Source organism: Pseudarthrobacter sp. LMD1-1-1.1 (assembly GCF_040676255.1).
GTDB lineage: Bacteria > Actinomycetota > Actinomycetes > Actinomycetales > Micrococcaceae > Arthrobacter.
Map to the genome: position 1 here is coordinate 513,249 of NZ_JBEGHP010000022.1, position 57,671 is coordinate 570,919.

The window sequence follows — 57,671 nt, forward strand, 5'->3', positions numbered from 1 at the left end:
CACCCGGCGCAGGACGGAACGCAGCGCGGGGTACTGGCGCACCGCCGTCGTCATCGCCGCGTAGGGTTCCACCAGCGCGAGCACCAGCAGGACCACCACGGCCGCCGTCGCCGGGGCCACCTGGGCCGAGATGACGCCTGGGGCGGCCAGCCACGCGGCCGCCAGGGCTGCCGTGCCGCAGGCCGCGGTGGCGACGCCATGTCCCAGCCCGTCGGCCCAGGCAGAGCGCTGCGATGCGCGCGTGGCCTGGCGGTCCTCCGCCAGCAGGGCGTCAAGCACGCGCGGCGCCACGCCGTTGGCGTGCAGTTCGGCCCGGGCATCGAGGGCGGCGGTGACGCGGCGCAGGACGCCGGACCGCAGGGATTGTTCGGCGGCGGCGGATTTGCGGTCGCCCCACAGGGCGGCGGCAGGTGCCAGCAGCAGCCCGGCAATTGCAGCTCCCACCACGGCGGGAAGGGCGTCCGGCACCAGGATGCCTGTGGCTGCCACGGCCAGGATGGACACCGCGAGCGCCGTGACGGGCGGCAGGACCACGCGCGGCAGGAGGTCCCGGACGGTATCGACGTCGTCGATCACCGTTCCCAGCACGTTGCCGCCCTGCAGGAGCCGGCGCAGCGACAGGGCCCTGCGGCTCAGCGACTCCCAGAGACGGCCGCGGAGGCGGGTGAGTGCGGCGAACACGGCATCGTGCAGCAGCAGCCGTTCCCAGTAGCGGAACACAGCCCGGCCAATGCCGAAGAACCGGACGCCGACGATGGCGGTCAGGAGGTACAGGATGGGTGGTTGTTCGCTGGCCCGGATGATGAGCCAGCCGGACAGGCCGGAAAGCGCGACGGCGAAGACGGCTGCCAGGGTGCCGACGAAGGCCGCTGCGGCGAACTTGCCCCGGACCGGTGCCAGGAGGGCGGCCAGGAGGCGGGCGGCGCCGGGGGCAGCCTGTGCGGGGGCGCCCGCGGCCGGGTTTCGTGTGGCGGGGAGGTCCGTGGAAGCGACGTCCGGTGCCCCCTCGTCTGCCGCGCGGACTCCTGCCGGGCCGGCAGGAAGGGTGGCCGGCATGGTGGCGGGCAGCAACGCGGCAGCAGCACCCTCCTGGTGGGCTACGGCGTCGGCCCCCGGCGCCGGCGCCACCGGCACCAGCAGGTCCGCCAGCTGCCGGGTGCGCTGGTTGTGGGCCACCAGGATCACGGTGACCTGGCCACGGAGCCGGCGGATGGCGTCCTCGACGATCACGGCGGACGCGTCATCGAGGTGTGCGGTGGGTTCGTCGAGCAGCAGGAGGGTGGCGCCGGCCTCGATCCGGGCCAGGCCGCGGGCCAGTGCGACCCGGCGCAGCTCGCCCGGGCTCAGTTCCGCCTGGTGCTTTGCTGCCAGGTGCCCGGCGCCGGCGCGTTCCAGGCAGCGGCGCGCAGCCTCTTCCGTGGTGAACCTGTCCGGGCCATGCCCGGGGTCCGGTGAGAGGTAGAGCAGCACCTCGTCCAGGACGGTTCCGGCCACCATGACGGGGTGCTGCGGCACCCAGGCCATCGCGCGGCGGTCCAGTCCGCTGATGGACCCGGTAATACTGGTCCCGCCGCCGTCGCCGACCGTTCCGGCGAGAACGCCCAGGACGGTGCTCTTGCCGGCGCCGCTGGGGCCGTCCAGGGCGGTAATCCTGTCCTGCGGTGCGGTGAACGTGAGGGGCCCGACGGCGGCTCCGGACCGGCCGGCATACGTCACGGTGAGTCCGGTGACCTCCAAGGGAGCGCCGGGCCTGCCGGCCTTGGCAGCGGGCAGGGGTGCAGCCTCGGGAGCCCCGGTCACGGATGCTGTTGCGGCGAGCGCCACCCTGCCGTCGTCGCTGGCGTGGTGGGCGGTGCCAAGTTCGCGCAGCGGAAGGTAGCAGTCCGGCGCCAGGATGAGCGCCAGCAGGCCGGCCTCCAGCGGCATGTCACCATGGACCAGCCGGACGCCAATGAAGACGGCCACCACTGCCACCGAAATGGTGGCGATAAGTTCCAGGGCCAGCGCGGACAGGAACGCGGTGCGCAAAGTGCCCATGGTGCGCGAGCGGTATTCCTCCGAAATCTCTTCAAGGGCCTTGCGTTGGGCGGTGGCACGTCCCAGCCCCACCAGGACCGGCAGGCCCTTGGCCAGCTCCAGCATGTGCGCCGAGAGCCGTGCCAGCGACGCCTGGGCCTGCCGCACGCTGTCCTCGGTGTACCGGCCGATCAGCACCATGAACACCGGGATCAGCGGCACCGTCAGCACGATGACCAGCGCACTCACCCAGTCCGCGAAGAGAATCCGGGCCCCCAGCAGCAGCGGAACGGCCGCGCAGTTGACCAGTGCGGGAAGGAACTGGGTGTAGTAGCTGTCCAGGGCGTCCAGGCCGCGGGTGGCGAGGACCGCCAGGCCGCCGTCGCCGGGGCCGGATCCGCGCACACCGGTGCGCAGGGCGCGCTCCAGCAGCTCAGCGCGAAGCTCCTCCTTCACGCCCAGCGCCGCGCGGCGTGCAGCGACGGCCTGGCCCCACACGGTCAGGGAGCGGAGGACGACGCCGGCAAGTCCGGCGGTCAGCTGGCTCCCCCACTCCGGGTTCCCGGCAACCAGTCCCGCCAGGACGGAGGCCACTGCCTGCCCGATGAGGACCAGGGACAGCGCCTTGAGCGCGGCCAGGAGTCCCAGCCAATAGATCGCTGAGCGGGTGGACGGACCGGCGGGAAAAGTTGGGCGCACGTCAGCCCTTGGTGGTGAAGGCCCTGGCGGCGACCGCCGGGAGGAAGCTGTGGGCTTCCGGGATGTGCGCGGCGCTCACCCGGCGGCGGAACACCCAGTAGGTCCATGCCTGGTACGCAATCACCAGGGGAAGGCCGAATGCCGCCACGATGCTCATCAGTCCCAGGGTGTAGTCCGAGGAGGATGCGTTGGAGATGGTGAGGTCGAAGGCGCTGTCCAGCGTGGAGGGCAGCACCACGGGGAACACGGCGCCGAAGATGGCGGTGGTGCCCAGCACCAGGAAGCCGCCGAGGGCCAGGAAGGCCCTGCCTTCAGAGCCCCTCCGGGCCAGCAGCCAAGCAGCGACGGCGGCGCCAACGGCCAGGACGACGGCGGCCCAGGTCCAGGGCTTGCCGTCCATGAACTGGATGGCGAGTGCCCATGCCGCGATGGGCAGGAGCAGGACCGGCAGGAGCCGCACGAACCACTGGCGGGCCCGGTGCCGAACGTCCCCATCGGTCTTGAGGGCCAGGAAGGCCAAGGCGTGCAGGAGGGAGAACCCCACCACCGCCACGCCGCCAAGAAGGGCGTAGCCGCTGAACCAGGCCATGGGGCCGCCCTCGCGGTCGCCGTTGGCGTTCAGCGGCAGGCCGGTGGTGGTGAGGGCCAGGGCGGCCCCCACGCCGAAGGCGGCGAAGAAGGAGCCCAGCGCGATGGCCCAGTCCCAACGGTTCCGCCAGCTGTCGGTGTCCACCTTGCCGCGGTATTCGAACGCCACGGCACGGAAGATCAGGGCCAGCAGGACCACCAGCAGCGGCAGGTAGAGCGCGGAGAACAAGGACGCGTACCAGAGCGGGAAGGCGGCGAAGGTGGCACCGCCTGCAGTCAGCAGCCACACCTCGTTGCCGTCCCAGACGGGCCCGATGGTGTTCAGGAGCACGCGGCGTTCGGTGTTGTTGCGGGCGAAGAGCTTCATCAGCATCCCGACGCCCAGGTCGAAGCCCTCCAGGAAGAGGTAGCCGGTCCACAGCACCGCGATGGCGATGAACCAGATGGTAGGCAGCAGTTCCATTGTGTGTTTCCTCTGCTCGGTCTTTGGAGCCGGATGCGGTTAGTAGGCGAAGGCCAGGACGTCGTCGGCGGGCTTGGTGTCCCCGTTGCCGCCTGGGCCGGGCGTCTGGTCCTCGTTTTCGTCCGCGGGTGCATGGGCGAGTTCCGGCATCGCGGAGACCACGCCGCCGCGGATGTACTTGACCAGCAGTTTCACTTCCACCACCAGCAGGACGGCGTACACGGCGGTCAGGGCCACCAGGGAGGCGATCAGTTCCCCTGCGGAGACACCCGGTGACACGGCGGCTGCGGTGAACATGAACACCTGGTCAATGCCGCTGGGATCCGGGTTGGGCGCAACCACGAACGGCTGGCGGCCCATCTCGGTGAAGATCCAGCCGGCGGCGTTGGCGCCGAAGGGTGCCAGGATGCCGAACACGGCCAGCCGCATGAGCCACCGTGCTTCGGGCACCGTCCCCTTGCGGGTGAGCCAGAGTGCCACCAGTGCCGCCAGGGCGGCGAGTCCGCCGAAGCCGATCATCATCCGGAAGCCCCAGTAAGTGACTTCCATGACGGGGACGTACTGGATTTCCTGGCCGGCGCGTTCGCCGTAGATGGGATTGTCCGGCAGGTGGGTTCCGTAGTTGGCCTTGTACTCGGGCAGCAGGCTGTTGACGCCCTGGACCTCGGTGGTGAAGTCGCCCTTGGCCAGGAAGGACAGGATGCCGGGGACTTCGATCACGGCCACCACGTCGTCGCAGTTCTTGGATCCCACGTTGCCGATGCTCAGGACGGAGAACCCGGTGCCGTCGTGGCAGGCGGCCTCCGCGGCGGCCATCTTCATGGGCTGCTGCTGGAACATGAGCTTGCCCTGCAGGTCACCGGTGACCGCGGTGCCGGCGAAGGAGATCATGGCCACCACGGCGCCGATGCGCAGGGACCGGATCCACACGCTGTGGTCGGTGCGGTCGCGGCCGGGGATGCGGGCGTCTTCACCGGGGATGACGCGGCCGTCGGCGCCCACGGTGTCAATGCCGTCGTGCCGCCTGCGCCACAGGTGGTACCAGGCAATGCCCAGGAGGAATCCGCCTGCCACGGCGAGGGCGCCGAACAGGGTGTGCGGGACGGCGACGAGGGCGGTGTTGTTGGTGAATACTGCCCAGGCGTCGGTCATGACGGGCCGGCCGTTGATCATTTCCACGCCCACCGGGTGCTGCATCCAGCTGTTGGCCACGATGATGAAGTAGGCGGAAAGTGCTGATCCTATAACGGCCACCCAGAGGCAGGCCAGGTGGATGGCGGGCTTGAGCTGCTTCCAGCCGAAGATCCAGAGGCCCAGGAAGGTGGACTCGACGAAGAAGGCCAGGAGTGCCTCGAGGGCCAGCGGTGCGCCGAAGACGTCACCGACGAAGCGGCTGTACTCGCTCCAGGCCATGCCGAACTGGAACTCCTGCACGATGCCCGTGGCAACGCCCATGATGAAGTTGATGAGGAACAGCTTTCCCCAGAACTTGGTCATGCGCAGGTACTCGGGCTTGCCGGTGCGGTACCAGGCCGTCTGGATCACGGCGACCACCAGGCCCAGGCCAATGGTCAGCGGCACCATCATGAAGTGGTAAACCGTGGTGATACCGAATTGCCAGCGTGCGATTTCCAAGGCGTCCATGGCAGTCCCTACTGTTAGCCAATGCAGTTTTCTACGCTTCGTAGAACTGTAACTTCTACAAAGTGTAGAACATGGTCGACGGCGGGCGAAAACCGATCACCCTCCCTAAGGATCGCCCACCGGGACGCGGCGCGCCAGATGTTCTACCCGATGTAGAACGTTCGACGGTTTCGGGGTAAATTTAGTTGTGTAGTTGAACAACCGCGTGTCGTCACCGGGCGCCTCACAGCGCACGGTGCGGGGAAATAAAGGAAAAGTGAAATGGCTAGTCTTGGTGAACTGGAACGGGCAGTGATGGACCTGCTCTGGGCGGGCCAGGAAGCGGCTACGGCCAATACCCTGAGGGACCAGCTGGCGCGCACGTCGGCTGCACAGGGCGGTCCGGGCCACGAAGGCAAGGAACTGGCCGTCACGACGGTGCTTACCGTACTTTCCCGCCTGGAGAAGAAAGGGCTGGTTGAGCGCGAACGCGGAACCCGCCCGCACCGGTACCAGGCAGTGTCCAGCCGTGCTGACCACACCGCCGAGCTCATGCATGAGGTCCTTGGGTCAGCCCCGGACCGCGAGGCCGTCCTGGCCCGCTTCATCGGGTCTGTCTCCGAAGGTGAAGCCGAGACGCTGCGCAAACTGCTGGGTCACCTCTAACACACCATGTTCTGGGCCTCATACCTGCTGGCGGTCCTTGCGATAATCCTGGCCTGGCCGGTGCCAATCCTCCTGTCACGGGCCCAGTGGCCGGCCAGGTCGCCCTTCACGGCCATGCTGCTGTGGCAGGCAATCGCGCTCGCAGGTGGGCTTTCCATGATCGGCGCCATGCTGGTCTACGGCCTGGAACCTGTTGGTGACAACCTCATCGCGGGGCTGCGCGCCCTTGCCGGCATGGTGCTTTTCAATGCCCCCACCACGGCACTGGGGTTCTGGCATATCTTTGCGCTGTCCGCTGCCGCACTGCTCACGGCCCACCTGGTCTTCACGCTGCTGCTGACGTATTACAAAATCCAGCGGCAGCGGCGCCGGCACCGGGAACTGCTCGCCCTCCTCGCCTCGCCCTCGGCCCAGGGCGCCGGAACGCTCGTCATCAACCACGATTCCCCTGTGGCCTACTGCCTCCCGGGCGGCGCACGCTCGGTGACCGTCCTGTCGGACGGCCTGATGGCGGCCCTTGAACCGGCCGAACTGCGTGCCGTCCTGATCCACGAAAACGCCCACCTGAGCCAGCGGCACCACCTGCTCCTGTGGGCCTTCGCAGCCTGGCGGCAGGCCCTTCCATGGCTGCCCACCACCCGGCTGGCGCAGGAGTCGGTGAATTCGCTGATCGAAATGCTGGCCGACGACGTCGCGCTCCGGACCGAGAGCAAAGCGACCCTGATCAAGGCCATCGCCATTGTGGCCAGCGGCTCTGCAGGCAATGCGGGCACCACAGACATCCGGCCGTCCTCCCCCACGCTGGCCCTGTCCGGGCTTGAGGCAGCATCGGGCGGGCCGGGCTCGGACGCCGTCCGGACCGCGGCCTCCAGGGTCAGCCGCCTCCTGACGCCGCAGCCCCAGCTTCCGGCGGCCGTCCGCAGTGCGGTCATGGCCGGCTGCGCGCTGCTCCTGGCGCTGCCCACCGCACTGCTTGTTGTCCCCGGGCTGCTCGGCTGAAGCCGGCCGCACAGACCTGCCCGGCCACAGACTGACGCCGCCGGCGGTCAGGCGTCGATGCGCTCCCGGTCCAGGCTGGATGCGCCGGCAATGATGAAGTCCTTGCGCGGGGAAACGTCCGAGCCCATCAGCAGGTCGAAGATCTCTTCGGCCTGCTGGGCGTTTTCGATTCCCACCTTGCGCAGGGTGCGGTGCCGCGGATCCATGGTGGTCTCGGCCAGCTGCTCGGCGTCCATCTCCCCCAGGCCCTTGTAGCGCTGGATCGGTTCCTTGTACCGCTTGCCTTCCTTGGCCAGGCGGGCCAGGAGCACGTGGAGCTCGGCCTCGGAGTAGGTGTAGATCATTTCATTGGCCTTCTGCCCGGCGTTGATGACTTCCACCCGGTGCAGCGGAGGGACCGCGGCGAACACCCTGCCTTCAAGGATCATGGGCCGCATGTACCGGAAGAAGAGGGTCAGCAGCAGCGTCCGGATGTGGGCACCGTCCACGTCGGCGTCGGTCATGAGGATGACCTTGCCGTAGCGCGCTGCGCTGATGTCGAAGCTGCGGCCGGAGCCTGCCCCGACCACCTGGATCAGGGCTGCACACTCCGCGTTGGAGAGCATGTCCCCCACCGATGCCTTTTGGACGTTGAGGATCTTGCCGCGGATGGGCAGCAGGGCCTGGAAGTCGGAGGAGCGCGCCAGCTTGGCCGTGCCCAGCGCGGAGTCACCTTCCACGATGAAGAGTTCGGAACGTTCGACGTCGTCCGTCCGGCAGTCAGCGAGCTTGGTGGGCATCGAGGAGGTTTCCAGCGCGTTCTTGCGCCGTTGGGTCTCCTTGTGCACGCGGGCCGAGATGCGGGACTTCATCTCGTTGACGATCTTTTCCAGCAGCAGTGCCGACTGGGCCTTGTCGTTCCGGTTGCTGGAGGACATTTTGGCGGAGATTTCGCGCTCCACCACCTTGGCCACGATGGCGCGTACGGCGCTGGTGCCCAGGATCTCCTTGGTCTGGCCCTCGAACTGGGGTTCGGCGAGCCGGACGGTCAGCACGGCGGTCAGGCCGGCGAAGATGTCGTCTTTTTCGATCTTGTCGTTGCCGGCCTTGAGCTTGCGGGCATTGGCCTCCACGGCTTTGCGGAAGGTCTTGATCAGGGCCTGTTCGAACCCTGACTGGTGCGTTCCGCCCTTCGGGGTGGCGATGATGTTAACGAAGCTCCGCACGGTGCTGTCGTAGCCGATCCCCCAGCGGAGCGCCACGTCCACCTCGCAGTCGCGCTCCACCTCGGCCAGCTGGCTGTGGCCGCGTTCGTCAAGGACCGGGACCGTTTCCTTGAACTTTCCTGCGCCGTGCAGCCGCCAGACGTCGGTGACGGCCGGGTCCGCGGCGAGGAACTCGACGAATTCGGAAATGCCGCCGTCGTGGTGGAAGACCTCTTCGTGGGGGCCGGCCTCGCCCGGGGTTCCGGGGACCTTGCGCTCGTCCCGCACGGTGAGCTTGAGGCCGGGCACCAGGAAGGAGGTCTGGCGGGCACGGGCAACGAGGTCCTCGTAGGAGAACTTGGCGTCTGGGGTGAAGATCTGCCGGTCCGCCCAGTAGCGGACCCTGGTCCCGGTGACGCCGCGCTTGGCCTTCCCCACCACGTCCAGGACGGAGTCGTTGACGAACGGCGTGAACGGTGCTGCCGGGTCGAGGCGGGAACCGGTGTCCTTGAAGCGGCCGGGTTCGCCGCGGCGAAAGGACATGCGGTACGTCTTGCCACCCCGGTCCACCTCGACGTCCAGCCGCGAGGACAGGGCGTTGACCACTGAGGCGCCCACGCCGTGCAGGCCGCCGGACGCGGTGTAGGAGCCGCCGCCGAACTTGCCGCCGGCGTGGAGCTTGGTGAACACCACTTCGACGCCGGTGAGGCCCGTCTTGGGCTCCTTGTCGATGGGGATGCCGCGGCCGTCGTCGTGGATTTCCACGGAGTTGTCCGCGTGGAGGATGATGCGGATGTCGTGGCCGAATCCGGCCAGGGCCTCGTCCACGGAGTTGTCGATGATTTCCCAGAGGCAGTGCATGAGGCCGCGCGAGTCGGTCGAACCGATGTACATGCCCGGGCGCTTGCGGACGGCTTCAAGGCCTTCCAGGACGGAGAGGTGCCGGGCGGTGTACTCAGAGCTGGGTGCCACTGGTGATGAACTCCTTCAGGGACGTCGACGCGGCGCTGGGACCGCACCTTCCAGAATAGTCGGCGGCAGCGGCCACAGCCGTCTGCCACACCCGCGGGCGGGTGTGCGGCACGCCACGGGCCTTGGTGACGGGCGGAACTGGGCAGTTCTTGACGGAACCTTGCGGATACGCGCACAGCGAACTTGCCCCATCCTTGCGATGGTTTGGATACGAATGCTGGTTATATAGATGTACTGATCTACTAAGGAGGCCGATATGACAACAGCAGTGGCAGACCGCACGCTGAATGCACTGGACCGGTGCGACCGTTGCGGAGCTCAGGCATATGTCCGGGTTGTACTCGAGTCCTCCGGCGGTGAGCTGTTGTTCTGCGGCCACCACGCCCGTGCAGTCGAGGCGACGCTCAAGCCGTTGAGCTCCGACTGGCACGACGAGACGGGAAAGCTTCACGAGAAAGCTGCCGTTGAAATCGACTAGATGAGGCATCGGTAACAACGAACCCTGCGGGACTCTTCCACACGGAAGGGTCCCGCAGGCGTTTAAGGACGCAGAGCTGGACTGGGCCGGCCCATAGCGCAACAGGACCGCGTGCCAGCCCGGAGACGACAGAACCTAAAACTAACAGGGGCCGTCCCGGACCCACTTTTCAGTGGATCCGGGACGGCCCCTGTTCGGCCCTGCGAAGGGTTTAGTCCAGGTAGTCCCGCAGCACCTGCGACCTGGACGGGTGGCGGAGCTTGGACATGGTCTTCGATTCGATCTGGCGGATCCGCTCGCGGGTGACGCCATAGACCTTTCCGATTTCGTCTAAAGTCTTCGGCTGTCCATCCGTCAGGCCGAACCGCATGGCGACGACGCCGGCCTCGCGCTCGGAAAGGGTATCCAGCACCGAGTGCAGCTGCTCCTGCAGGAGCGTGAAGCTCACGGCATCGGCCGGGACAACGGCCTCAGAGTCCTCGATCAGGTCACCGAACTCGGAATCGCCGTCCTCACCGAGGGGGGTGTGGAGCGAAATCGGTTCGCGGCCGTACTTCTGGACTTCTACAACCTTTTCCGGGGTCATGTCCAGTTCCAGTGCCAGCTCCTCGGGCGTGGGTTCGCGGCCCAGGTCCTGCAGCATCTGGCGCTGGACACGTGCCAGCTTGTTGATGACCTCAACCATGTGCACCGGGATACGGATGGTGCGGGCCTGGTCGGCCATGGCGCGGGTAATGGCCTGGCGGATCCACCAGGTGGCGTAGGTGGAGAACTTGAAGCCCTTGGTGTAGTCGAACTTCTCCACGGCGCGGATCAGGCCCAGGTTGCCTTCCTGGATCAGGTCCAGGAAGAGCATGCCGCGGCCGGTGTAGCGCTTGGCCAGCGAGACCACCAGGCGCAGGTTGGCCTCCAGCAGGTGGTTCTTGGCGCGCTTGCCGTCGTGGATGATGAACTCGAGCTCCCGCTTGTACTTGGGATCCATGGATCCGTCGTCAGCGGCGATCTTCTCCTCGGCAAACAGCCCGGCTTCGATCCGCAGCGCAAGGTCCACTTCCTGCTCCGCGTTGAGCAGTGCCACCTTGCCGATCTGCTTCAGGTAGTCCTTGACGGGGTCCGCGGTGGCACCGGCGGACATGACCTGCTGCACCGGGGCGTCATCGTCGTCGGCGTCAGAGTAGACGAAGCCCTTGCCGCTGCCGGCGGCACCCTTGACGGGTTCAGCGTCGGCATCCTCAACTGCGTCCGCACCTTCGAGGACGATGTCGTCGAGGTCTTCCTCGACTTCTTCGACCTCGTCCGTGTCAACGTCACCGGACTTTCCAGCGGCCGCTGCTGCAGCCTTGGCGCCGGGCTTGGGCCCACGCTTCTTGGGCTCACGCTTGCCGTCCGCTCCAGCCTCGCCGGCCGAAGCCTTGTTGGCAGCCCGCGTGGCTGCCCGCTTGGCGTTGGTCGCGGCCTGCTTCTCCTCAGGGGACAAGACGTCCTGGGCGGCGGAATCCTTCTTCGTGGAAGACGGGGTCACAGAAAACCTTTCTAGCGGTGGTCTGTGGAATCACCATACGGGCAACACCACTATGACCCTGTCAAGTCCGTGATGAAAACCAAGCGCCACCACGGCCGGCAGAGTCACTTAAGACAACTCCCGAAGCGGCTGTAATGTTCCCTCGCGGGGACGGTTACAAGCACTCGATACACGGACCCAACCGGGTCTCGGCATCCATTGTCTCATGATTTGCCCGGATCGGGCCTCCCCAGCCGTTATCCGTTCCCGCTGACACGCCATGGGCCGCCAAAGCCTGGCTTGTGTCCAGACCTCCGCCTGCGCCTGCCCTCCGCGTCCAGGGCCTCCTACCCGCCAGCCTGCTCCCCCGCACCTTCCTCCGGGCTTTCCTCCCGGAACTTCTGCCATGCAGCATCCTTCCGCGCAGCCCAGCCGCACAGTGTTCCCCTGCCCACGAGGTCCAGCAACAGCTCAGCAAGCCGGTAGTCCGGTTCAAGTTCAAGGGCCTGGCCCAGATAGGCGGCCGAATAGGATCCGCGGCCCCGGCACCATGAAACCCAGCCCTGAAGGGTCAGCGCGGCAACGGCCGGACGGCCGCCCAGCACAGCCAATTGCCCAAGGACCCGGTCCAGCGCGTCCATGCACTCCCAGTCGGGAACGTCCGGCGCCAGGCCCATCAGGACCTCGCCGTATCCGGCTGGCGTGGGGCCGGAAGGGCCCCGGGCGCCCTGCACCAGGCGCAACCGCCGGGGTATGGCAGCCGGGTCAGGCGTGCCGGCAGGTTCGTCCCGCATGCCGTTCCCCGGTGCCCGGCGGCCCGGGAAGTTCACCGGAGGCAACAGAGGCAGCGGCACCACTGCGGCTGCGCCGCCGTCCGCACCCGCATCCTGAAGGACTCCAAACTGTTCGGCTCCGGCTTCCGCAGCGCTGCGGCCGGCCGCTGCCATGACCAGCACAGCATCGCGCCAGGTGGGACAGAGCAGCGTGGCACGCAGGAAAGCGTCGCGCTTAACGTCGGGCATCCACGGCCCCGCCTGGGACCGGTCCAGCAGCAGTTCCCAGAAGTCGAGCACGGCATTGAACTGTGCCCTGCATCCGGACCTGCCGCCAAGCTCCTCCTCCCAGGTGGCCTGTGCCTCAAGGACGGCGGCCAGATGCATGGCGGGGACCGCCGTCGCCGGGCCGCGGCCTGTCCGGGGAGCCGGGCCAACGCTGCTGCCCCGGTACACCATCTCAGCGTTCAGCAGGCTGTCCCTGATCTGCTGTACGGGGCGCCCCGGAACCGGGCAGCACGAAGGATCGGTGCATGACGCGTCGCGCCAGTAACGGTCTCCCACAAACCAGGCATCGCGCACGGGCATTCCACCGTCGGCAAGGGCTGACTGGACCGCAGAGATCAGGTGCTCGTAGGCGGACGGCCGAACCATCCCGGCGTCGCTGGTGAAAACGGCCAGCAACGAGCCGTCAGCGTCCCGGTCTGCCTCGAGGTAGCGGCGGACGGCGCGGGCAAAACCGGCCGGGGCTGCCTGGATGTCCCGTCCGGGAAGGTCGAGCCGCAGCGTGGCGCCGAGCCTGGTGCCGTGCAGCGTCATGGCTACCAGGCTGGAGACGGGCCAATATCCCAGTGAGTGTGGGATGAAGCCAAGGATGTCTTCCGGACCGCGGACTGTTAATCGTTCTGAAGCTGTCATGGCTCCAGCTTTCGCCCGGACTCCGGCCTTCCGTAAGGCGATTCCCCGCGTAAGTGGACAAGTCTGCCCCCGGGCGGTCAAAACCCGGCCTGTGCAGGAGCAGTCAGTCGTCCGTAGGCGTTGTCTGGCGGCGGCGCGCCAGGCTTTCCCGGCGCTGCCGGGCCAGGGCGCTGCGCAGTGGCGGCACCACAATCCCCTGGTCGGCCATCTGCCGCCGTACCTTCCGCCGGCAGGCCAGGATGGCGGCGGCACCAAAAGCCAGGAGCAGGAACTGGACGCTCAATGCCAACCGGAAGGGATCCAGTCCGTACAGCACCCCCTGCGAGAAGCCGGAGGCGTAGAGGACGTCGAGCACCAGGCCGATCAGGAATATGGACACCAGTGCCGCGATGAAGCCGCCAACGTTGACGATCCCGGTGGCGGTGCCGATCCGGTGCGCCGGGTTGAAGGTCCGGGCGAAGTCGAAGCCGATCATCGATCCCGGGCCGCCGATTGCCAGCACCACCACCAGGCCGGCCAACAGCCACAGCGGAGCGCGGCCGGGCAACAGCAGCACGGCGGCCCAGGCTGCGGCGGTCCCGCCGGCGATCAGCAGGACCATGGTGGAACGCCGCAGGGGGTGCCGCGAAACGAAGCGCCCAATGAAAGGGCCCACCGCCATGGCGGCAGCGACGTAGAGCGCCATGAGGGCGGCGACGGTTCCGGCGTCCAGGCCCTGGCCGGAGATCAGGAACGGATAGCCCCAGGTCATGGCAAACACGGTGCCGGAAAACTGGATGGTGAAGTGGCTCCACATGCCCAGGCGGGTGCCGGGCTGGCGCCACGCTCGGGCCAGCGACGCTCCGGTCGCCCGGAGGCCCTGCCGCGCGTGCGGCCTTTCGGTGCCCGGTGGAGCGTCCTGCAGCAGCAGGACGACCAGTACGACGGCGAGGGCGGACATCCCCGCCAGCATCAGGAACGCGGGGGTCCAGCCGGAGAGATGCAGGACCAGCGCGAAGGGCAGGACACTGAACAGCTGCCCCAACTGGCCGGACATGCCGGTCAGCTGGGTGACCAGGGGAACGCGGGCGGGAGCGAACCACAGCGGAATCAGCCGGATCACCGAAATGAAGGTCATGGCATCTCCGGCTCCCACCAGGACGCGGCCCAGGACGCCCCCCGGAATGCTGTCGGCAAAGGCCAGCTGCAGCTGCCCGAGTCCCATCAGGACCGCGCCGCCGGCGATCATGGCCCGCGATCCGAATCTGTCCACCAGCAGGCCTACGGGGATCTGGAGACCGGCGTAGACCAGCAGCTGCAGGACGGTAAAGAAGGAGATGGCGGACGCGCTGGCGTGGAACCGCTCCGTGGCCTCGAGTCCCACCACGCCGAATGAGGTCCGCTGCGCCACGGCCACCAGGTACCCGAAAATTCCAATGGTCCAGATAAGCCAGGCGCGGGGTGCAGTCACCACTTCATTATGCCCGGCGCGTGCGTGCACCCCGGATGCTGTGACGCCGCGCTACTGCCCGGGGTTCTCCCTGGCCAGGTAGGCCTCCACGGCGGCACCGAGGTCGTCGGCGTCGGGAAGCTCGTCGTTCTCGTTGGCCAGCAGCGACCGGCGCACCATGCCGTCCGCCTTCTCGTCGTACCGGGTTTCGAGGCGGGAAACCACCTGCTGGACTTCCTCGGACGCCTCGATCTGTTCGGCGATCTGGCGGCTGACCTCGCGGCCCGATTCGCGGAGCCGGTCAGTGGGCAGCATGAGGGACGTCGCAGCGCCCAGGTATTCCAGGCCGGCGACGGCGGCGGTGGGGTACTCGGCTTCGGCCAGGTAGTGCGGGACATGGATGACGTATCCGGCAACATTGCGTCCCGCCTCAACAAGGCGGAGTTCCAGGATGTGGCCCACAGCGGCAGGAACTTCAACGGTGGGCTTCCAGACGGAGATGCCTTCGATCAGCTCGGGCCGGTTTCCGTGCACGGTCACGCCTACCGGGCGGGTGTGCGGCACGGGCATGGGAATGGAGTGGATCCAGGTGACCAGGTTGACGTCGAGCTTCTCCACGATGTTCACGACGGCGCGGGCGAACCGTTCCCACTGCAGGTCGGGTTCGAAGCCGGCCAGGAGGAGGAAGGGCTTCCCCAGGCCATCCACCAGCCGGTAGAGGGCCAGCCGGGGCTCCTGGTAGTCCTGGATGTGGTCTTCGACGAAGCTCAGGTGCGGCCGCCGGGACCGGTAGTCGATCAGCTGGTCCGCGTCGAAGACCGCAACGGGCTGCGCGTCGAGGGAGTCCAGCAGTTCGGCGTTGATCTGCTTCACCACGTGGCCGGCGTCGGCAAACCCGGTGAAACCCATGACCATGTTCAGCCCCTGGAGTTCAGGGCTGTGGAACAGCTCAATGTTGCTGGCATAGAGCGCGTCGGGGTCCAGCAGGGAGCCGGAAATCCGTTCAAGCACGGCATGTTCCTTTCAGGGGTGCGGGTGGACATCATTCATAACGCGGCAGGCGCACCGGGCATTCCGCCGGCAGGTGTGGCGCACCTCTCAGGAAATTCTTCGGCGGCACCGCGTAAGGGCTACGATCGGAACTGGCCTGCCAGGCGGGCTTGCATCCACCCCGGGACCGTCCGGAACGGCCGGATCCGGGCCACCATGGCAGAGCGCCCAACATGCATCCCTGCCCGAACATTTCGAGAATTGAGGACTCATCCCTGTGGTCAAGAATACTGAAGTCAACCTTAGTACCGTCTCGCGGGACCTTAAGAAGAGCCCCAGCGACGCAGTGGTCATCGGGGTGGGGCAGGGAGCCGATGGCCCGGTCCTTCTGGACAACCCGTTGACGGCGAAGTCCGCGGAGGCACTCGCGGACTCGCTCAAGGCACTTGGGGTGACCGGTGCTGCCGACCAGCTGGTCCGCCTGCCGGGCCTGCCCGAAACCGGGGCAGGCATCCTGGTCCTCGCCGGCGTCGGCAAGGTTCCCGCCGCCGGAACGCTCACGGGCGAGTCGCTCCGCCGGGCAGCGGGGTCCGCCGTCCGGCAGCTGGCCGGCCTGGCCACGGTTACCCTGGCATTCCCCACCGCCGGGGTGCAGGACGTCGCGGCGGTCGCGGAAGGTGCCGCACTGGGCGCCTATTCCTTCACCGAGTTCCGTTCCTCGACTGACGGGCTGAAGGATCCTGTCCGCAACGCCGTGATTTTCACCGAACTGGCGGCCAGCGCGGACCTGGACGCGGCCCTCAAGCGTGCCGGGCACGTTGCCAAGGCCGTGAACCACACCCGCTCCCTCGTCAACACGCCGCCCAGCCACCTCTACCCGGAATCTTTCGCGGAGGCCGCCAAGGAACTGGCCAAGGGCCTGCCCGTCAAGGTGACGGTCTGGGATGAAAAGCGCCTTGAGAAGGAAGGCTTCGGCGGAATCATGGGCGTGGGCAAGGGCTCCACGCGCCAGCCCCGCCTGGTCAAGGTCGAGTACGCCCCCGCCAAGGCCACCGCCAAGATCGCCCTCGTCGGCAAGGGCATCACGTTCGACACCGGCGGAATCTCGCTCAAGCCTGCCCTAAACATGGGTGACATGAAGAGCGACATGGCGGGCGCCGCCGTCGTCCTTAACACTGTCCTGGCCCTCGCCGGACTGGGCCTGCCGGTGAAGGCGACCGCCTGGCTCTGCATCGCGGAAAACATGCCCGGCGGTGGCGCCTCACGCCCCGCGGACGTACTGACCATGTTCGGCGGCAAGACGGTGGAGGTGCTCAACACCGATGCGGAAGGCCGGCTGGTCATGGCGGACGGCATCGTCGCTGCCAGCCGCGAATACCCTGACGCCATCATCGACGTCGCCACCCTCACCGGCGCGCAGCTGATCGCGCTGGGGAACCGCACCGCGGGGATCATGGGCTCGGACAGCGTCACGGGGGCGCTCAAGGCAGCGGCTGACCGTGCCGGTGAACTGGTGTGGCCCATGCCCCTGCCGGAGGAACTGCGCCCCACGCTCGATTCCCAGGTGGCAGACCTGGCCAACATCGGCGAACGGCATGGCGGCATGATGACGGCAGCCGTGTTCCTGCGCGAATTCGTGGGTAAGGACAAGGCAGGCGAACAGATCCCCTGGGCGCACATCGACATTGCAGGACCGTCCTTTAACAACGGCAGCCCGTACGGCTACACGCACAAGCAGGGCACCGGATGCACCGTCCGTACCCTGGTGGCCTACGTGGAGGACATCCTGGCCGCCGCCTGAGAACGGCTGCAGCCCCGGTGCCACGCGGCTCTGCGGCCAGGTGATCCCTGTGCCACAGAGCCGCGTGACACTGGACACAAGCGCTCCACAAACGCAGTGCCAAGGTGGAGCATGGATAGGTGGTTCGCTAAGGTGAACCACGGTAGTCACAAATGCAAGAGAGTTGCCCTGCTGACATAATCACGGCAGTGCAAGTTCCAAGACCAGATGATGCGCGCTGATCGCGTCATCGTTCACGCGAGGGAGCGTTTTAGTGGCCGATCAGGCAACTGCGCAAGAATTCGACATCCTGGTACTCGGTGGCGGCAGCGGCGGATACGCTGCAGCGCTGCGTGCGGTACAGCTCGGCCTCACTGTCGGCCTCGTGGAGAAGGGCAAGCTGGGCGGCACCTGCCTCCACAACGGCTGCATCCCCACCAAGGCCCTGCTGCACTCCGCAGAGCTGGCCGACCACGCCCGTGATTCCGCCAAGTACGGCGTGAACGTCACCCTCGACGGCATCGACATCAACGCCGTCAACGCGTACAAGGACGGCATCATCGCCGGCAAGTACAAGGGCCTGCAGGGTCTCATCAAGTCCAAGGGCATCACCGTCATCGAGGGTGAAGGCAAGCTCCAGGGCACCGACACCGTCGTGGTGAACGGCACCGCCTACAAGGGCAAGAACATCGTCCTGGCCACCGGCTCCTACTCGCGCACCCTTCCGGGCCTCGAAATCGGCGGCAAGGTCATCACCTCCGACCAGGCGCTGACCATGGACTACATCCCCAAGAGCGCCATCATCCTGGGCGGCGGCGTCATCGGCGTCGAATTCGCCTCGGTCTGGAAGTCGTTCGGCGTGGACGTCACCATCGTTGAAGGCCTGCCCTCCCTCGTTCCCAACGAGGACGCCACCATCATCAAGAACTTCGAGCGTGCCTTCAAGAAGCGCGGCATCAAGTTCTCCACCGGCGTCTTCTTCCAGGGCGTGGAGCAGAACGACGACGGCGTCAAGGTCACCCTGGTGGACGGCAAGACGTTCGAAGCAGACCTGCTGCTCGTCGCCGTCGGCCGCGGCCCCGTCACGGCCAACCTGGGCTACGAGGAAGCCGGCGTCACCATCGACCGCGGCTTCGTCATCACCAACGAGCGCCTCCACACCGGCGTCGGCAACATCTACGCCGTCGGCGACATCGTCCCCGGCGTGCAGCTGGCCCACCGCGGCTACCAGCAGGGCATCTTCGTGGCCGAGGAAATCGCCGGCCTGAAGCCTGTTGTGGTCGAGGACATCAACATCCCCAAGGTCACCTACTCCGAGCCCGAAATCGCCACCGTTGGCTACACCGAGAAGGCTGCCAAGGAAAAGTTCGGCGACGACCAGGTCCAGACCCAGGAATACAACCTGGCCGGCAACGGCAAGAGCTCCATCCTGGGCACCTCCGGCCTGGTCAAGCTGGTCCGCCAGAAGGACGGCCCCGTGGTGGGCGTCCACATGATCGGCGCCCGCATGGGCGAGCAGGTGGGCGAGGCCCAGCTGATCGTGAACTGGGAAGCATACCCCGAGGATGTGGCGCAGTTGCTGCACGCCCACCCCACCCAGAACGAAGCCCTCGGCGAAGCGCACCTGGCGCTGGCCGGCAAGCCGCTGCACGGCTAGTTCCCACCAGCATTACCAGGCCTGGTGCACCCGGTCGCGCAGACCGGGTGCACTAGGCTTCCAACAAGGCAGCAATCATTCGCACTAAAGATCAATAAGGAGAACGGGGACGACATGTCTGAATCCGTTAACTTGCCCGCCCTCGGTGAGAGTGTCACCGAAGGAACCGTCACCCGCTGGCTTAAGCAGGTAGGTGACCGGGTAGAGGTGGACGAGCCGCTGCTCGAAGTCTCCACCGACAAAGTAGACACTGAAATCCCCTCTCCTGTAGCTGGCGTGATTGAAGAAATCCTGGTCGCTGAAGATGAGACCGCCGAGGTAGGCGCACCGCTGGTGCGCATCGGTGACGGCTCCGGCGGCGGTTCCGCCCCGGCCGAAGAAGCTCCCGCGGCCGCTCCGGCACAGGAGGCTCCCGCACAGGAAGCCCCCGCTGAAGCAGCGCCCGCACAGGAAGCACCTGCCCAGGAAGCGCCCGCCCAGGAAGCTCCGGCTGCCGGCGGCGAAAGCCACGAAGTAACCCTCCCCGCACTGGGTGAGAGCGTCACCGAAGGCACCGTCACCCGCTGGCTCAAGGCCGTAGGCGACTCCGTCGAGGTCGACGAGCCCCTGCTCGAGGTTTCCACCGACAAGGTTGACACCGAGATCCCCTCCCCCGTTGCCGGCACGCTGCAGGAAATCCGGGTCAACGAGGACGAGACCGCCGAGGTTGGTTCCGTACTTGCCGTTATCGGCTCCGGCGCCCCCGCTGCCGCTGCCTCGGCTCCGCAGGCTGCGCCCGCAGCTCCCCAGCAGGAAGCCCCCAAGCAGGAAGCTCCCAATCAGGAGGCCCCCAAGCAGGAGACTCCCGCTCCGGCGGCAGCACCGGCCCCCGCCGCAGCTCCGGCGCCCGCCCCGCAGGCTGCCCCGGCAGCCCAGGAAGCCGCGCCGGCCGCGGGTTCTGAATCCGGCTACGTCACTCCCCTGGTCCGCAAGCTGGCAAACCAGCACGGCGTGGACATTTCCTCGCTGTCCGGCACCGGTGTCGGCGGCCGCATCCGCAAGCAGGACGTCATTGCCGCCGCCGAAGCCAAGGCCGCTCCCGCAGCGGCTCCGGCTGCAGCCGCTGCCGCTTCTGCCCCGGCCGCGTCGGGTGCAGCTGCCTCATCGCTGCGCGGAACCACCCAGAAGGCTCCCCGCATCCGCCAGGTCATCGCCCGCCGCATGCGCGAGTCCCTCGAGGTCTCCACGCAGCTCACGCAGGTGCACGAAGTGGACATGACCAAGGTCGCCAAGCTGCGCGCCCGTGCCAAGAACTCCTTCCAGGCACAGAACGGCACCAAGCTGACCTTCCTGCCCTTCATCGCCAAGGCAGTGGCCGAGGCCCTGAAGCAGCACCCCAAGCTCAACGCTGCATACGACGAAGACAAGCAGGAAATCACCTACCACAACGCCGAGCACCTGGCGATCGCCGTCGACACTGACAAGGGCCTGCTGGTTCCGGTCATCTCCGACGCCGGCAACCTGAACCTCGCCGGACTGGCCGGCAAGATCGCCGACGTTGCTTCGCGTACCCGCGATGGCAAGATCGGTCCGGACGAACTGTCCGGTGGCACCTTCAGCATCACCAACATCGGTTCGGTGGGCGCCCTGTTCGACACCCCGATCATCAACCAGCCTCAGGTGGGCATCCTGGGCACCGGCGCCATCGTCAAGCGCCCCGTTGTGGTTGCTGACGAAAACGGTGACGATTCCATCGCCATCCGCTCCATGATGTACCTATCGCTGACCTACGACCACCGCCTGGTGGACGGTGCTGACGCAGGCCGGTTCCTCCAGACCCTGAAGGCACGCCTTGAAGAAGGCGCATTCGAAGCGGATCTGGGACTGTAGCAGCCAGCCACGAACGACGGCGGCGGGTGCCAACGGTGGGATAACCACCGGCGGCGCGCGCCGCCGTCGTTGTTTAACGCGCACCCGGCACAGGTTGGCAGCGTGGCTTTGCTACAGGCTGTAGAACTGACTGGCTAAGCTGGAGCCATGACTATCCTCTTTAACATCCTGGTTTTCCTGCATGTGGTGGGCGCGGCCATGATCGTGGGCTACTGGATCGCCACGATGCGGACCCCCACCGTGCACCCGCGCCAGCGTGATGGCGCCTTCCTGCAGCTGCTCACCGGCATCGCCATGATGGGCATCCTTCCGTTCCTGCCGGACAAGGATCCCAACTACGCCAAGCTGGGCATCAAGTTCGTCATCGCTGTCGTGGTTGCGGTCCTGGCCGTGATCGGAACCCGCAAGGTCAAGAACGGGCAGCCCGTCTCCACCGGGCTCGCCCACGGCGTCGGCGGCCTGGCACTGGTTAATATCGCCATCGCCACCATCTGGCAGTAACCCGCCCACCGGGCACCCGGTCATAATCCTCTGAGAGCGGACAATCCGTGCACCAGAGGGGCCGGGTCCCTAGGATGGGAAACGGTGGGCCCGGCCATGCTGCCGGACCCGGACCGAATCGACGTTGAGGAGAGACATGGCTACAACACGCAACGCCCACACCGTATGGACCGGAAGCCTGACCGAGGGCTCGGGGAACACCACCCTGGACAGCTCCGGCCTGGGCACCTTCGATGTCACCTGGAAGGCGCGCACTGAGGCTGCCGGCGGAAAGACCAGCCCGGAAGAGCTGATCGCCGCTGCCCACTCGGCATGCTTCTCCATGGCCTTCAGCCACGAGCTCAGCCAGGCAGGCTTCACTCCCGAAGAGGTCAACACGAAGTCAGAGGTCGGTTTCCAGCCGGGCACCGGCATCACCGGCAGCCACCTGACCCTCAATGCCCGCATTCCGGGCATCTCTGAAGAAGACTTCCAGCGCATTGCCGAGGCCGCCAAGAAGGGCTGCCCTGTGTCCCAGGCCCTGGCCGGAATCGAGATCACCCTCGACGCCACGCTGCAGTCCTAGGCCGCAAGGCCCCGCACAACGCCAAAGGCCCTGCCCCTCCGGAATTCCGGAAGGGCAGGGCCTTTGTTGTTGCCGGTGAGGTCAGCCGTCGTGCCGGCGCGCCGGCAGCGGAGCAGGCAACAGTTTCCGGTAGCCCGAGCGGGCCGGAGGCCGGTCAGTGGGCAGTTCCTGGATCATTTCCTTCAGTGCACCGATGCCGTACTCCAGCTGGGGATCCCGTCCGGCAGCATAGGCGTGCGGCGGGTAAGTCACCTCGATGTCCGGATCGACGCCGTAGTTTTCCACGCTCCAGCCCACGCCGCCGCTGAACCAGTTCGCGTAGCGGGGCTGCGTGACGCCGGTGCCGTCCGCCAGCGTGAAGCGGTTGTCGATGCCAACAACACCGCCCCAGGTGCGGGTTCCGATCACCGGGCCGATGCCGCGCAGTTTCGAGACCTGGGTGATGATGTCGCCGTCGGACCCGGCAAATTCGTCCGCAAGGATGATCACGGGCCCCCTCGGCGCGTGGTGCGGGTAGGTGCGTGGCTTCTCCCCGCGCGGCATGCTCCATCCCGTCACCTTGCGGCCGATGAGTTCAGCGACAAGCTGCGAGGTGTGTCCCCCACGGTTGCGGCGCACGTCGACGATCAGGCCATCGAACGCGGTTTCCGTGTCCAGGTCCCGGTGCAGCTGGGCCCAGCCGTTGGCCATCATGTCCGGAATGTGCAGGTAGCCGAAGGTTCCGTTCGACGCCTCCCGGACGGTCCGCCGGTTGCCCGCCACCCATTCCTGGTACCGCAGGCGCTCCTCATCCTTGACAGGCACGACGGCGACCCGGCGCTGGGTGCCTTCAGCACCGCCATGCCCGGGCCCGTTGAGAAGGGTAAGCTCCACGGCGCGGCCGGCAGCGACCCCGACCAGCTGCATGGCGGGTGTGATGTTTTCGGACAGCGGGACGCCGTCGACGGCCAGCAGGATGTCCCCCGCCTTGGCGCCGACGCCCGGCCGGGTAAGCGGGGAGGTGGCCAGCGGGTCAGAGGACTCGCCCGCCAGGATGCGGGTGATCTCCCAGCCGCGGGCGGTGTGCGTGAGGTCGGCGCCGAGCCTGCCTTGTCCGCGGCTGCCGCGTTCGGTGACGGCGGCGGGGCGCACGTAGGCGTGGGAGGTTCCCAGTTCGCCGTGCAGTTCCCACAGCAGGTCCACCAGGTCGTCGTGGGACCCCAGCCGTTCCACCAGGGGCCGGTAACGGGTGTGGATGGACTCCCAGTCCTGGCCGGCCATGTCCTCGGTCCAGAAGAAGTCGCGCTGCAGGCGCCAGGCCTCGTCGAAAGCCTGTCCCCAGACGCTCAGCGGATCCATCAGGACACGGATCCGGCCCAGGTCCACCTTGACCACCTTGCCGGATTCCTCATCCGCCTTGGCGTCCGACGGAACCACGGTCACCTGCTTGTCGGCAACGATCACCACTTTGCTGCGGTCGCCGGAGAGGCGGTAGCTGTCCACGGAGTCCACCAGGGTTGCCTGCTTGCGCCGGGCGATGTCGTACCGGACAAGGCTGGGACGGGCGTCCTTGTCCTCCTGGCTGGCCTTTCCGTCGCCGGTGACGCCCGCCAGGACGGAGTCGAGCCAGAGGAGTGCCCCGTCAACGGCCTTCAGCGAGCTGTAGTTGCCCTGCGGCACGGGAACGCCGATCACGCGGTGGGCCAGGCCCTCCGCGTCCACCGTGACGGCAGGCACGGCATTGTCCCCGGCCTCGTCTGCGTCCGTGGATTTTGCGTCCGCGCCGGCGTCCGGTTCCCCGCCCGCGGGATCAACCGAAGGGCCAAAGGGCGACGGCGTCTCAGCCGTCAGTGCCACCAGGTACGGCTTGATGGGGCTGGGGAAGGAAAGGTCGAACGAATGCCCGTCGTACACGGGGTCGAAGCTGCGGTTGGACAGGAAGGCAAGGAATTTGCCGTCCGGCGTGAAGGCCGGGGAGGCGTCGCGGAAGCGGCCGTCGGTGACATCTACGGGTTCGGCGTCGAGCCGGTCCACGGTGGCCAGGCGCAGCCGGCTGCGCGAACCGAAAGAGGTGACAGGCTCCGACCATGCCAGCCAGCGGGAATCGGCGGACCAGGCCAGTTCCGAGATACTGCCTTCCCCGATGCTGGCGACCTGTGTGAGGTCTCCGCTGCGGGTGTCCACGACGAACACGTCACCAAAGGAGGTCCCGAGGGCAACCCAGTGGCCGTTGGGGCTTGCCTCCAGGGAACTGGCCCGGGACGGCGTCGGGACGGTGATGCCTGGCCCCGCCGTGGTTGCCTGGGCGTCAGCCACGGGTGCTGCGGCCTGTGGCGCCACGTCCGCCTGCTGCTCGTCATCGGAGAGAACGTGGACCGTGGCGGCCGCCGGCGCCTCGGCGCCGGACGCCGGAACAGGCTGGGGAAGGCTGACCGCTTCCGCGTCCTCCCCGCCGGTGGCTGCCGCCTCCGCGGAAGCGTTGGCCGCAGCAGTCGGGGTGTTGTTCGGCGCGTCCACCTTCCCGGCAGTGTGCGGGACGGGTGCGGCGATGTCCTTGATCTGCAGTGCTTCCACACCGTCGTGGTCGGCGATGTAGGCGATGCGGCCGTCCCCCAGCGGCCTGGGCAGCCGCCCCCGGACGCCAGGGGTGGCCTCGATGATGCGGGACGGACCGTCCTTGTGCCGCAGCCAGTGGATGGTGCCGTGGGACTCCACCGCACTGGCGGCACCCGCAGTGTCCGGTGCCACCGCGCCCAGGTGCTTGACGGCGTCGAGCAATGCGGGGCGGCGGGTCTGTGAGGCGGAGCCGAGGGTGATGTCGAGCTTGACCGCGTCTGCGGCAAGGCCGTGGAGGACCCAGAGTTCGCCTGCGGATTCGAAGATCACCCGCTTGCCGTCCGTGGCTGCATGCCGGACGTAGAAGTCCTGGTGGTCGGTGTGCCGGCGCAGGTCCTTGCCGCTGGGAAGCACCGAATACAGGTTGCCGTAGCCCTCGTGGTCTGACAGGAAGGCGATCCGGCCCTCCACCCACAGCGGATCAGTGAGGTTGCCGTCGAGGTCCGGCAGCAGGCGTTCGAACTCGCCGTTGCCGTCGCGGTCGATCCACAACTTTCCGGCCGTTCCGCCGCGGTAGCGCTTCCACCACGCCGGCTCACGGGAGAGCACGCTGGCCAGCACTACAGGGCGTTCGTCGCCTACCTCGGGACCGAAGGCAACGGACTCCACCGGCCCGTACGGGAGCTCCTGGGCCCAGCCGCCCTCGAGCGGAACGCTGTAGGCGTGGGTGTGCCGGCTCTCAGCCTGGCGGAAGGCGCTGGTCACCACCACGGAACCACTGGTGGTGAACCCCTTGACCTTGGTGGTGCTGTGGCCAAAGTAGGTGAGCTGCCGGTACCCGCCGCCGTCCACCTGTGCGGACACTACCTCCGGCGCCGTTCCCTGGACTACGGTCCACACCAGGCGCTTGCCGTCCGGGGTGAATCGCGGGTTGCGGGCAGGAAGCTGGAGCGAGGAAACACGCCAGGCGCGGCCGCCGTCCAGGGGCGCGATCCACACGTCATCCTCGGCCACGAAAGTGACCAGATCGCCGTGCAAATGCGGGAAACGGAAGTAGCTCGAAGAGGTCATCGTTCGATCATAGTCAACCCCCACCCGCCCCGCGGGAGATACACAACCCGCGCCGCCGTGGTGAGATGGACCATGCACATCGTCATGGCCGGCGCCTCGGGGCTCATCGGCACTTCCATGTCCGCGGCATTCCGCAATGCCGGCCATTCCGTGGTGACGCTGGTCCGGCGGCCCCCTGCCAGCGCCGCCGAAGTCCGCTGGGACCCTGCGGCCGGCGTCCTGGATCCGGGCGCACTCTCGGGCGCTGACGCCGTCGTCAACCTCTCCGGAGCGGGAATCGGCGACAGGCCATGGACGCGCAGGCGGGTGGAGGAACTCTTCAGTTCCCGCCTGGGACCAACCAGGACCCTGGTGCAGGCAATGGCACGGGCTGATACGCCACCGGCCACCTTCATCAGCCAGTCCGGTTCGGGCTATTACGGCGATGCGGGCAATACGGTGCTGCGGGAAGATGCGGCGGCAGGTGAGGGGACACTCCCGCAAATCTGCATTGAGTGGGAGCAGGCCGCCCTGATGGCGCCGCCGGGAGTGCGGGTGGTAACGCCCCGGACCGGGGTGGTGTTCAGCCGCTCAGGCGGCGCATTGGGTAAGCTGCTTCCGCTGCTGCGCCTGGGCGTGGGCGGACCGTTCGGAAACGGCCGGCAGTTCTGGCCCTGGGTGACACTGCCCGATGTCTCGGCCGCTTTCCTGTTCCTCCTGGGCTCCCCGGTCTCCGGCCCGGTCAACCTCGCCGCCCCTGAACAGGCGGACGTCAATACCATCGTGGCAGCGCTGGCCCACGCGCTGCACCGCCCCGCCATCCTGCGGGTACCTGCCCCCGTGCTGCGCACCGTGATGCCCGGCCTGGGCGAAGAACTGTTGCTGTACAGCCAGCGGATGGAGCCGGCGGTCCTGACCGCCGCAGGGTTCGCGTGGCAGCACGGGCACTTGGCAGATGCTGCCCGCTGGGTGGCTGGAAAGACCAGCGCCGGCTAGCCCTGCCGGGGACTCCGGAGCGGAGTGCCGGTTCACGGGCCCGGAAGGATGTCGGCTACCAGCCACCGGCCCTCCACGGAGACCAGCACCAGCCGAAGCGGCTGCGGCCTGGTGGGTGCCCCCGTGGCGACTACTGTGTCTCCGGCGTCCACCATCCGGTACCCGGAGGTAGCGGATACAGCCCGCACCACGGCATGGGCTTCGGTGCCCCCATCTTCGGCGGCGATCTCGGAAAGCGTGGTGGTGAACCCGGTGAGGCGCTGGCCGGATCCGGCAAACTGGCCGGCGACGCGCTGGTCAGCCGCGGCGGCGGTCGACCCGGGGGCATTCACCTCGGCCAGCAGTTCCACGCCCCCGCTGCTGAAGGCATAGTCGCGAAGCGCCGCCAGCCCCTGCACGGCTTCCACCGGATCAGCTGCTCCGGCCCGCCGCCGTGCGGCGTCCACGGGCAAGGGAAGCCCATTACCGCCGCCTGAATCGGCATCCGCACCCGTACTTGCACTTGCTGACGGCGCAGATGTTGGTGGCAGCCCCTGTGCGGCACCTTTAAGCCACGTGCCATCCCCTGCGGTCGCCGACAGCCACCACGCCACTGCCGCCACCGCGGCAATCAGCGGCATGACGGAGCGCAGCAGCACCCGCCGCGCCTGCCCACCAACGGGCCCGTCCACGTGCTTTCCCTTGGCCGGCGTGGTTGTCGCTGTTGCCGCTCCCGGCCGTGCGGACCAGCGGGATGTGGCCGCCCGGCGTCGCAGGCCCTGGGCTTTCGTTCGCAGTGCGCTGCGCTTTGACCCGGCGGGAACGTGCCGCCGCGTCAACAGCTCAGGCAGGACAGTGGGGTGGACCGCGTCGGAAAGATCCACGGGCTGCGGTTCGGCGCTGCGGTAGACGGCCGTGGCCAGTGCCAGCGCGTCCGGGCGCAGGCGCCGCTCATCGTTCAGGCCTGCTTCCAGGGCAGCCGCGAGGTCTTTGGGAACCCCGGGAACCAACAGGGACAACGGCGGACGGTCGGCCGTGCGTCCCGGCGCTTCACCTGTGAGGCAGTACCACCCAAGGGCAGCCACCGAGTACACATCGCGTTCGGGCTGCAGGCCGGCACGGACCGCGTCCACCGGGGTGGGATCAAGGAATCCGCCCGTTCCCGCGGTGCCGGCGCCGCCCGGGTCCCCGAGCATCCGGGCGACGCCGAGATCGGACAGCATCGGTTTTCCCTGCCCGGTGAAGAGCACGTTTCCGGGCGAGACGTCGGAATGCGTGAAGCCTTTGCCGTGCAGGTACGCCAGGGCCTGGGCGATCGGCGTCAATACCGTGACCGTCTCCCCCACGCTGAGCCTGCCGCGGGCGGACACCAACTGGGCCAGGGAACCGCCGGCAGCATAATCCATGGTCAGTGACGTACCACTGCCCGGTTCCGTCCCCTGGACCGCGTCGCGGGCCCGGATCAGGTGCTCGTGGTCCAGGACTGACAGGATGCGGATCTCCCGCCGCACCTCCTCCTCGGTGATGCCCGGGCTGCAGCGCGTCCCGCTCCCGGCGGCCCGGAAGCACTTGAGTGCGTATTCCTGTCCCGTCCGTTGTTCCCTGGCCAGCCACACGTCCGCGCTGCCGCCGCGGCCCAGCAGCCTGCCGACGTCGTAGCCGGGTACGTCGGGTGCCTGTGCATCGTCCATGGTCCATGTCTAGCCGAGTTCCGTCCGGCCTGCAGAAGTTATCCACAGCCCCCGCGGTTGCAGTCACAAAGAGCAGGGCCGGTGAGCTTGGACACTAAACCGGGCCGGTGCGGCTGCGGGGTCTAAGCTGGATGCCATGACTCTTGAGTTTTCACAGCTGGGTCTTGCCCCCGACTTCGTTGATTACATGGAAGGCTGGGATGCCCAGCGCGAACTCCATGACAAAGTTGTCGCCGGAAGTGCGCCCAGCACAGTTCTTCTTTTGGAGCACGCCGCTGTTTATACGGCCGGCAAGCTTACCGAGGACCACGAGCGGCCCTTTGACGGTACGCCGGTCGTCGCAGTGGACCGCGGCGGCAAACTGACCTGGCACGGTCCCGGCCAGCTGGTTGCCTACCCCATCCTGAAGCTGAAGAACCGCTCCGGGATCAGGGACTACGTGGAGCGGCTGGAAGAAATCATGATCACCGTCATGGCGGACTACGGCATCAAGGCTGAACGCATCAAAGGCCGCGCCGGTGTATGGATCAAGGCCGATTCCAAGGGCCCCGACCGCAAGATCGCGGCCATCGGCATCCGCGTCCTGAACGGCGTCACCATGCACGGCGTCGCCATCAACTGCAGCAACGATCTGGCGCCCTACGGCCAGATCATCGCCTGCGGCATCACTGACGCCGGAGTCACCACCATGTCCCTTGAAACGGGCAGGGAGATCCATCCCGCGGACATCGCGGAGCGGTTCGTGGAGGAATTCCGCAAGCACGAAGAAGCATTGGTTTCGAGCCCTGAAGGAGCTCTACTGTGACATTGGCACCTGAAGGCCGGAAAATGCTGCGGATCGAGCAGCGCAACGCTGCGGTCCCGGTGGAGCGCAAGCCGGAGTGGATCAAGGCCAAGGTCCAGATGGGCCCGGAGTTCGTCGGGCTGAAGAACCTGGTCAAAAAAGAAGGCCTGCACACCGTCTGCGAAGAGGCCGGCTGCCCCAACATCTTCGAATGCTGGGAAGACAAGGAAGCCACCTTCCTGATCGGCGGCTCCGAATGCACCCGCCGCTGCGACTTCTGCCAGATCGACACCGGCAAACCCTCCCCCGTGGACATGTTCGAACCCACCAAGGTGGCCCGCTCCGTACAGTCCATGCAGCTGCGCTACGCCACCGTCACCGGCGTGGCCCGCGACGACCTCGAAGACGAAGGCGTCTGGCTCTACGCCGAAACCGTCCGCAAAATCCACGAACTGAACCCCGGCACCGGCGTGGAACTGCTCATCCCCGACTTCTCCGGCAACCCCGACCACATCAAGGCGATCTGCGACTCCGCCCCCGAAGTCTTCGCGCACAACGTCGAAACCGTGCCCCGGATCTTCAAAAGGATCCGCCCCGCCTTCCGCTACGAACGCTCCCTGGACGTCATCACCCAGGGCCGGAACCTGGGCATGGTCACCAAATCCAACCTCATCCTGGGCATGGGCGAAACCCGCGAAGAAATCAGCGAAGCCCTCCGCGACCTCCACCAGGCCGGCTGCGACCTCATCACCATCACCCAGTACCTGCGCCCCTCCGAACGGCACCTGCCCGTGGACCGCTGGGTCAAACCCCAGGAATTCGTGGACCTCCAGCACGAAGCCGAAGAAATCGGCTTCCTCGGCGTCATGTCCGGACCCCTGGTCCGCTCCTCCTACCGCGCCGGCCGCCTCTGGGCCACCGCCATGCGCAAAAAAGGCCGCGACATCCCCGCCGAACTCGCCCACATCGCCGAAGGCATCCAGGACTCCGGCACCACCCGCCAGGAAGCCAGCACCCTCCTCGCTGCACACTCGTGACGTCTCCTTTGTGAAGTGGCGGGGGCCGGACGCCGGAAGACTCCAGCGTCCGGCCCTTTGGTTTAAGTCACGTAGAATTGAGGCACTATGGCGAAATCCCCTGACTCCAGCAACTCCACCCCGGCGGGCTCAAGCGCGGTGAAGCGCGGCCTGTTCACGCGCAAGCCCAAGGAAGCTAAGGCCAAGAAGCCCAGCAGGCTCAAGCAGATCGGCGAGGTCTTCACCATGACCCGCCGCCACGACCCCATGGTTCCGTGGCTCATGCTGCTGGTGTTCCTCGGTGTTGTGGCCGTGAGCTTCCTGGTGGGTTTCTGGCTGGATAACTGGATTACCGGCCTGATCATCGGCATTCCGCTCGGACTGCTGGCGGCCACCTTCATTCTGTCCCGGCGCGCTGAGCGTGCTGCGTTCGCGCAGATCGAAAACCAGCCCGGAGCTTCGGGCGCTGCCCTGGGCACGCTCCGCCGCGGCTGGATCACCGAAGAGCAGCCCGTGGCCGTCAACCCGCGCACGCAGGATGCCGTGTTCCGCGCCGTAGGCCGTCCCGGCGTCGTCCTTGTCAGCGAGGGCCCCGCCCACCGGGTGAAGCCGCTGCTCGATGCCGAGCGCAAGCGCCTGGCGCGAATCCTGCCCAACGTTCCTGTCCACACCATCCAGACCGGCCGCGGCGAAGGCCAGGTGCCGCTGAGCCAGGTGGCCAAGCAGATGGGCAAGATGAAGAACGAACTGACCAAACTTGAAGTCAGCACGGTATCCAAGCGCATCGCGTCCATGGGCAGCAGGCTTCCCATTCCCAAGGGCATCGACCCCTACAAGGCCCGTCCCAACCGCGGACGCTAGCTGGTTGAACGCTCCGGTACCGGCACTGCCGGCAGCCGGGGCGTTTTTCTTTCTGCCCAAACAGCCGCGCGCAGCCCTCCCATCACATGTGCGGCCAGCGCACCGCCCGACGACAGGACATGACCATGCCCCTCAGGACAACAGTGATCCGCGCCTTCCGCATCCTCGCCGTGGCCGAGGCCTGCAGTTGGGCCGCGCTCCTCGCCGGCATGTATTTCAAATGGATTGCCGGCACCACGGAGCTCGGCGTCCAGGTGGCAGGCCCTGTCCACGGTGCCCTGTTCATCGGTTACGAGGTCGCCGCGCTCATGCTGTGGCGGGTGCAGCGCTGGCCGTTCCTGGTGGCCGTACTGGCAGGTGTCTCGGCGGTCTTCCCGTTCGCCACCCTCCTGTTCGAACGCTGGGCCGGGCGCCGCGGGTACCTCAGCGCTGCCCGCGCAGCGGACGCCCCGGCCCTCGAGTCCAGCCGCGCCTAGCGGGACAGGCACGCCGCAGTGGACTCCGTTGAGCAGGGACTGACGTCACCGCCGCCGCAGGAGGCCGGGACGCCGGGCACGCGCGCGCAGGGACGCAGGCGGGTAATCGCTCTCTTCTCCCTGCTGGGGGCAACCCTGTTCTGGGCCGGCAACTACGTGGTGGGCGCCGGCGCTGTCCACAGCATCGACCCCCTGAGCCTGGTCTTCCTGCGGTGGGCGATCGCACTGGTGCCGCTGCTGCTGATAGCCCAGCTTGTGGAGAAGCCCTGCTGGCGGTCCGTTGCAGCTGCGTGGCCGTGGCTGCTGGCGCTCAGCGTGTGCGGGCTCCTCGGCTACAACCTTCTCCTGTACTTCGCCCTGGAACACACCGATGCGTTCAATGCCTCGCTGATCAACGCGTTCAATCCGGCGCTGATCACGCTGGCGGCCGCAGTGTTCCTGCGCGAGCGGCTCACGCCGATGGCCGTGGCCGGCGTCGTGATGGCGCTGGCCGGCGTCCTCATCGTCATCAGCGGAGGGAATGTGGGCCGGCTGGCCACTGCCGGCTTCGGCACCGGCGAGATGCTAATGGTCGGGGCGGTGGTTGTCTGGACGGCCTACACGGTCATCGGCCGCCTGGCACCCAGGATCCCGCCGATCACAGCCACAGCCGTGCAGGCAGCCGTGGCGGTGGCCCTCCTGGCCCCGGTCCGTTTCACGACGGGCGGCCCGACCTTTCCAGGGACGGGCAGTGCGGTGGCGTCATTGCTCTTCATCGCGATTTTTCCGTCGGTACTGTCCTACGTGCTGTGGAACCGCGCCCTGACGGTCCTGCCGGCGGCCGGTGCCGGCGTGTTCCTCAACCTGATCACTGTCTTCACCGCAGTCCTGACCATTCTGGCCGGACAGGTCCACACAGCCGCGCAGTTTGTGGGCGGCGCCATCGTTGTCGGCGGCGTGATCGTCACTAATGCGCGGGCCTTCCGGCGGAAGCACCCGGCCAGCGCTTAGAGCGGCCCCGGCCATGGGGCGCCGTTGCCCGTCGTGCGCCGTTGTCCCTTGGTGTGCCGTTGCCCGCGGGAGGCCCGAGCCTCAGCGCCGGATGAGGAGCGTATTCATGGCCTTGTCGTGCAGGCCGCGCTGGTCGGGGTCGAAAATGACTGCGGGGATAACCAGGCAGAGGAGCACTGCCCTGACCAGGCCGGCAAGCGGTCCCGGAGTGCCGCCTCCCGGCTTGATCACCGCGATGCCCATGATGCGGTGGCCGATGCTGTAGCCGAGGGTGCCTACCAGCAGGGTCTGTTCAATGGCGAAGACCGCCAGCGTGGCCCAGGAATCGCCGCCAAAGGCAAAGTTGCTGATGAGCAAGGCGATGCCCCAGTCGATCATGATCGCAACGATCCTGCGCCCCGCCCGGGCAATGGAGCCGGGACCGGACTCCGGCAGCCCCAGGCGCTCCCCCGGATACTTTGAGATGCCGGAGGTGTCAGGTCCCGTGAGCCAGGAGCCAATGTCTTTGCGATCTACCACCGTCCAAGTTTACCGACCCCGGGGGCAGCAGGGCGCCCACACTGTGGATGGGGCTCGACCACAGTGTGGACGGACGATAGCGTGGTCATAGCAGGGCATTCTGTAACCTGCCCGAAACAATGCGGACATGGACGGGAAATGCCGGATCCATAGTCTGTTAGAAGTTTCAAGCAATCCCCCGGCAGGTACACGCGACAGGGACAACATGCGTTCTCCCTGATTTTGGATTGCGCTGGATCACATGGCGTGCATGCCAGATATTTACATATGCGTTAGGAGCATAGATGTTCAAGACTGCGGACGAAGTCCTCAAGTTCATCAAGGACGAAGATGTAAAGTTCGTCGATATCCGCTTCACCGACCTTCCGGGTGTCCAGCAGCACTTCAACGTCCCCGCGAAGAGTGTTGACGCTGATTTCTTCGTCAACGGACAGCTCTTCGACGGTTCCTCCATCCGCGGATTCCAGGGCATCGCCGAATCTGACATGCAGCTGATCCCGGACGTCACCACCGCGTTCCTGGACACCTTCCGCATGGAGAAGACCCTCGCGCTGAACTTCTCGATCGTCAACCCGCGCACTGGTGACCCGTACCACCGCGACCCCCGCGGCGTAGCCGAGAAGGCCGAGGCCTACCTGGCCTCCACCGGCATCGCCGACACCGCGTTCTTCGCTCCCGAAGCCGAGTTCTTCGTGTTCGACAACGTCCAGTACCAGTCCTCCCCCGAGGGCAGCTTCTACAAGATCGACTCCGAGGAAGCCCACTGGAACAGCGGCCGCGAGGAAGAAGGCGGCAACCTGGGCTACAAGACCCCCGTCAAGGGCGGTTACTTCCCGGTCTCCCCCACCGACAAGCAGGCTGACCTGCGCGACGCCATGTGCGTTGCCCTGGACGAAGCCGGCCTCGAGGTCGAGCGCAGCCACCACGAAGTTGGATCCGCCGGCCAGGCCGAGATCAACTACAAGTTCACCACCCTGACCCACGCTGCCGATGACCTGCAGAAGTTCAAGTACGTCATCAAGAACACCGCTGACGCCTGGGGCAAGTCCGTGACCTTCATGCCGAAGCCGGTCTTCGGTGACAACGGCTCCGGCATGCACTGCCACCAGTCGCTGTGGAACGGTGGCGAGCCGCTGTTCTACGACGAGAAGGGCTACGCCGGCCTGTCCGACACCGCCCGCTGGTACATCGGCGGCCTGCTGCAGCACTCCTCCGCCGTGCTGGCCTTCACCAACCCGACGGTGAACTCCTACCGCCGCCTGGTCAAGGGCTTCGAAGCCCCGGTCAACATGGTTTACTCGCAGGGCAACCGCTCCGCCGGTATCCGCATCCCCATCACCGGCTCCAACCCCAAGGCCAAGCGCATCGAATTCCGCGCACCGGACCCCTCCTCCAACCCCTACCTGGCCTTCGCTGCCCAGCTGATGGCCGGCATTGACGGCATCCGCAACCGCATCGAGCCCCCGGCTCCGATCGACAAGGACCTCTACGAGCTCCCGGCCGAGGAAGCCAAGGACATCCCCAAGGCTCCGGGCACCCTCGAGGAAGCCCTGGAGGCCCTGCGCGAGGACAACGAGTTCCTGCAGGCCGGCGGCGTCTTCACCCAGGACCTGATCGACACCTGGATCGAGTACAAGTACGAGAACGAGATCCGTCCGCTGTCCCTGCGCCCGAACCCCTACGAGTTCGAGCTCTACTACGGCGTCTAGTCTGCGGCCTGCCCCGCAGGAGCGCTGAAGCAGCAAAGGCGGCCACCGGTTCATCCGGTGGCCGCCTTTTGCGTTGTCCGGGCCGTCAAGGCCGCAGACGGAGACCGTAAGGTGGGGGCCCGCCTCCAGACGTGCTGAGACCGGGAGCCGGACCCCCTGACGAATGCCCCCCGAGACGAAGACTGTCCAGCCTTCCCCCCAACAAGGTTGGAGAACACCGCCATCCACATAATCGGGCAAACGCTTGCTAAGCGCAATGCCGGTCCGGCGCGTTACGCCGGTGAGGCGGCAGCGAAGCTGTGGAACATGGTCCGCTGCGGCCCCGCGGAACCGCCGAGGTACGGCCCCGCGTCGACAAAACCGGCGCGGCGGTACGCGGAGAGGCCCGCATGGTTCTCCTCATTGACGGAAAGTACGACGCCGGACTCGCAGCTTTGGTGCCGGACGGTGAGCCTGCGTGCGGCCGCCACAGCGGCGGTGGCCGCCAGCGTGCCCAGCCCCTTGCCCTGGTGCCGGCTGTCGATGAGGAAGCCCCGCAGCAGCCACGCTGACTGGTCGTCGGGCCACCCGGCAAGGCCGGCCGCCCCCGCCTGGAGGGTCAGGACACCGGATGCGTTCCCGCCGGCCTCCACGACGTAGGGGTGCCGTGATTCCTCGGCCAGGCCTGCCAGCGCCATGCGCAGGGGGTCGCCCACGAAACGTTCCTGGCCTGCCAGGAGCGACATGTCCGCGATGGCGCCCAACTGGATGGCGCGGGCATCCGCGTCCAGGTCACGGAGCGGGATGAGCCAGACCCAGTCAGTGCCCATAGAAGACACGTTCAAAAACAGCCCGGGCGCGGCGGCTCACCCGCAAATAGTCTTCCTCCAGCGCGGCTGCGTGTCCCGGCTCATAGCCGCACCAGCGCGCCACGGCTTCAAGGTCGCGGCGGGAGGATGGCAGGAGATCGGAAGCCTTACCGTTCCAGATGACATTGGCGGACCGGATGCGGCTGGCCAGCCGCCAGGCCTCGGCCAGCAAACCGGCGTCGGCAGCCTCCAGCAGTCCAAGTTCCGCTGCTGCGGTGAGGGCTTCCAGCGTGGATGTGGTCCGGAGTTCCGGGTGTTTCCCGGCATGTTGGAGCTGCAGCAGCTGCACCAGCCACTCAACGTCGCTGAGGCCGCCGCGGCCGAGTTTGAGGTGCCGTGCTGGGTCGGCGCCGCGCGGCAACCGCTCCGATTCCACCCTGGCCTTGATGCGCCGGATCTCCCGTACGTCCTGCTCCGCCACGGTTTCCGGGTACCGGATGGGGTCGATCAGCGAGAGGAAATCAGCGGCCAGGGCATCATCGCCGGCCATGGGCCGTGCCCGCAGGAGCGCCTGGGCTTCCCAGATCAGGGACCAGCGGCGGTAGTACTCGGCGAAGGAATCCAGGGAGCGCACCATGGCCCCGTTTTTCCCCTCGGGACGGAGGTCGGCGTCCATCTGGAGGACCCGTTCCGCCATGATGGCCGGCTTCAGGGGCTGCGTGAGGAGGCTGGACACCTTCGCCACGATGCGGGCCGCCTGTTCCTGCGCCTCCGCTTCGGTAAAGCCGGGGAGCGCCCTGTGGACGTACATCACGTCGGCGTCGGAGCCATAGCCGATCTCCCGGCCGCCCTGCCGGCCCATGGCCACCACCAGCACCGTGGTTTTGAGCGGGCCGGCGGCAGAGACTATTCCTTCCGCCACCCGCAGCGCGCCCAGGACGGCGGCGCGGTCCGTGTCCGCCAGGGCCCTGCCCACCTGTTCCTGGTCCAGGAGGCCCGCCGAATCGGCGATGGCGATGCGCAGGATTTCCCGCCGCCGGATCAGCCGGATCAGGCGCATGGCACTCTCCGGGTCCTCGTGCCGCGACATCTTTGCCGTGATCTCCTGCCATTGGGCTTCAAAGCCCACGGGAACCAAGTCCTTGTCCTGTCCCAGCCATGCCACCGATTCCGGCGAGACCTCGAGCAGGTCCGCAATGAGCCGGGAGTTGGACAGCATGTGGCACAGGCGTTCAGCGGCGGCGTTGGAGTCGCGGAGCAGGCCCAGGTACCAGTGGGTGGTGCCCAGGGCTTCGCTGACGCGGCGGAAGGCCAGAAGGCCTGCGTCCGGGTCCACGCCCTCGGCGAGCCAGTCGAGCAGGATGGGCAGGAGCTGGCGCTGCAGGGCGGCCCGGCGGCTCACACCGGCGGTCAGCGCCTCAATGTGGCGCATCGCCCCCTGCGGGTCCCGGTATCCAAGGGCCGCAAGCCGTCCCTGCGCCGCCTCGGGGGTCAGCCTGGCGTCCTCGCTGCTGAGTTTGGCTGCCGTATTCAGCAGCGGCCGGTAGAAGATGCGCTCGTGCAGTTCACGGACCGAACGCTTGGTCCGCTGCCACGCGGACAGCAGGGAGTCCGGGCTGGGCCGTTCGTTGGAGAACGGCCCCAGGACGGCTTTGGCCAACGAGCGCAGTGCCGGCTCCGCCACCGGCATGAGGTGGGTGCGGCGCAGCTGGAACAGCTGGATCCGGTGTTCCAGGAGCCGCAGGTAACGGTAGGCGTTGTCGAAGGCCGCCGCGTCGGAACGGCCAATGTAACCGCCCGCTGACAGGGCAGCGATCGCAGAGGTGGTGTCCCGCCGTCGTAATGTCTCATCCGCCTTGCCATGCACCAGCTGGAGCAGCTGGACGGTGAATTCAACGTCGCGCAGTCCGCCGCGGCCCAGCTTGATCTGGCGCTGCTCCTCGGCTGCCGGGATGTTCTCGGTGACCCGGCGCCGCATCGCCTGGACGGACTCGACGAAGCCCTCCCGCCCGGCCGAGCTCCAGATCAGCGGCGCCACGGCTTCCTCGTAGGCCCGGCCCAGCGCGGCGTCGCCCGCGATGGCACGGGCCTTGAGCAGCGCCTGGAATTCCCAGCTCTCAGCCCACCTGGCGTAGTACGTCTCGTGGGAGGCAAGCGTGCGGACCAGCGGCCCCGATTTGCCCTCGGGCCTCAGGTTCGCGTCCACCTCCCACAGTCCGGGTTCCCTCGCAACCGAGGAGATCGCCCGGGAGATGCCGCTTGCCAGCGCCGTGCCGATGGTGTTGGCCTGGGCATCCTCCAGGCTGCCGGCGTCCACGACGTAGATGACGTCGACGTCGGAAATGTAGTTCAGTTCCCGGGCACCGCATTTGCCCATGCCGATGACTGCCAGGCCGACGTCGGCGACGTCGGCAGCGCTGTGCTGCTCCGCCGCTTCAGCGCGGGAGACGGCGAGGGCAGCCTCGATGGCGGCCGCGGCCAGGTCCGCCAGTTCACCGCCCACCGATGGCAGGAAGTCCAGCGGGTCCGCGGCGCAGAGGTCCTTGACGGCGAGGTCCACCAGTCCGCGCCGGTAGGCCGTGCGCAGGGCAGCGTAGGCATCCGCGCCGGTGGCGGCGGCCACGGGACGTGCGGCGCGGGGGTCGGCGCCCACAGCCTGCAGGAGGGTGGTGCGTAGCCGGCCCGGGTCGGCAGGCAGCGGCTCGGGACTGGCCCGGACCCGGAAGGCCTCCAGGTGTTCCGGGTGCCTGATGAGGAACTCCCCCAGGGCCTCGGAAGCGCCCAGGACCCGGTACATGGGCTCGCTGTCCTCCGCGTCAGCGGCCGCCAGGTCACGCAGCTGCGGGTGCTTTTCAATCAGCCGGACCAGGGACTGCAGGGCAGTGTCCGGGCTCGCGGCCAGCTGCAGCCCGGCAAAGAGCCTGTCTTGGTCCAGCCCCTCAAGTTCGCGCGCGGCAAGGAACCGTTCGCCCTTCTCCAGGTCGCTGAATCCGGCCGCGATCAGGCGGCGTGCCAGGCTCACGCCGGGCACCTAGAGGATGCCGAGGTTGCGCTGCAGCTCGTAGGGCGTCACCTGAAGCCGGTAGTCCTGCCATTCGGCGCGCTTGTTGCGCAGGAAGTGCTCGTAAACCTGTTCGCCCAGGATCTGCGGCATCAGCTCCGAGTCCTCCATGGAACGGATGGCATCGTGCAGGCTGGCCGGGAGCGGGTCATGGCCCATGGCGCGGCGTTCCGCGGAGCTCAGCGACCAGACATCGTCCTCTGCCGCGGCCGGAAGGTCGTAGCCCTCCTCGATGCCCTTCAGGCCCGCGCCGAGCAGCACGGCGTAGGCAAGGTACGGATTCGCGGCGGAGTCGATGCCGCGGTACTCGATCCGGGCGGACTGGCCCTTGCCAGGCTTATACAGCGGCACGCGGACCAGCGCTGAGCGGTTGTTGTGGCCCCAGCTGAGGTAGCTGGGTGCTTCGCCGCCGCCCCACAGGCGCTTGTAGGAGTTGACGAACTGGTTGGTGACGGCCGTGAATTCCGGGGCGTGCTTGAGGATGCCGGCGATGAACTGCCGGGCCGTCTTGGACAGCTGGAACTCAGCCCCTGCTTCGAAGAACGCGTTGCTGTCGCCTTCGAACAGGGAGAAGTGCGTGTGCATGCCGGACCCGGGGTGGTCGGTGAACGGCTTGGGCATGAACGTGGCGTAGGTGCCCTGCTGGAGCGCCACTTCCTTGATGACGGTGCGGAACGTCATGATGTTGTCCGCCGTCTGCAGGGCGTCGGCGTAGCGGAGATCGATCTCGTTCTGGCCCGGGCCTGCCTCGTGGTGGCTGAATTCCACGGAAATGCCGACGGATTCCAGCATGGTCACCGCGGTGCGCCGGAAGTCCTGGGCCACGCCGCCGGGGACATGGTCAAAGTAGCCGCCCTCGTCCACCGGAACAGGAGCACCGTTCGGACCCGGCTCATGCGACTTGAGCAGGTAGAACTCGATCTCGGGGTGGGTGTAGCAGGTGAAGCCCATGTCCGCGGCCTTGGCGAGGGTCCGCTTGAGCACGTTGCGCGGATCGGCGGCGGAGGGCTCGCCGTCGGGGGTCAGGATGTCGCAGAACATCCTGGACGTCTGCTCCGTCTCGCCCCGCCACGGCAGGATCTGGAAGGTGGCGGGATCCGGCTGGGCCAGCATGTCGGATTCGAAAACACGGGCCAGGCCTTCGATGGAGGAACCGTCGAACCCCAGGCCTTCCTCGAATGCGCCCTCGACCTCCGCCGGGGCCAGCGCCACGGACTTCAGCGAACCCACGACGTCGGTGAACCACAGGCGCACGAAACGTACGTCGCGCTCTTCGATTGTGCGCAGGACAAACTCTTGCTGGCGGTCCATGATGGCCTCTTCTCCGGTCAACGTCCATGCTCCGGGGTCCGCGCAAAGGGGAAAGCCGGCAGCAGTTCATCATCACTGTACTAATCATTCGGCGCCGATGCTTGAGCCTGCGCCGTGCGTAACACAGCATTAACCTGGCGGTCCCCAAAACATGCCCCCAGGCGCGGTTTCCAGCGATACCCGGCACCCCGTCCCGGCGCGGAGCTATGGCGCTTATCACCTTTTTGCCGGGATGCCCGCGGTAGCTAGGACGGCCGGTACCGCACTACGCTCATCCCATGGCCTCCAACAGCTCCGACTCCAGCGCGTCCGCAGAAGTACCCGCCCCGTACGGCAATGGCCCCGGCGTGCCGGTTCCTGCCGAACGGAAGCCCGCCAAGGTCCGCATCCACCACCTGCAGCAGGCCAAGCGTGACGGCACCAGGTTCGCCATGCTCACGGCGTACGAGCAGTACACGGCCGAGATCTTCGATGCTGCCGGCATCGAGGTGCTCCTGGTCGGAGACTCGGCGTCCAACAACGTCTTTGGCAATGAGACCAGCCTCCCGGTGACCGTTGACGAACTGCTCCCCCTCTGCCGGGCGGTGGCCAGGTCCGCCAAGCGTGCCCTGGTGGTGGCCGACCTGCCGTTCGGCAGCTACGAGGTCAGCACGGAACAGGCCGTCGGCGCGGGCGTCAGGTTCCTGAAGGAAGGGCTGGCCCACGCGGTGAAGATCGAGGGCGGGAAGTACTACGCCCCCACGGTCCGCGCGATGGTGCAGGCGGGCATCCCCGTGATGGCCCACATCGGCTTCACGCCCCAGAGCGAACACGCCCTGGGCGGCTACCGCGTGCAGGGCCGCGGCGACGACGCCCAACGGCTGATCGAGGACGCCCGCGCCCTCGAGGAGGCCGGTGCGTTTTGCGTGCTGATGGAGATGGTGCCGGCGGAGACTGCCGCCGCGGTTGACGCCGCCGTGGGCGTGCCCACCGTGGGCATCGGGGCCGGGAACGCCACGACGGGCCAGGTCCTTGTCTGGCAGGACATGGCAGGGCTTCGCGGCGGCCGGATGGCCAAATTCGTCAAGCAGTACGCGGACCTGCGCAGCACACTGCACGACGCCGCCACCGCCTACGGGGACGACGTCCGGTCCGGCACGTTCCCCGGCCCGGAACACTCGTTCTAGGCAGGAAACAGCCCGTCAGTCGTCGTCGCCCTTTTCCCAGGCCTCGTTGCGCGCCCGGACCTTCTCGATGGCGTGCTCAGCTTCTTCGCGGGTCTTGTAGGGCCCAATGAGCTGGCTCCAGTCCGACAGCCGGTCCTCTTCCACTTCGTGGGTATTGACGTTGAACCAGTACTCAGTCATCGTTGCTCCTCGTTCCGGCGACAGGAATCCCGGGGTGATCCACGTAACACAAACACTTACGCGCCCCCTCCCCAGCTTGTCGGTTGTTAGGCGTTCTGTGGTGCCTTATATGATCAATCTATGCCTTCCCTTGCCTCGACTGCACCCATTGGCACCCTCACCCCGGGTACCCTGAGTCCGCAGCGTCCCGTCCCGGCGTCCATCCCCCGTCCGGAATACGTCGGCAAGCCGGCACCCGCAAAATTCACCGGCTCCGAAGTCAAGTCTGCGGAGACCATCGAGAAGATCCGGATTGCCGGCAAGATCGCGGCGCAGGCCATCGTGGAAGTGGGCAAGCACATCCAGCCGGGTGTCACCACCGACGAGCTGGACAAAGTGGGCCACGAATTCCTGCTGGACCACAACGCCTACCCGTCCACGCTCGGTTACCGCGGATTTCCCAAGTCGCTGTGTTCCTCCTTGAACGAGGTCATCTGCCACGGCATCCCGGACAGCACCGTGGTCCGGGACGGCGACATCCTGAACATCGACATCACGGCCTACCTCAACGGCGTCCACGGGGACACCAACTACACGTTCCTGGTAGGGGACGTGGACGAGGAGTCCCGGCTCCTCGTGGAGCGCACGCAGGAGTCGCTGAACCGGGCCATCAAGGCCGTGGCGCCGGGACGTGAAATCAACGTCATTGGCAGGGCCATCCAGTCCTATGCCAAGCGCTTTGGCTACGGCGTGGTCCGCGACTTCACCGGCCATGGCGTCGGAGAGGCCTTCCACACCGGGCTCATCATCCCGCACTACGATGCCGCCCCTGCCTACAACACCGTGATCGAAGCGGGAATGGTGTTCACCATCGAACCGATGCTCACGCTGGGCACTGTGGAGTGGGACATGTGGAGCGACGACTGGACCGTGGTCACACGGGACCGCAAGCGCACCGCCCAATTCGAGCACACCCTGCTGGTCACCGAGACCGGCGCCGAAATCCTTACCCTGCCGTAGCCCGGCCCGTGCCCCCTGGGCATGCTGCCGGTGCAGACCGGACACCTGTTACGGGCCGCCCCCAAAGCCGCCCCTTTTCCTGCCCGCCCCTGTCAAGAACGGAATCCCATTGGCCAAGAAGGACGAGAAGTCGCACAAGAACGCACCGCTGATCGGCATCGACATCGGTGGTACGGGCATCAAGGGCGGCATTGTCGACCTGAAGAAGGGCAAGCTCCTCGGAGAACGCTTCCGGGTGCCCACCCCGCAGCCCGCCACCCCTGAGGCCGTAGCCGAGGCCGTGGCCCTGGTGGTGGCCGAACTCTCGGCACGCCCCGAGGCCCCGGAAGCCGGCTCCCCCGTGGGCGTGACCTTTCCCGGCATCATCCAGCACGGAGTGGTCCACTCCGCAGCCAATGTGGACAAGAGCTGGCTGGACACGGACATCGACGCCCTCCTCACGGCCCGGCTCGGCCGGCCGGTGGAAGTCATCAATGATGCGGACGCCGCAGGCCTGGCAGAGGCACGCTACGGGGCCGGCGAAGGCGTCGCCGGTACTGTCCTGGTGATCACGCTCGGTACCGGCATCGGTTCAGCCTTCATCTTTGACGGAAAGCTGGTTCCCAACGCAGAGCTGGGGCACCTTGAAATTGACGGCCACGATGCCGAATCCAAGGCGTCCGCCGTTGCCCGCGAACGTGACGGGCTGTCCTGGGACGAGTACAGCGTGCTGCTGCAGCGCTACTTCTCGCACGTGGAGTTCCTGTTCTCGCCGGAACTGTTCATCGTGGGCGGCGGGATTTCAAAGCGCGCCGACGAGTACCTCCCCAACCTCAAGCTCCGGACCCCGATTGTCCCGGCGGTCCTTCGCAACGAGGCAGGCATTGTGGGTGCGGCGCTGGAAATCGCACTCCAGCACAACCTGGCCAAGTAGGAGTGGTGCCGGTGGCGGCTGCGGCTTCCCCTCCGCTGCCGCCACCGGAGTTTTAGAGGGGAGTCTTCTCGGAGCTCTTGGCTGCGCCTTTGGCGCCTTCCCCGGCCTCGTGGCGGAGCAGGGCAATGGCAGTCTCGAAGTCCTCGAGAGACTCAAAGGCCTGGTACACGCTGGCGAAGCGAAGGTAGGCTACCTCGTCGAGTTTCTGCAGCGGCCCGAGGATCACCAGGCCCACCTCGTGCGCATCGATTTCGGCGGCGCCCGAGGCACGGATCTGCTCTTCGACTTCCTGGGCCAGCATGGCGAGGTCATCCTCGCTCACGGGGCGCCCCTGGCACGCCTTGCGCACGCCGTTGATGACCTTGCTGCGGCTGAAGGGCTCGCCCACGCCGGAACGTTTGATCACGGACAGGCTGGTGGTTTCCACCGTGGTGAACCGGCGGCCGCATTCCGGGCATTGCCGGCGCCTGCGGATGGCCGAGCCGTCATCGGCCATCCGGCTGTCCACCACGCGGGAATCAGGGTTGCGGCAGAACGGGCAGTACATGGCGTTCCCCCTTTTCGGTTGTGGTGTGCAACGGCGTTGGAAGCCACCAGCACCGCCGGGGGGCGATGCCGTGGCATTCCCAGTTTACGGGCAGATGTGGGGTAATAACAATCCTGTAATTACTACATGTAGTGGTATCACCGATCGCCCGGGAACCGGGCCGTCACCGCGTCCCCGTGGGCCGGAAGATCCTCGGCCCGGGACAGGCTCACGATGTGTCCGCTGACCTCGGCCAGGGCTTCCCGGCTGTAGTTGACCACCTGGATGGCGCGCAGGAAGGTGGTCACGTTCAACCCGGAGGAAAAGGCTGCCGTACCGCTGGTGGGCAGCACGTGGTTGGAGCCGGCGCAGTAGTCGCCAAGGCTGACGGGGCTGTAGTCCCCCACGAAGATCGCGCCCGCGTTCCGGATGCGGGCGGCCACGGCGGCAGCGTCCCGGGTCATGATTTCCAGGTGCTCCGCTGCGTACGCGTCACAGGCAGCGATTCCCTGCTCGAGGCCGTCCACCAGCACGACGCCGGACTGAGGACCGGACAGCGCCTCCTGCACCCTGGCCGAGTGCTTGGTGGCGGCGGCCTGCAGTGCCAGTTCAGCACGCACGGCGGCGGCGAGCTCCTCGGAATCGGTAATGAGGACCGAGGCTGCCTTCGGATCGTGCTCCGCCTGGCTGAGCAGGTCGGCGGCAACCAGGGCGGGCTGGGCGGAGTCGTCCGCCAGGATGGCGATCTCCGTGGTTCCGGCCTCTGAATCAATGCCGACGACGCCCTTAACCAGGCGTTTGGCCGTGGCAACGAAGATGTTGCCGGGGCCGGTGACCACGTCCACGGGCTCCAGGGCCGGACCTGCCTCCGTCGCTTCGACGCCGTAAGCGAAGGCGGCAATGGCCTGGGCCCCGCCGATGGCGTAGACCTCAGTGATGCCCAGCAGCGCCGCCGCCGCCAGGATGGTGGGGTGCGGCAGCCCGCCGAACTCCTTCTGGGGCGGCGAGGCCAGGGCGATGGACTCCACACCCGCCGCCAGTGCTGGCACGACGTTCATGATCACCGATGACGGGTACACGGCAAGGCCGCCGGGAACGTACAGCCCCACGCGGGCCACCGGAACCCAGTTCTGGCTGACCACTGCGCCGTCGCCCAGTTCTACGTCGACATTGCGCGGGCGCTGCCCCTCCGCGAACTTCCGTGCCCTGCTGATGGATTCCTCCAGGGCAGCCCGCACGGCCGGATCCAGCTGGTCCAGCGCTGCGGCGAGTGCCTCCCCGGGGACCAGCGGGTGCTCCTGCGCCACGCCGTCGAACCGTTCGGCCAGCTCGGCCAGCCCCGCGAAGCCGCGCTCCCGAACGGCGGAAATGATCTGCAGGACCTTTTCCTCGGCGTCCGCCACGGTCTGTCCCTTGGCGCGTGGCACCGCGGCGCGCAGTGCCGGGAGGCTCAGGTGGCGGCCCCGAAGGTCAATGGTGCGGAACTCGACGGCGGCGGTCACGGGGGCGGGAAACTCCGGGGATGTGGTCACCGCTCTATTTTACGGGGCTGTGCACGCCTGCTGTTTCCGCGCCGGCTGAATCAGGCTTTCTGCCCGTGGCGCCCACCAGTTCCAGGATGAAGACCGACACGGCCGTGGCCGCGGGCCAGAGCAACAGGACCGGCCACGCCCGCAGGGAGAAGGCGATGCTGGCGTTTGCCGACGTGTCGACGGCCGGACCCCACAGCCGTCCCGCCAGGACACCTGTCCCCCATGCCACGGCGCTGCCCGCGAACGCCCCGGCCAGGCCGGTGAGCAGTGCCGCCTGCGGGTCCGGGCGCTTGCCGTCCGCCAGGAATACGGCCAGCAGGCAGCCGGCCAGCACCAGGATGCCTGCGAGCGTGAGATCGCGCGGCAGCCAGACCAGGGGCACGGTGCCGGCCGCCAGGGCTGGGTCGCGGGTGATCAGGTTCAATCCGCCCGGGGCAAGGACCCACCAGAGGATGCCCGCCGGGATGCCCGCGGCCGCCGGGACCAGCAGCAGGGACCATGGCAGCAGCCGCCTGGCGGGGCGGGCGAAGTTCGTCATGCAACACACCTTAACAAACGTTCCTGCAAGGCCATCCGCAGTGGTGCGGCCGCCGCCTGTTTTCCCGCCGTGACCGTGGGCCAATACGCTTGGGGAAAGAGTTACGCCACTTAGTTCAGGAGTTCCGGTGACCGACAACAGCGAGCCGTTCGAGCAGACGTTCAGGGAGATGTTCCGCCGGCATGCTGCGGGCGTCGCCATTATCACCGTGAATTACCAGGATGAGCCCTACGGCTTCACGGCAACCTCCGTGGCGTCCCTGTCGGCGAAGCCGCCGCGCTTCACGTTCAACATGGCGCGCAGCTCCAGGTCCTGGCCCGCCGTGGCCAACACCCAGTACCTGGGGGTGCACATGCTGGGGCTGGAGAACCAGGAGCTGGCAGCCCGCTTTGCCCGCCCCGGCAACCGCTTCGAAGGCAACCATTGGGAGATCGGCCCGCACGGGGTGCCGATCCTCAAGGATGTTGCCGGCTGGCTGATCGGCGAGATCCAGATGCGGCTCTCGTTCGAGAACAACGCCGTGGTGGTGGTCCAGGTAGTGGACGGCCAGGTGGGCGGCGAAGGATCGCCGCTGCTGTACCACGGCGGCGCCTATGGGCAGCCGGTGCCGCTGGACTACGAGATCTGACGCCCACGGACCGGCGCAGCAAGAAGGCGGCCGACGGCGGGAGGTGATTCCCGCCGTCGGCCGCCTGTTTGTCAGGCGTCCAGGCAGGCGGGCCCCAGCAGGACCTTCAGGTCGCCGAACAGCGACGGGCTGGGGTTCACCCGAAGGTGGACGGGCAGGCCCATGATTTCGGTCCGGGTGTCCCCTTGCAGGTGCAGCCGCACCTCCGAGTTGCCCCGGTGGGTGCGCAGGACGTCGCCGAGCTCCGTGACCACGGCCTCGGTGGCCTTGTGGGTGGGCATGGTGATGACCAGGGGCCCGTGCAGCCCTTCGCTCAGGTCCGGAACGGACAGCTCCATGCAGTTCAGCGTGATGGCGCCGTCGTCGCGCTTCTGCAGCCGGCCCTTGACCACCACGATCAGGTCCTCCGCCAGTACGGAGGCGATCGGCCCATAGACCTGCCCGAAGAACATGACTTCGATCGAGCCGCCCAGGTCTTCCACCTCGGCCCGGGCGTAGGCATTGCCGCTGGCTTTTGCGATGCGGCGGCTCAGGGACGTGATCATGCCGGCGATCGTGATGATCGCTCCGTCCTGCGGCCCGTCCTCGCCGATGATGGAGGTAATGCTCATCTCTGCATGCTGGGCCAGGAGTCCCTCCAGGCCCTGCAGCGGATGGTCCGACACGTACAGGCCCAGCATGTCCCGTTCGAAGGAGAGCTTGTCCTTCTTTTCCCACTCGGGCAGGTCCGGGATCTCGATGCTCAGGGAGGACGATTCCGCCCCGGCGTCTTCGAAACCGGCGAAGAGGTCGAACTGGCCGATGGCCTCGTTGCGCTTGAGGGTGATGACGGAGTCGATGGCCTCTTCGTGGATCATGGCCAGGGCGCGGCGGTGGTGGCCCAGCGAGTCGAACGCGCCGGATTTGATCAGGGACTCGATGGTCCGCTTGTTGCAGACCACGGCCGGGACCTTCATCAGGTAGTCCTTGAAGGAGGTGAACGCTCCCTCGCTTTCGCGGGCTGCCACCATGGCTTCCACGGCGTTGACGCCCACGTTGCGGATGGCGCCCATGCCGAAGCGGATGTCGTTGCCCACCGGAGTGAAGTTCAGGGCGGACTCGTTGACGTCCGGCGGAAGCACGGTGATGCCCATGCGCCGGCACTCGTTGAGGTAGATGGCCGACTTGTCCTTGTCATCGCCCACCGAGGTCAGCAGCGCCGCCATGTATTCAGGGGCGTAGTGGGCCTTGAGGTAGGCGGTCCAGTACGAGATCACGCCATAGGCGGCCGAGTGGGCTTTATTGAAGGCGTAGTCGGAGAAGGGCAGCAGGATGTCCCAGAGGGTCTTGACGGCCTCCATGGAGTAGCCGTTGTCCTGCATGCCCTGGGAGAAGCCGGCGAACTGCTTGTCCAGCTCGGATTTCTTCTTCTTGCCCATGGCTCGGCGGAGGATGTCTGCCTGGCCCAGCGAGTAGCCGGCCAGCTTCTGCGCCACGGCCATGACCTGCTCCTGGTACACGATCAGTCCATAGGTCCCACCGAGGATTTCCTTGAGGGGCTCCTCCAGCTCCGGGTGGATGGGGATGACTTCCTGGATCCCGTTCTTGCGCAGCGCATAGTCGGTGTGGGCGTTGGCGCCCATGGGGCCCGGACGGTAGAGCGCCAGGACGGCGGAGATGTCTTCGAAGTTGTCAGGCTTCATCAGCTTGAGCAGCGACCGCATGGGACCGCCGTCGAGCTGGAACACGCCCAGGGTGTCGCCGCGGGCCAGGAGCTCGTAGGACGGGGCATCGTCCAGCTCAAGGTTTTCCAGGTCCAGGTCGATGCCGCGGTTCATCTTGATGTTCTCGAGGGCATCGGAAATGATCGTCAGGTTCCGCAGGCCCAGGAAGTCCATCTTGATCAGGCCAAGGCCCTCGGACGTCGGGTAGTCGAACTGGGTGATCACCTGGCCGTCCTGGAAGCGGCGCATGATGGGGATGACGTCGATGATGGGGTCCGAGGACATGATGACGCCGGCGGCGTGCACGCCCCACTGGCGCTTTAGGCCTTCGATGCCGAGGGCCGTTTCGAAGACCTTGGCGGCTTCGGGGTCGGTGGCGATCAGCTGCCGGAAGTCCCCTGCTTCGCTGTAGCGCTTGGACTCCGGATTCTGGATGTCCGCCAGGGGAATGTCCTTGGCCATCACGGCCGGCGGCAGTGCCTTGGTCAGCGTCTCGCCCATGCTGAACGGGTAGCCCAGGACGCGGGAGGAGTCCTTGAGGGCCTGTTTGGTCTTGATGGTGCCGTAGGTGACGATCATCGCGACGCGCTCGTCACCGTACTTGCGGGTGACGTAGTCGATGACTTCCGAGCGGCGCCGGTCATCGAAGTCGACGTCGAAGTCGGGCATGGAGACGCGGTCCGGGTTGAGGAACCGTTCAAAGATCAGCCCGTGGCGCAGGGGGTCGAGGTCGGTGATGCGCATGGCGTAGGCCACCATGGAGCCTGCACCCGAACCACGCCCGGGGCCCACCCGGATGCCGTTGTTCTTCGCCCAGTTGATGAAGTCGGCAACCACCAGGAAGTAGCCGGGGAAACCCATGGAGGTGATGACGCCGAGCTCGTAGTCGGCCTGCTTGCGGACTTCATCCGGGATGCCGCCCGGGTAGCGGTACTGCAGGCCCTTGTCCACTTCCTTGACCAGCCAGGAGGTCTCGTCCTCGCCGGGCGGGCAGGGGAACCGCGGCATGAAGTTGGCATCGGTGTTGAAGGACACTTCGCAGCGTTCGGCGATCAGCAGCGTGTTGTCGCACGCCTCCGGGTGGTCGCGGAAGAGTTCCCGCATTTCCTGCGGGGACTTCAGGTAGTAGCCGCTGCCGGAGAAGGCGAACCGGGAGCCGCCGTTGTCATAGGTGGGCTCCAGCAGCGTGGAGCCGGACTGGATGGCCAGCAGGGCCTCGTGCGCCTTGGCGTCGTGCTCATGCGTGTAGTGGAGGTCGTTCGTGGCCACCAGGGGCAGGTTCAGGTCCTTGGCCAGCCGCAGCAGGTCGCCGGTGACCCGCCGCTCGATGTCCAGCCCGTGGTCCATCAGTTCGCAGAAGTAGTTCTCGGCGCCGAAAATGTCCCGGAACTCGGCTGCGGCCTCGAGTGCTTCGCGGTACTGGCCGAGCCGGAGCCGGGTCTGGACCTCGCCGGAAGGGCAGCCCGTGGTGGCGATGAGTCCCTCTGAGTACGTGTTGAGCAGTTCCCGGTCCAGCCGCGGCCACTTGCCGAAGACTGAGTCAAGTGAGGCGATGGAGGAGGCCCGGAAGAGGTTCCGCATGCCCACGTTGTTGTAGCTCAGGAGGGTCATGTGGGTGTAGGACCCACCGCCGGAGACGTCGTCCTTGCGCTGGGATTCATCGCCCCAGCGCACGCGTTCCTTGTCCGTCCGGGCAGTACCGGGCGTCACATAGGCTTCGACGCCGATGATCGGCTTGATGCCCTTGTCCGTGGCTTTGCGCCAGAAGTCGAACGCGCCGAACAGGTAGCCGTGGTCTGTGGTGGCGAGGGCCGGCATGCCCAGGCGTTCGGTCTCATCGAACAGCTCCCCCAGGCGGGCCGCTCCATCCAGCATGGAATATTCGGTGTGGGTGTGCAGGTGGACAAACGAATCATTGCTGGAACTCACCGCACTATTCTAAGCGCTGCCCCCGGACAGTCCTGCCAGGCCGGCCGTGTCAGGCCTGGCCCGACTCCAGCACTTCCAGGGCGTAGGAAAGGTCCTGCGGGTACTCGCTGGTGACCGTAACGCGCTCCCCCGTCACGGGGTGGTCAAAGGCCAGTTGACGGGCGTGCAGCCACTGCCTCGTAAGCCCCAGGTTGGCGGCCAGGCGGGGATCGGCGCCGTAGGTGAGGTCGCCGGCGCAGGGGTGGCGGAACGCAGAGAAATGGACCCGGATCTGGTGCGTGCGGCCGGTTTCAAGGTGCACTTCCACCAGGCTGGCCTTGCCGAAGGCCTCCAGGACTTCGTAGTGGGTCACGGAGGGCCGCCCGTCCTCGATGACGGCGAAACGCCAGTCGTGCCCGGGGTGGCGGCCGATGGGGGCATCGATGGTGCCCGTCAGGGGGTCGGGAAGGCCCTGCACCACCGCGTGGTAGACCTTGTCCACCGTGCGCTCCTTGAAGGCGCGCTTGAGGGCGCTGTAGGCGCGCTCGGATTTGGCCACCACCATCACCCCGGAGGTCCCGACGTCGAGCCGGTGGACGATGCCTGCCCGCTCGGGGGCGCCCGACGTGGAGATCCGGTAGCCGGCGGCGGCAAGCCCGCCCACCACGGTGGGCCCCACCCAGCCCGGTGAGGGATGGGCTGCCACGCCGACGGGTTTGTCGACGACGACGAAATCATCGTCGTCGAGCAGGATATTCAGGCCTTCCACAACTTCCTCCACGACTTCAAGCGGGTCCCGCCGTTCCGGGACGGTGACCTCTAGGGTGTCCCCGGCCACGAGTTTTGCCGACTTGCCCAGGGCCTTGCCCCGGTTGAGGACGTGGCCGTCCGCGAGAAGGGATGCGGCGACGGAACGGGACACGCCCAGGAGGCCGGCCAGGCCGGCGTCCGCCCGCGCCCCGGCGTATTCTTCGGCGACGACGATGCGGTCAGTCATGGCCAGGCTTGTCCTTGTGTGCGCTTCCCAGCCGTGTTCCGTCCAGGGCGATCCCGCGGATGGTCAGGATGCAGATAATGGCGACGGCGGACACCACCGCGGAGTCGGCAATGTTGAAGATGGCGAAGTTGGGAAGCTGGATGAAGTCCACCACGTGTCCCATGCCGAAGGAGGGCTCGCGGAAGAGCCGGTCCGTGAGGTTCCCCAGCGCCCCGCCGAGCAGCAGGCCCAGGGCCAGGGACCACCAGGCGGAGCCCAGCCGGCGGACCTGGAAAAGGATGGCGACAGCCACGCCGGCCATGATGATGGAAAACACCCAGGTGACGTTCTCACCGATGGAGAACGCGGCGCCGGAGTTCCGAATGAAGTACCAGTGGAGCAGGGGCGGCAGCACCGGGATCCGTTCCCCTTCCACCATGGTGGAGGTGACCCACAGCTTGGTCAGCTGGTCCAGGACGTAGGCGAAGACCGCGAACCCCGCGAACAGGGACAGCAGCACCGCCCGGCGGGGGCGCGGCGAGGGTGGGACAGGGCGTGCCGCGTCGGCGGCAAGTTCGTCAGTCATGGTGCTTTCAATTCGTGGAACTGGGTGTCAATGCCAAAAGCCGGTGGCCGAGGAATCCTCAGCCACCGGCTTTCAGAATACGTGCTGCCAGACTTAGTTGGCTTCGCTGACTTCCGGCGTCGCGACGGAGCCGCGGGCATCCAGGTCGCGGAGCTGGCCTTCGATGTAGGCCTTCAGGCGTGAGCGGTAGTCGCGTTCGAAGCCGCGGAGCTGCTCCACCTTGCGTTCCAGGACGGAGCGCTGCTGCTCCAGGGCGCCGAGGATCTTGCGGGACTTTTCCTGGGCATCGTTGACGAGGCTGCTGGCTTCGATCTGCGCCTCGGCGATGATCTTGTCCTTCTGGGCCTGGCCGTCGGCGACGTGGCGGTCGTGCATCTGCTGTGCCATGGCCAGCAGGCCGGCAGCGGACTCGGCGGATGCAGTAGCGGCGGGAGCCTGTGCAACGGGGGCGGCGGCGGCCGGAGCGGCCGGCTGGACGTCCTTCTTCTTGCTGGCTTCGGCAGCCTTCGCTTCGGCTTCAGCCTTCTCGCGGGCTTCGTCCTTGTCGGCCTTGACCGGCGCGGGGACCTTCTCCACCACGGGGGCGGCAGCTGAGCTTGCCGGAACGCTGGAACCTGCTTCGGCGAGCTTCTTGCGGAGCTCGTCGTTTTCCTGGTTCAGGCGGCGGAGTTCAACGACGATTTCGTCCAGGAAGTCGTCAACCTCGTCCTGGTCATAGCCCTCGCGGAACTTGGTGGGCTGAAAGCGCTTGTTGACAACGTCTTCTGGCGTCAAAGCCATCTGGTCACCTCACTGGTCTGGTTAGTCAGTAGGCCTTCCGGCCGTCAAAACTAAGGTACCTAAATTTGGTCTGCTTACTCTAATTCAACACTGCGGTGTCAAACGGGAGGTTTCTTCGCTTTACAGTAGCCGTTCCGGGAAGGAACACACTGCATTGCGGGGTCCGGCGGGGAAAAATCAGGCCAGTCCCCTGGTGACGCTCATCGCGATACTGACGCCGATGAACAGGATCAGGAAGCCCAGGTCCAGGGAGACGCCGCCGAGGCGGAGTGGCGGAATCAGCCGCCGCAGCCCCTTCAGTGGCGGGTCCGTGATGGAGTAGACGGCGTGGGCCACCACCAGGGCCGCGCCCCGCGGCCGCCACTCCCGCGCAAACATCTGTACCCAGTCGAAGACCAGGCGGATGATGAGGGCCACAAAGAACAGCAGCAGGGCGAGATAGAGAAGTCCGAAAACAATTCCCATGACTTATTTCATATCTCCATATTCGTGCGGCCCGTTCATTGCGTCCGGCCGCTGTCGTACTGCTGTTGTCTTGTCTATTTCAGCACAGATGCCAGGCAGGTGTCCCTGCCTGGCATCTCCGTGCAGCCGATGGCGCTTAGCTCTGGTTGAAGAAGCTGGCCTGCGTATCGCTGGCCTTCTTGTCGTCACCGATCACTTCGACGTAGGACGGTGAGAGCAGGAACACCTTGTTGGTGACCCGTTCAATGCTTCCCCGCAGGCCAAAGACGAGCCCTGCCGAGAAGTCGACCAGGCGCTTGGCATCGGCCTCGCCCATGTCCGTGACGTTCATGATCACCGGGATGCCGTCCCGGAAGCTCTCGCCGATGAGCTTGGCATCGTTGTAGGAGCGGGGGTGGATGGTGGTGATCTGGCGCAGACCGGTGTTCTCTTCGCGGCTCGAGGCCGCACGCTTAATGGGGGTCACAGGGGCGCGGTATTCCTCTTCAGGGGCGTAGGACGCCTCGCGGCTGACTTCGCGGACCGGCGCCGGAGCACGGCGTTCCTCGCGGTCAACTTCCATCGGTTCGTCCTCATCCTTACGTGTGGTCTGTTGCTCGGACTCGTAATGCTCATCGCCGTCGGCGAGCCCAAGATAGATCATTGTCTTGCGCAGAGCGCCGGCCATGGTCGACTCCTAATCGTGTCCCGTAAGCGGGCCGCCCAATGATTTGACAGCACTGGAGTCCCCCGCCCATCACTTCCAATAGGTCCGACGCTACCCCACGGCAGGACGGGAACCGAGAATATCGGAACCTATTCGCAGGTGTGTCGCCCCGAACCTGATGGCCGCCTCCAGGTCCTGGCTCATGCCTGCCGAGATGCCGGTGGCTGCGGGGTACGCTGCGACCAGCCGGGCGGAAATCCCGGCGAGCTTTTCGAACGCCGGTTCAGGCGGTGCTCCCAGCGGCGCAACTGCCATGACGCCGGCCAGGTTAAGGCTGTCAGCCGCGGCGATCCGCTCTGCCAGGAGGGGCACGTCGGCGGGGGCTGCCCCGCCACGGTGCGTGCCGCCGTCGCCGTCGTGTTCTCTTTCCTCGAGGCTGACCTGGATGAAGCAGTCCAGCGGGGACCGGCCGTTGGAGTCCATCTCGTTCCGCACAGCCTTTGCCAGCGCATCCACGAGCTGCGGCCGGTCCACCGAGTGGACCGCGGCCGCGTAGCGCGCCACGGATTTGGCCTTCTTTGTCTGCAGCTGGCCAACGAAGTGCCAGGTCAGGTCCAGATCGGCGAGCTCCAGCGCCTTGGCAGCAGCCTCCTGGTCCCGGTTCTCGCCGACGTCGGTGATTCCGAGGGCGGCCAGGCGCCGGATGTCCTCTGCCGGGTGGAACTTGGTGACCACGATCAGCGAGGGCGGACGGTCTCTGCGGCCGGCGGTGCCGGCGGCATCGGCGATCCGCTTCCGCACCACGGCGAGCCGTTCGGCGAGTTCCGCGCTGCGGGGATCATTTCCCTGCCCGCTGCCCGGCCGCTCAGTCATGGCACCAGACCAGGCCGGCAAAGCGGCCCGTGTTCCGGTCCCGCCGGTACGAATAGAGCGTTTCCGTCTCCAGCGTGCAGGAACCGGCGTACTCCACCTCGACGCCGGAAGCCTCCAGCTGGGCGCGTGCACCGGCGGGAAGGTCCAGCCCAGGCGTTCCCCAGGCGGTGGTGCTCCGTGTTTCCGGAACCAGGGCCGACACCTCGTCGCGCAGGGCTGCGGGGACTTCGTAGCAGGACCCGCAGATCGATGGTCCCAGCCAGGCACGGATCCGGGACGCACCCAGCGACTTCATGCCGTCCACGGCAGCCGGGAGGACACCGTTTGCGATGCCGGGGCGCCCGGCATGCACGGCGGCAAGGACGGGCCCGTGTGCGGACTCCCCCGCCAGCAGCACCGGAATGCAGTCCGCCACCATGACCGCCAGGGGCAGGCCACGGGACACCATGGCATCGGCCTCAGGGGCAGGTGACCCGGCGTCCATGATCACCACGGTGTTGCCGTGGACCTGGTTCATGAAGCGCAGCGAGCCGGGCGCCGCCGCGATGGACTCTTCCAGGCGCGACCGGCGCTCCTGGACCGCGGCGGGATCATCCCCCACGTGCAGGGCAAGGTTTCCCGCCCCCGCATCAGTGAATGCGGCCGACACCCCCGGGAGGATGTCGGCACGCCAATGGAACAAGCCGCTGCCTACTTCAGGAAGTCGGGAACATCCAGGTCATCCGGGTGGGTGCCGGTCATGTCCGGCTCCACCACGGACGGCAGGTCGACGTCGAAGCCGGAGTCCGCCGGAACGGCCTGCGGGCGCTGCTGACCCCAGTTGCTGAGTCCGGCAGCGCCGACGCCTGCGTGGATCGGCTGGACGTTCTGCTGGTGGGTGCCGTTGCCCTGGTGGTTTCCGCCTTGCGGGTGCGCCGAAGCCGGAGCAGCAGCAGGGGCGGCCGGCCGCTGGGGCGCGGCCTGCGGCTGGGACTGGTCCATGGAGGGCGAGGTGGCCTTGACGTCGTCAAAACCCGCGGCAATCACGGTGACGCGTGCTTCATCACCAAGGGCGTCGTCGATGACGGCACCGAAAATGATGTTTGCCTCGGGGTGGGCCACTTCCTGGACCAGGCGGGCAGCCTCGTTGATTTCAAACAGGCCCAGGTCCGAACCACCCTGGATGGACAGCAGCACGCCGTGGGCGCCGTCGATGGATGCTTCCAGCAGCGGCGAGGCAATGGCCAGTTCGGCCGCCTTCACGGCGCGGTCTTCACCGCGGGCCGAACCGATGCCCATGAGGGCCGAGCCGGCACCCTGCATGACGGACTTGACGTCCGCGAAGTCAAGGTTGATCAGGCCGGGGGTGGTGATGAGGTCGGTGATGCCCTGGACACCGGACAGCAGGACCTGGTCGGCGGATCGGAACGCGTCAAGGACGGACACGTTGCGGTCGCTGATGGACAGCAGGCGGTCGTTGGGTATCACGATGAGGGTATCCACCTCGTCGCGCAGGGCGTCGATGCCTGCCTCTGCCGAACCGGCGCGGCGGCGGCCTTCGAAGGTGAAGGGACGGGTGACCACGCCAATGGTCAGGGCACCGAGCGAACGGGCGATCCGGGCGACGACGGGCGCGCCACCGGTGCCCGTGCCGCCACCCTCACCGGCGGTGACGAAGACCATGTCGGCGCCACGGAGGACTTCCTCGATCTCGTCCGCGTGGTCCTCGGCGGCCTGCTTGCCTACCTCGGGGTTGGCGCCTGCACCGAGGCCACGGGTCAGCTCGCGTCCGACGTCGAGCTTCACGTCGGCGTCGCTCATGAGCAGGGCCTGGGCGTCGGTGTTGATGGCGATGAATTCAACACCCCTGAGGCCGACCTCGATCATGCGGTTGACTGCGTTCACGCCACCGCCGCCGATGCCGACGACTTTGATGACGGCCAAGTAATTCTGCGGAGCTGCCACGTTACGTGTCCCTTGTTCGTGTCTTATTGCGAAAACTGATGGTGAGCTTGAAACCCTCAACCCTAACCCTCCGGTTGAAGGTTAGAGTTATGTCAACTAACTCTTGTCTGTGACGGTATTTCCTCTGGTTCCGACATTCAATAACCGGGTCCGCGTGTCGGATTAATACCGGGAAAGAAAGCGCTCAGCGCGTCACGGGGTGCCGGGGCACACTGACATCGTAGACCCTGACCGGGTTCTTGGGGTCCGCCGGAGCCTTGAGGAGGGCGGCCAGGACCTTGGCCTTGAGCTCCTTCTCCGAGGCGTTGCCCCACACGATTGTCTGGCCGTCAACGAGCTTGAGTTCCACGGCATCGACGGACTGCGCGGACGCGTTGGACAGCTTCGCCAGGACGTCGGCCGGCAGGGCACCCAGCACTGCGGCCGTGGCGCGGAACAGGTCCTGTCCGATCGCACCGGCACCGCCGTCGATGACCGGCAGCGATGCCGTCGCTGGATCGTCGGTGGTGGCCAGCTGGACGCCGTCGACGTCCACCAGCTGGTACTGCTCCCCCTGCTTGACCAGCGCCACGGGCACCCGCTCATGCACGGCAACGGCGAGGGTGGACGGCGGCCGGGCCTCGACGGACACGGATTTGACCTGGACCAAAGAGCCGAGGAGCCCGCGGACGTCGTCGTCGCTGATCTGGGGCAGCGGCTTGCCGCGCAGTGGCTCCAGCGCCGTCTGCACCTGGGCCGGGGTGACGAAGTGCGTGCCCGTCACCGAGATGGTCTGCAGGGCCAGCACCGGCGAATAGATGGCGGCTGCCAGCAGTCCCACCACCAGCGCAACCACTGTTCCGGCAGCTGTCAGGACTTTCTTCCTGCGGCGCCGGCCTTTGGGCTCGGGGAAGGCCAGCACCGTTGCCCCGGAGGGTTTCTCCGCCTTCGCCGGCTTGTGCGCCGGCGCCTGGTCCGGGATGCTGCGGGATGCCGTGATCACATCGCCACCTGTGGAGGCGCCCGGCGTCCCGGACGATCGGGGCTCTTTCTCCGCACTTTCCGCAGGCGCTGCGTCGGGGCGGCCATTCCGCCGGGGCGGGGCGTAGGTGGGACGGCGGGAGCTAGGCACGCAGCGCCTCCACAATCCGTGGGCCGTAGGACGTGACATCACCGGCACCGACGGTCAGGACGACGTCCCCGTCCGCGGCGGCCTTGGCCAGGGTTTCGACGGCGTCGGCTCCCTCTGCCAGCCGTCCGCCCGCTGTGAGGTGGTCGGCTATGAGCTGGCTGGTGACGCCCGGAATGGGGTCCTCCCGGGCGGGGTAGATGTCCAGGACCAGGGCGGTATCGGCAAGGTTGAGGGCGTCTGCGAACTGCGCCGCGAACTCCCGGGTGCGGGAAAACAGGTGCGGCTGGAACAGGACGTGGACCTTGTGGCCGCCTGCCACCGAACGCGCGGCGGTGAGGGCGGCACGGACTTCCGTGGGGTGGTGGGCGTAGTCGTCGAAGACCCGGACGCCCCGTACCGATCCCTTCAGTTCGAAGCGCCGCGAGGCGCCGGCGAAGTGGGCCAGGCCGGCGGCGGCAGCGGCCGGGTCCACGCCGAGTTCAAGGGCGACGGCGAAAGCGGCGGCCGCGTTCAGCGCGTTGTGGCGGCCGGGTACCTGCAGTGACAGCCCGTACCGGGCGCCGTGTGCCGATACCGCGACGTGGCCCGGGCCGTCGTCGTGCAGCCGGACGTCCGCGGCCTCGCTGGTGCCGTACAGGAGCACCCGGGTGTTGCCCCTGGCCCTGGTGCGCTCGGCCAGGGCCAGCGCCCCGGCGTCGTCCGCGCAGGCCACCAGGAGGCCGTCCGCGGGCAGCAGCGCCGTGAAGCGGTCGAAGGACTC

The 57,671-nt window shown here is 67.0% G+C and carries 48 protein-coding genes (2 of these 48 cut by a window edge); 19 read left to right on the forward strand and 29 right to left on the reverse strand.

All coding sequences use genetic code 11. The features are described 5' to 3' along the window. The 3 genes in view from cydD to MRBLMD1_RS12930 are tightly spaced (at most 39 nt apart) and all read right to left on the reverse strand, a layout consistent with a single transcriptional unit that may run on beyond the window. Positions 1-2,715, reverse strand: partial view of a thiol reductant ABC exporter subunit CydD gene (gene cydD / locus MRBLMD1_RS12920; protein WP_364400173.1) — the 5' portion only. 768 nt of this gene lie to the left of the window's left edge; 2,715 of the gene's 3,483 nt are visible here — the first part of the coding sequence; it begins with the start codon at positions 2,713-2,715; the stop codon falls past the left edge of the window. Between the two features lies 1 nt (position 2,716). After that, positions 2,717-3,766 carry a cytochrome d ubiquinol oxidase subunit II gene (gene cydB, locus MRBLMD1_RS12925; protein ID WP_159632189.1) on the reverse strand — a complete coding sequence of 350 codons (1,050 nt, stop codon included), beginning with the start codon at positions 3,764-3,766 and terminating at the stop codon, positions 2,717-2,719. Between the two features lie 39 nt (positions 3,767-3,805). Further along, entirely contained in the window at positions 3,806-5,410 is a 1,605-nt protein-coding gene (locus MRBLMD1_RS12930; protein WP_159632190.1) for a cytochrome ubiquinol oxidase subunit I, read from the reverse strand. A 261-nt stretch (positions 5,411-5,671) separates the two neighbouring features. Here MRBLMD1_RS12930 and MRBLMD1_RS12935 point away from each other — a divergent pair, with 261 nt between their 5' ends. Both MRBLMD1_RS12935 and MRBLMD1_RS12940 read left to right on the forward strand, forming a co-directional pair. Further along, complete coding sequence (locus MRBLMD1_RS12935; RefSeq protein WP_018769682.1) at positions 5,672-6,055, forward strand: BlaI/MecI/CopY family transcriptional regulator; 384 nt, start codon at positions 5,672-5,674, stop codon at positions 6,053-6,055. A 6-nt stretch (positions 6,056-6,061) separates the two neighbouring features. Then, a complete protein-coding gene (locus tag MRBLMD1_RS12940) occupies positions 6,062-7,054 on the forward strand; it encodes a M56 family metallopeptidase (protein WP_275181045.1) in 993 nt (330 codons plus the stop codon). Positions 7,055-7,101: 47 nt separating this feature from the next. Here MRBLMD1_RS12940 and MRBLMD1_RS12945 read toward each other — a convergent pair whose 3' ends face one another. Next, entirely contained in the window at positions 7,102-9,210 is a 2,109-nt protein-coding gene (locus tag MRBLMD1_RS12945) for a DNA gyrase/topoisomerase IV subunit B (protein WP_364400179.1), read from the reverse strand. A gap of 256 nt (positions 9,211-9,466) precedes the next feature. Here MRBLMD1_RS12945 and MRBLMD1_RS12950 point away from each other — a divergent pair, with 256 nt between their 5' ends. Then, the gene (locus tag MRBLMD1_RS12950; protein WP_013600696.1) at positions 9,467-9,688 is read left to right on the forward strand and encodes a DUF7455 domain-containing protein; all 222 of its coding nucleotides are present in this window, start codon (positions 9,467-9,469) and stop codon (positions 9,686-9,688) included. A 211-nt stretch (positions 9,689-9,899) separates the two neighbouring features. On the opposite strand, the gene MRBLMD1_RS12955 is transcribed toward MRBLMD1_RS12950, so the two are convergent. The 4 genes from MRBLMD1_RS12955 to MRBLMD1_RS12970 form a co-directional block, all read right to left on the reverse strand. Continuing rightward, the gene (locus tag MRBLMD1_RS12955) at positions 9,900-11,210 is read right to left on the reverse strand and encodes an RNA polymerase sigma factor (protein ID WP_159632193.1); all 1,311 of its coding nucleotides are present in this window, start codon (positions 11,208-11,210) and stop codon (positions 9,900-9,902) included. Between the two features lie 326 nt (positions 11,211-11,536). Beyond that, positions 11,537-12,880, reverse strand: a complete 1,344-nt coding sequence (locus MRBLMD1_RS12960; protein WP_364400182.1) for a DUF4192 family protein — start codon at positions 12,878-12,880, stop codon at positions 11,537-11,539. Between the two features lie 103 nt (positions 12,881-12,983). Continuing rightward, the gene (locus tag MRBLMD1_RS12965; protein WP_159632195.1) at positions 12,984-14,330 is read right to left on the reverse strand and encodes an MFS transporter; all 1,347 of its coding nucleotides are present in this window, start codon (positions 14,328-14,330) and stop codon (positions 12,984-12,986) included. 51 nt (positions 14,331-14,381) lie between these two features. Next, complete coding sequence (locus MRBLMD1_RS12970; protein ID WP_224025697.1) at positions 14,382-15,320, reverse strand: proteasome assembly chaperone family protein; 939 nt, start codon at positions 15,318-15,320, stop codon at positions 14,382-14,384. A gap of 256 nt (positions 15,321-15,576) precedes the next feature. On the opposite strand from MRBLMD1_RS12970, the gene MRBLMD1_RS12975 reads away from it, so the two are divergent. From MRBLMD1_RS12975 to MRBLMD1_RS12995, 5 genes are all read left to right on the forward strand, one after another. Beyond that, a complete protein-coding gene (locus tag MRBLMD1_RS12975; protein WP_364400187.1) occupies positions 15,577-17,100 on the forward strand; it encodes a leucyl aminopeptidase in 1,524 nt (507 codons plus the stop codon). A 253-nt stretch (positions 17,101-17,353) separates the two neighbouring features. Beyond that, complete coding sequence (lpdA, locus tag MRBLMD1_RS12980; RefSeq protein ID WP_159632198.1) at positions 17,354-18,736, forward strand: dihydrolipoyl dehydrogenase; 1,383 nt, start codon at positions 17,354-17,356, stop codon at positions 18,734-18,736. A 114-nt stretch (positions 18,737-18,850) separates the two neighbouring features. After that, entirely contained in the window at positions 18,851-20,605 is a 1,755-nt protein-coding gene (gene sucB / locus MRBLMD1_RS12985; RefSeq protein ID WP_364400190.1) for a 2-oxoglutarate dehydrogenase, E2 component, dihydrolipoamide succinyltransferase, read from the forward strand. A gap of 147 nt (positions 20,606-20,752) precedes the next feature. Continuing rightward, entirely contained in the window at positions 20,753-21,106 is a 354-nt protein-coding gene (locus MRBLMD1_RS12990) for a hypothetical protein (protein WP_255175169.1), read from the forward strand. Positions 21,107-21,242: 136 nt separating this feature from the next. Then, positions 21,243-21,671 (forward strand): OsmC family protein, encoded by a 429-nt coding sequence (locus MRBLMD1_RS12995; RefSeq protein ID WP_175319382.1) that lies wholly within the window; start codon positions 21,243-21,245, stop codon positions 21,669-21,671. A gap of 81 nt (positions 21,672-21,752) precedes the next feature. Here MRBLMD1_RS12995 and MRBLMD1_RS13000 read toward each other — a convergent pair whose 3' ends face one another. Further along, entirely contained in the window at positions 21,753-25,277 is a 3,525-nt protein-coding gene (locus MRBLMD1_RS13000) for a S41 family peptidase (RefSeq protein WP_364400194.1), read from the reverse strand. A 72-nt stretch (positions 25,278-25,349) separates the two neighbouring features. Here MRBLMD1_RS13000 and MRBLMD1_RS13005 point away from each other — a divergent pair, with 72 nt between their 5' ends. Continuing rightward, positions 25,350-26,252 carry a TIGR01777 family oxidoreductase gene (locus MRBLMD1_RS13005; protein WP_364400446.1) on the forward strand — a complete coding sequence of 301 codons (903 nt, stop codon included), beginning with the start codon at positions 25,350-25,352 and terminating at the stop codon, positions 26,250-26,252. A gap of 32 nt (positions 26,253-26,284) precedes the next feature. Here MRBLMD1_RS13005 and MRBLMD1_RS13010 read toward each other — a convergent pair whose 3' ends face one another. Continuing rightward, a complete protein-coding gene (locus MRBLMD1_RS13010) occupies positions 26,285-27,922 on the reverse strand; it encodes a serine/threonine-protein kinase (protein ID WP_364400197.1) in 1,638 nt (545 codons plus the stop codon). A 127-nt stretch (positions 27,923-28,049) separates the two neighbouring features. Between MRBLMD1_RS13010 and lipB the strand changes: the two genes are divergently transcribed. The 5 genes from lipB (at position 28,050) to MRBLMD1_RS13035 (ending at position 32,049) form a co-directional block, all read left to right on the forward strand. Continuing rightward, positions 28,050-28,727 carry a lipoyl(octanoyl) transferase LipB gene (gene lipB, locus MRBLMD1_RS13015; RefSeq protein ID WP_263422201.1) on the forward strand — a complete coding sequence of 226 codons (678 nt, stop codon included), beginning with the start codon at positions 28,050-28,052 and terminating at the stop codon, positions 28,725-28,727. Continuing rightward, positions 28,724-29,743, forward strand: coding sequence for a lipoyl synthase (gene lipA / locus MRBLMD1_RS13020; RefSeq protein WP_364400200.1), 1,020 nt, complete (start codon positions 28,724-28,726; stop codon positions 29,741-29,743). The genes lipB and lipA overlap by 4 nt, the downstream gene beginning before the upstream one ends. A gap of 87 nt (positions 29,744-29,830) precedes the next feature. Then, the gene (locus tag MRBLMD1_RS13025; protein WP_159632207.1) at positions 29,831-30,583 is read left to right on the forward strand and encodes a DUF4191 domain-containing protein; all 753 of its coding nucleotides are present in this window, start codon (positions 29,831-29,833) and stop codon (positions 30,581-30,583) included. Between the two features lie 125 nt (positions 30,584-30,708). Beyond that, positions 30,709-31,059 (forward strand): DUF3817 domain-containing protein, encoded by a 351-nt coding sequence (locus tag MRBLMD1_RS13030; protein WP_364400203.1) that lies wholly within the window; start codon positions 30,709-30,711, stop codon positions 31,057-31,059. Positions 31,060-31,077: 18 nt separating this feature from the next. After that, the gene (locus MRBLMD1_RS13035; RefSeq protein ID WP_364400206.1) at positions 31,078-32,049 is read left to right on the forward strand and encodes a DMT family transporter; all 972 of its coding nucleotides are present in this window, start codon (positions 31,078-31,080) and stop codon (positions 32,047-32,049) included. A gap of 81 nt (positions 32,050-32,130) precedes the next feature. Here MRBLMD1_RS13035 and MRBLMD1_RS13040 read toward each other — a convergent pair whose 3' ends face one another. After that, positions 32,131-32,568, reverse strand: coding sequence for an RDD family protein (locus MRBLMD1_RS13040; protein ID WP_141160826.1), 438 nt, complete (start codon positions 32,566-32,568; stop codon positions 32,131-32,133). Between the two features lie 284 nt (positions 32,569-32,852). On the opposite strand from MRBLMD1_RS13040, the gene glnA (MRBLMD1_RS13045) reads away from it, so the two are divergent. Continuing rightward, positions 32,853-34,277, forward strand: a complete 1,425-nt coding sequence (gene glnA / locus MRBLMD1_RS13045) for a type I glutamate--ammonia ligase (RefSeq protein WP_159632210.1) — start codon at positions 32,853-32,855, stop codon at positions 34,275-34,277. A gap of 272 nt (positions 34,278-34,549) precedes the next feature. Here glnA (MRBLMD1_RS13045) and MRBLMD1_RS13050 read toward each other — a convergent pair whose 3' ends face one another. Genes MRBLMD1_RS13050 through glnA (MRBLMD1_RS13060) form a run of 3 tightly spaced genes read right to left on the reverse strand, consistent with a single transcriptional unit; the run spans position 34,550 to position 39,437 of the window. Then, the gene (locus MRBLMD1_RS13050; RefSeq protein ID WP_364400211.1) at positions 34,550-35,086 is read right to left on the reverse strand and encodes a GNAT family N-acetyltransferase; all 537 of its coding nucleotides are present in this window, start codon (positions 35,084-35,086) and stop codon (positions 34,550-34,552) included. After that, positions 35,076-38,087 carry a bifunctional [glutamine synthetase] adenylyltransferase/[glutamine synthetase]-adenylyl-L-tyrosine phosphorylase gene (locus MRBLMD1_RS13055; RefSeq protein ID WP_159632223.1) on the reverse strand — a complete coding sequence of 1,004 codons (3,012 nt, stop codon included), beginning with the start codon at positions 38,085-38,087 and terminating at the stop codon, positions 35,076-35,078. The genes MRBLMD1_RS13050 and MRBLMD1_RS13055 overlap by 11 nt, the downstream gene beginning before the upstream one ends. Positions 38,088-38,096: 9 nt before the next feature. After that, a complete protein-coding gene (gene glnA, locus MRBLMD1_RS13060) occupies positions 38,097-39,437 on the reverse strand; it encodes a type I glutamate--ammonia ligase (protein ID WP_141160830.1) in 1,341 nt (446 codons plus the stop codon). Positions 39,438-39,715: 278 nt separating this feature from the next. On the opposite strand from glnA (MRBLMD1_RS13060), the gene panB reads away from it, so the two are divergent. Continuing rightward, positions 39,716-40,603: a 3-methyl-2-oxobutanoate hydroxymethyltransferase gene (panB, locus tag MRBLMD1_RS13065; protein WP_364400216.1), complete on the forward strand. Its 888-nt coding sequence runs from the start codon at positions 39,716-39,718 to the stop codon at positions 40,601-40,603. A 15-nt stretch (positions 40,604-40,618) separates the two neighbouring features. On the opposite strand, the gene MRBLMD1_RS13070 is transcribed toward panB, so the two are convergent. After that, positions 40,619-40,783 carry an SPOR domain-containing protein gene (locus MRBLMD1_RS13070; protein WP_159632225.1) on the reverse strand — a complete coding sequence of 55 codons (165 nt, stop codon included), beginning with the start codon at positions 40,781-40,783 and terminating at the stop codon, positions 40,619-40,621. 120 nt (positions 40,784-40,903) lie between these two features. Here MRBLMD1_RS13070 and map point away from each other — a divergent pair, with 120 nt between their 5' ends. Beyond that, entirely contained in the window at positions 40,904-41,782 is an 879-nt protein-coding gene (gene map / locus MRBLMD1_RS13075; RefSeq protein WP_224025682.1) for a type I methionyl aminopeptidase, read from the forward strand. 109 nt (positions 41,783-41,891) lie between these two features. After that, complete coding sequence (gene ppgK / locus MRBLMD1_RS13080; RefSeq protein ID WP_159632227.1) at positions 41,892-42,695, forward strand: polyphosphate--glucose phosphotransferase; 804 nt, start codon at positions 41,892-41,894, stop codon at positions 42,693-42,695. A 52-nt stretch (positions 42,696-42,747) separates the two neighbouring features. On the opposite strand, the gene nrdR is transcribed toward ppgK, so the two are convergent. The 3 genes from nrdR to MRBLMD1_RS13095 all read right to left on the reverse strand — a co-directional run bounded on the left by nrdR (position 42,748) and on the right by MRBLMD1_RS13095 (position 45,291). Beyond that, complete coding sequence (gene nrdR / locus MRBLMD1_RS13085; protein ID WP_159632228.1) at positions 42,748-43,242, reverse strand: transcriptional regulator NrdR; 495 nt, start codon at positions 43,240-43,242, stop codon at positions 42,748-42,750. Between the two features lie 137 nt (positions 43,243-43,379). Continuing rightward, positions 43,380-44,753 carry a histidinol dehydrogenase gene (hisD, locus tag MRBLMD1_RS13090; RefSeq protein ID WP_364400222.1) on the reverse strand — a complete coding sequence of 458 codons (1,374 nt, stop codon included), beginning with the start codon at positions 44,751-44,753 and terminating at the stop codon, positions 43,380-43,382. 4 nt (positions 44,754-44,757) lie between these two features. Beyond that, the gene (locus tag MRBLMD1_RS13095; protein WP_364400225.1) at positions 44,758-45,291 is read right to left on the reverse strand and encodes a hypothetical protein; all 534 of its coding nucleotides are present in this window, start codon (positions 45,289-45,291) and stop codon (positions 44,758-44,760) included. Between the two features lie 127 nt (positions 45,292-45,418). Here MRBLMD1_RS13095 and MRBLMD1_RS13100 point away from each other — a divergent pair, with 127 nt between their 5' ends. Continuing rightward, entirely contained in the window at positions 45,419-45,919 is a 501-nt protein-coding gene (locus MRBLMD1_RS13100) for a flavin reductase family protein (protein ID WP_056331660.1), read from the forward strand. A gap of 71 nt (positions 45,920-45,990) precedes the next feature. Here the strand turns inward: MRBLMD1_RS13100 and dnaE are convergent, their stop codons facing one another. The 11 genes from dnaE to murC all read right to left on the reverse strand — a co-directional run. Further along, positions 45,991-49,551 (reverse strand): DNA polymerase III subunit alpha, encoded by a 3,561-nt coding sequence (dnaE, locus tag MRBLMD1_RS13105; protein WP_159632231.1) that lies wholly within the window; start codon positions 49,549-49,551, stop codon positions 45,991-45,993. Between the two features lie 49 nt (positions 49,552-49,600). Continuing rightward, positions 49,601-50,527, reverse strand: coding sequence for an RluA family pseudouridine synthase (locus MRBLMD1_RS13110; RefSeq protein WP_364400229.1), 927 nt, complete (start codon positions 50,525-50,527; stop codon positions 49,601-49,603). After that, positions 50,520-51,092: a signal peptidase II gene (lspA, locus tag MRBLMD1_RS13115; protein WP_159632233.1), complete on the reverse strand. Its 573-nt coding sequence runs from the start codon at positions 51,090-51,092 to the stop codon at positions 50,520-50,522. Before lspA ends, MRBLMD1_RS13110 begins: the two co-directional genes overlap by 8 nt. Positions 51,093-51,185: 93 nt before the next feature. Further along, entirely contained in the window at positions 51,186-51,872 is a 687-nt protein-coding gene (locus tag MRBLMD1_RS13120) for a DivIVA domain-containing protein (RefSeq protein ID WP_159632234.1), read from the reverse strand. 177 nt (positions 51,873-52,049) lie between these two features. Next, positions 52,050-52,337: a YggT family protein gene (locus MRBLMD1_RS13125; protein WP_043453045.1), complete on the reverse strand. Its 288-nt coding sequence runs from the start codon at positions 52,335-52,337 to the stop codon at positions 52,050-52,052. 136 nt (positions 52,338-52,473) lie between these two features. Further along, on the reverse strand, positions 52,474-53,004 hold the full coding sequence (locus MRBLMD1_RS13130; protein WP_142121297.1) for a cell division protein SepF: 531 nt from the start codon (positions 53,002-53,004) through the stop codon (positions 52,474-52,476). Positions 53,005-53,094: 90 nt separating this feature from the next. Continuing rightward, positions 53,095-53,856, reverse strand: coding sequence for a YggS family pyridoxal phosphate-dependent enzyme (locus MRBLMD1_RS13135; protein ID WP_364400234.1), 762 nt, complete (start codon positions 53,854-53,856; stop codon positions 53,095-53,097). Further along, positions 53,849-54,538 (reverse strand): peptidoglycan editing factor PgeF, encoded by a 690-nt coding sequence (gene pgeF / locus MRBLMD1_RS13140; protein WP_364400237.1) that lies wholly within the window; start codon positions 54,536-54,538, stop codon positions 53,849-53,851. The genes MRBLMD1_RS13135 and pgeF overlap by 8 nt, the downstream gene beginning before the upstream one ends. An 8-nt stretch (positions 54,539-54,546) precedes the next feature. After that, a complete protein-coding gene (gene ftsZ, locus MRBLMD1_RS13145; protein WP_364400240.1) occupies positions 54,547-55,800 on the reverse strand; it encodes a cell division protein FtsZ in 1,254 nt (417 codons plus the stop codon). A gap of 184 nt (positions 55,801-55,984) precedes the next feature. Further along, positions 55,985-56,911 carry a cell division protein FtsQ/DivIB gene (locus MRBLMD1_RS13150; RefSeq protein ID WP_414703690.1) on the reverse strand — a complete coding sequence of 309 codons (927 nt, stop codon included), beginning with the start codon at positions 56,909-56,911 and terminating at the stop codon, positions 55,985-55,987. Next, positions 56,904-57,671: the 3' portion of a UDP-N-acetylmuramate--L-alanine ligase gene (gene murC / locus MRBLMD1_RS13155; protein WP_364400245.1), read on the reverse strand. Its footprint extends 609 nt past the window's final position; only the last 768 of its 1,377 coding nucleotides appear in the window; the start codon falls outside the window, past its right edge — the gene reads right to left on this strand; the stop codon is at positions 56,904-56,906. Before murC ends, MRBLMD1_RS13150 begins: the two co-directional genes overlap by 8 nt.

Bases quoted from the DNA above. Each gene is read 5' to 3' on its own strand.
- MRBLMD1_RS12930 (WP_159632190.1), bottom strand. From the start codon at position 5,410: ATGGACGCCTTGGAAATCGCACGCTGGCAATTCGGTATCACCACGGTT.
- MRBLMD1_RS13130 (WP_142121297.1), bottom strand. From the start codon at position 53,004: ATGGCCGGCGCTCTGCGCAAGACAATGATCTATCTTGGGCTCGCCGAC.
- map (WP_224025682.1), top strand. From the start codon at position 40,904: ATGCCTTCCCTTGCCTCGACTGCACCCATTGGCACCCTCACCCCGGGT.
- MRBLMD1_RS13000 (WP_364400194.1), bottom strand. From the start codon at position 25,277: ATGACCTCTTCGAGCTACTTCCGTTTCCCGCATTTGCACGGCGATCTG.
- MRBLMD1_RS13095 (WP_364400225.1), bottom strand. From the start codon at position 45,291: ATGACGAACTTCGCCCGCCCCGCCAGGCGGCTGCTGCCATGGTCCCTG.
- MRBLMD1_RS13025 (WP_159632207.1), top strand. From the start codon at position 29,831: ATGGCGAAATCCCCTGACTCCAGCAACTCCACCCCGGCGGGCTCAAGC.
- glnA (WP_159632210.1), top strand. From the start codon at position 32,853: ATGTTCAAGACTGCGGACGAAGTCCTCAAGTTCATCAAGGACGAAGAT.
- lspA (WP_159632233.1), bottom strand. From the start codon at position 51,092: ATGACTGACGAACTTGCCGCCGACGCGGCACGCCCTGTCCCACCCTCG.
- MRBLMD1_RS13070 (WP_159632225.1), bottom strand. From the start codon at position 40,783: ATGACTGAGTACTGGTTCAACGTCAATACCCACGAAGTGGAAGAGGAC.
- glnA (WP_141160830.1), bottom strand. From the start codon at position 39,437: ATGGACCGCCAGCAAGAGTTTGTCCTGCGCACAATCGAAGAGCGCGAC.
- MRBLMD1_RS12960 (WP_364400182.1), bottom strand. From the start codon at position 12,880: ATGACAGCTTCAGAACGATTAACAGTCCGCGGTCCGGAAGACATCCTT.
- MRBLMD1_RS13005 (WP_364400446.1), top strand. From the start codon at position 25,350: ATGCACATCGTCATGGCCGGCGCCTCGGGGCTCATCGGCACTTCCATG.
- MRBLMD1_RS13120 (WP_159632234.1), bottom strand. From the start codon at position 51,872: ATGGCTTTGACGCCAGAAGACGTTGTCAACAAGCGCTTTCAGCCCACC.
- MRBLMD1_RS12995 (WP_175319382.1), top strand. From the start codon at position 21,243: ATGGCTACAACACGCAACGCCCACACCGTATGGACCGGAAGCCTGACC.
- MRBLMD1_RS13125 (WP_043453045.1), bottom strand. From the start codon at position 52,337: ATGGGAATTGTTTTCGGACTTCTCTATCTCGCCCTGCTGCTGTTCTTT.
- MRBLMD1_RS12950 (WP_013600696.1), top strand. From the start codon at position 9,467: ATGACAACAGCAGTGGCAGACCGCACGCTGAATGCACTGGACCGGTGC.
- MRBLMD1_RS13030 (WP_364400203.1), top strand. From the start codon at position 30,709: ATGCCCCTCAGGACAACAGTGATCCGCGCCTTCCGCATCCTCGCCGTG.
- MRBLMD1_RS12935 (WP_018769682.1), top strand. From the start codon at position 5,672: ATGGCTAGTCTTGGTGAACTGGAACGGGCAGTGATGGACCTGCTCTGG.
- MRBLMD1_RS13110 (WP_364400229.1), bottom strand. From the start codon at position 50,527: ATGACTGACCGCATCGTCGTCGCCGAAGAATACGCCGGGGCGCGGGCG.
- cydB (WP_159632189.1), bottom strand. From the start codon at position 3,766: ATGGAACTGCTGCCTACCATCTGGTTCATCGCCATCGCGGTGCTGTGG.
- MRBLMD1_RS12940 (WP_275181045.1), top strand. From the start codon at position 6,062: ATGTTCTGGGCCTCATACCTGCTGGCGGTCCTTGCGATAATCCTGGCC.
- panB (WP_364400216.1), top strand. From the start codon at position 39,716: ATGGCCTCCAACAGCTCCGACTCCAGCGCGTCCGCAGAAGTACCCGCC.
- sucB (WP_364400190.1), top strand. From the start codon at position 18,851: ATGTCTGAATCCGTTAACTTGCCCGCCCTCGGTGAGAGTGTCACCGAA.
- MRBLMD1_RS13010 (WP_364400197.1), bottom strand. From the start codon at position 27,922: ATGGACGATGCACAGGCACCCGACGTACCCGGCTACGACGTCGGCAGG.
- nrdR (WP_159632228.1), bottom strand. From the start codon at position 43,242: ATGTACTGCCCGTTCTGCCGCAACCCTGATTCCCGCGTGGTGGACAGC.
- MRBLMD1_RS12990 (WP_255175169.1), top strand. From the start codon at position 20,753: ATGACTATCCTCTTTAACATCCTGGTTTTCCTGCATGTGGTGGGCGCG.
- MRBLMD1_RS13050 (WP_364400211.1), bottom strand. From the start codon at position 35,086: ATGGGCACTGACTGGGTCTGGCTCATCCCGCTCCGTGACCTGGACGCG.
- MRBLMD1_RS13135 (WP_364400234.1), bottom strand. From the start codon at position 53,856: ATGACTGAGCGGCCGGGCAGCGGGCAGGGAAATGATCCCCGCAGCGCG.